The sequence below is a fragment of the Parvibaculum sp. genome (genome assembly GCF_019635935.1).
Taxonomy (GTDB): domain Bacteria; phylum Pseudomonadota; class Alphaproteobacteria; order Parvibaculales; family Parvibaculaceae; genus Parvibaculum.
In genome coordinates this window covers 449,231-503,887 of sequence record NZ_JAHBYN010000001.1, presented here as the reverse complement: position 1 = coordinate 503,887, position 54,657 = coordinate 449,231, and the positions used below count along the sequence as shown (strand labels likewise).

The 54,657-nt window shown below is 62.7% G+C and carries 61 protein-coding genes and 4 tRNA genes (2 of these 65 only partly in view); 55 read left to right on the top strand and 10 right to left on the bottom strand.

The window, feature by feature from the left end:
- A protein-coding gene (locus KF719_RS02650) for an NUDIX hydrolase (protein WP_293506846.1) crosses the window boundary here: on the top strand, positions 1-520 show its 3' portion. It extends 299 nt beyond the left edge of the window; the window shows 520 of its 819 coding nt (coding positions 300-819); its start codon lies off the left edge, out of view; it ends in the stop codon at positions 518-520.
- Positions 521-765: 245 nt separating this feature from the next.
- Here KF719_RS02650 and KF719_RS02645 read toward each other — a convergent pair whose 3' ends face one another.
- From KF719_RS02645 to KF719_RS02630, 4 genes are all read right to left on the bottom strand, one after another.
- Complete coding sequence (locus tag KF719_RS02645; RefSeq protein ID WP_293506844.1) at positions 766-1,278, bottom strand: hypothetical protein; 513 nt, start codon at positions 1,276-1,278, stop codon at positions 766-768.
- 159 nt (positions 1,279-1,437) lie between these two features.
- Complete coding sequence (locus KF719_RS02640) at positions 1,438-1,806, bottom strand: hypothetical protein (protein WP_293506843.1); 369 nt, start codon at positions 1,804-1,806, stop codon at positions 1,438-1,440.
- Positions 1,807-1,871: 65 nt separating this feature from the next.
- Positions 1,872-2,810, bottom strand: coding sequence for an IS1595 family transposase (locus KF719_RS02635; protein WP_293506841.1), 939 nt, complete (start codon positions 2,808-2,810; stop codon positions 1,872-1,874).
- Positions 2,811-2,912: 102 nt separating this feature from the next.
- Complete coding sequence (locus KF719_RS02630) at positions 2,913-3,680, bottom strand: NAD kinase (RefSeq protein WP_363318004.1); 768 nt, start codon at positions 3,678-3,680, stop codon at positions 2,913-2,915.
- Positions 3,681-3,736: 56 nt separating this feature from the next.
- On the opposite strand from KF719_RS02630, the gene cutA reads away from it, so the two are divergent.
- Entirely contained in the window at positions 3,737-4,075 is a 339-nt protein-coding gene (gene cutA, locus KF719_RS02625) for a divalent-cation tolerance protein CutA (RefSeq protein ID WP_293506839.1), read from the top strand.
- Positions 4,076-4,078: 3 nt separating this feature from the next.
- Here cutA and moaA read toward each other — a convergent pair whose 3' ends face one another.
- Positions 4,079-5,107, bottom strand: a complete 1,029-nt coding sequence (gene moaA, locus KF719_RS02620; protein ID WP_293506837.1) for a GTP 3',8-cyclase MoaA — start codon at positions 5,105-5,107, stop codon at positions 4,079-4,081.
- A gap of 111 nt (positions 5,108-5,218) precedes the next feature.
- Between moaA and glpK the strand changes: the two genes are divergently transcribed.
- The 9 genes from glpK to KF719_RS02575 all read left to right on the top strand — a co-directional run bounded on the left by glpK (position 5,219) and on the right by KF719_RS02575 (position 16,112).
- Positions 5,219-6,721, top strand: a complete 1,503-nt coding sequence (gene glpK / locus KF719_RS02615) for a glycerol kinase GlpK (RefSeq protein WP_293506835.1) — start codon at positions 5,219-5,221, stop codon at positions 6,719-6,721.
- A 63-nt stretch (positions 6,722-6,784) separates the two neighbouring features.
- A complete protein-coding gene (locus tag KF719_RS02610) occupies positions 6,785-8,194 on the top strand; it encodes an FAD-binding oxidoreductase (RefSeq protein ID WP_293506834.1) in 1,410 nt (469 codons plus the stop codon).
- Positions 8,195-8,281: 87 nt separating this feature from the next.
- Complete coding sequence (locus KF719_RS02605; protein ID WP_293506832.1) at positions 8,282-9,055, top strand: class II aldolase/adducin family protein; 774 nt, start codon at positions 8,282-8,284, stop codon at positions 9,053-9,055.
- 100 nt (positions 9,056-9,155) lie between these two features.
- Positions 9,156-11,495, top strand: a complete 2,340-nt coding sequence (locus KF719_RS02600; RefSeq protein WP_293506830.1) for a xanthine dehydrogenase family protein molybdopterin-binding subunit — start codon at positions 9,156-9,158, stop codon at positions 11,493-11,495.
- Positions 11,496-11,682: 187 nt separating this feature from the next.
- Positions 11,683-12,267: a TetR/AcrR family transcriptional regulator gene (locus KF719_RS02595; RefSeq protein ID WP_293506828.1), complete on the top strand. Its 585-nt coding sequence runs from the start codon at positions 11,683-11,685 to the stop codon at positions 12,265-12,267.
- 36 nt (positions 12,268-12,303) lie between these two features.
- Positions 12,304-13,338: a hypothetical protein gene (locus KF719_RS02590; RefSeq protein ID WP_293506826.1), complete on the top strand. Its 1,035-nt coding sequence runs from the start codon at positions 12,304-12,306 to the stop codon at positions 13,336-13,338.
- On the top strand, positions 13,338-14,216 hold the full coding sequence (locus KF719_RS02585; RefSeq protein WP_293506825.1) for an SDR family NAD(P)-dependent oxidoreductase: 879 nt from the start codon (positions 13,338-13,340) through the stop codon (positions 14,214-14,216). The genes KF719_RS02590 and KF719_RS02585 overlap by 1 nt, the downstream gene beginning before the upstream one ends.
- 23 nt (positions 14,217-14,239) lie before the next feature.
- Positions 14,240-15,541 (top strand): LLM class flavin-dependent oxidoreductase, encoded by a 1,302-nt coding sequence (locus tag KF719_RS02580; RefSeq protein ID WP_293506823.1) that lies wholly within the window; start codon positions 14,240-14,242, stop codon positions 15,539-15,541.
- Positions 15,542-15,689: 148 nt separating this feature from the next.
- Entirely contained in the window at positions 15,690-16,112 is a 423-nt protein-coding gene (locus KF719_RS02575; protein ID WP_293506821.1) for a Rap1a/Tai family immunity protein, read from the top strand.
- A gap of 10 nt (positions 16,113-16,122) precedes the next feature.
- Here the strand turns inward: KF719_RS02575 and KF719_RS02570 are convergent, their stop codons facing one another.
- The 3 genes from KF719_RS02570 to KF719_RS02560 all read right to left on the bottom strand — a co-directional run bounded on the left by KF719_RS02570 (position 16,123) and on the right by KF719_RS02560 (position 18,957).
- Positions 16,123-17,487 carry a glutamine synthetase family protein gene (locus tag KF719_RS02570; protein ID WP_293506819.1) on the bottom strand — a complete coding sequence of 455 codons (1,365 nt, stop codon included), beginning with the start codon at positions 17,485-17,487 and terminating at the stop codon, positions 16,123-16,125.
- Positions 17,484-18,860: an aspartate aminotransferase family protein gene (locus tag KF719_RS02565; RefSeq protein WP_293506817.1), complete on the bottom strand. Its 1,377-nt coding sequence runs from the start codon at positions 18,858-18,860 to the stop codon at positions 17,484-17,486. The genes KF719_RS02570 and KF719_RS02565 overlap by 4 nt, the downstream gene beginning before the upstream one ends.
- 24 nt (positions 18,861-18,884) lie before the next feature.
- Positions 18,885-18,957 (bottom strand) — tRNA-Thr (locus tag KF719_RS02560).
- 161 nt (positions 18,958-19,118) lie between these two features.
- Between KF719_RS02560 and KF719_RS02555 the strand changes: the two genes are divergently transcribed.
- From KF719_RS02555 to KF719_RS02545, 3 genes are all read left to right on the top strand, one after another.
- The gene (locus KF719_RS02555) at positions 19,119-19,766 is read left to right on the top strand and encodes a glutathione S-transferase family protein (protein WP_293506816.1); all 648 of its coding nucleotides are present in this window, start codon (positions 19,119-19,121) and stop codon (positions 19,764-19,766) included.
- A gap of 168 nt (positions 19,767-19,934) precedes the next feature.
- Positions 19,935-20,993 (top strand): hypothetical protein, encoded by a 1,059-nt coding sequence (locus KF719_RS02550; RefSeq protein ID WP_293506814.1) that lies wholly within the window; start codon positions 19,935-19,937, stop codon positions 20,991-20,993.
- A gap of 132 nt (positions 20,994-21,125) precedes the next feature.
- Positions 21,126-22,208 (top strand): glycosyltransferase, encoded by a 1,083-nt coding sequence (locus KF719_RS02545; RefSeq protein WP_293506812.1) that lies wholly within the window; start codon positions 21,126-21,128, stop codon positions 22,206-22,208.
- Positions 22,209-22,217: 9 nt separating this feature from the next.
- Here KF719_RS02545 and rlmB read toward each other — a convergent pair whose 3' ends face one another.
- A complete protein-coding gene (rlmB, locus tag KF719_RS02540; protein WP_293506810.1) occupies positions 22,218-23,051 on the bottom strand; it encodes a 23S rRNA (guanosine(2251)-2'-O)-methyltransferase RlmB in 834 nt (277 codons plus the stop codon).
- Between the two features lie 230 nt (positions 23,052-23,281).
- Between rlmB and KF719_RS02535 the strand changes: the two genes are divergently transcribed.
- The 12 genes from KF719_RS02535 to rpoC all read left to right on the top strand — a co-directional run bounded on the left by KF719_RS02535 (position 23,282) and on the right by rpoC (position 36,986).
- A tRNA-Tyr gene (locus KF719_RS02535) sits at positions 23,282-23,366 on the top strand.
- A 55-nt stretch (positions 23,367-23,421) separates the two neighbouring features.
- Positions 23,422-23,495: transfer RNA gene (locus tag KF719_RS02530), tRNA-Gly, on the top strand.
- A 131-nt stretch (positions 23,496-23,626) separates the two neighbouring features.
- Entirely contained in the window at positions 23,627-24,817 is a 1,191-nt protein-coding gene (tuf, locus tag KF719_RS02525) for an elongation factor Tu (RefSeq protein ID WP_293506787.1), read from the top strand.
- 26 nt (positions 24,818-24,843) lie between these two features.
- Positions 24,844-24,919, top strand: a tRNA-Trp gene (locus KF719_RS02520).
- Between the two features lie 87 nt (positions 24,920-25,006).
- Positions 25,007-25,207, top strand: a complete 201-nt coding sequence (gene secE / locus KF719_RS02515; RefSeq protein ID WP_293506809.1) for a preprotein translocase subunit SecE — start codon at positions 25,007-25,009, stop codon at positions 25,205-25,207.
- 34 nt (positions 25,208-25,241) lie between these two features.
- A complete protein-coding gene (nusG, locus tag KF719_RS02510; protein WP_293506807.1) occupies positions 25,242-25,772 on the top strand; it encodes a transcription termination/antitermination protein NusG in 531 nt (176 codons plus the stop codon).
- Positions 25,773-25,879: 107 nt separating this feature from the next.
- A complete protein-coding gene (gene rplK / locus KF719_RS02505) occupies positions 25,880-26,308 on the top strand; it encodes a 50S ribosomal protein L11 (protein WP_293506805.1) in 429 nt (142 codons plus the stop codon).
- A gap of 5 nt (positions 26,309-26,313) precedes the next feature.
- Positions 26,314-27,012, top strand: a complete 699-nt coding sequence (rplA, locus tag KF719_RS02500; RefSeq protein ID WP_293506803.1) for a 50S ribosomal protein L1 — start codon at positions 26,314-26,316, stop codon at positions 27,010-27,012.
- A 410-nt stretch (positions 27,013-27,422) separates the two neighbouring features.
- Positions 27,423-27,941, top strand: a complete 519-nt coding sequence (gene rplJ / locus KF719_RS02495; RefSeq protein WP_293506801.1) for a 50S ribosomal protein L10 — start codon at positions 27,423-27,425, stop codon at positions 27,939-27,941.
- 48 nt (positions 27,942-27,989) lie between these two features.
- Positions 27,990-28,361: a 50S ribosomal protein L7/L12 gene (rplL, locus tag KF719_RS02490; protein WP_293506799.1), complete on the top strand. Its 372-nt coding sequence runs from the start codon at positions 27,990-27,992 to the stop codon at positions 28,359-28,361.
- 176 nt (positions 28,362-28,537) lie between these two features.
- Positions 28,538-32,626, top strand: coding sequence for a DNA-directed RNA polymerase subunit beta (gene rpoB, locus KF719_RS02485; RefSeq protein ID WP_293506797.1), 4,089 nt, complete (start codon positions 28,538-28,540; stop codon positions 32,624-32,626).
- Positions 32,627-32,792: 166 nt separating this feature from the next.
- Positions 32,793-36,986: a DNA-directed RNA polymerase subunit beta' gene (gene rpoC, locus KF719_RS02480; protein WP_293506795.1), complete on the top strand. Its 4,194-nt coding sequence runs from the start codon at positions 32,793-32,795 to the stop codon at positions 36,984-36,986.
- 70 nt (positions 36,987-37,056) lie between these two features.
- On the opposite strand, the gene KF719_RS02475 is transcribed toward rpoC, so the two are convergent.
- Entirely contained in the window at positions 37,057-37,452 is a 396-nt protein-coding gene (locus KF719_RS02475; RefSeq protein WP_293506793.1) for a hypothetical protein, read from the bottom strand.
- A 478-nt stretch (positions 37,453-37,930) separates the two neighbouring features.
- On the opposite strand from KF719_RS02475, the gene rpsL reads away from it, so the two are divergent.
- The 29 genes from rpsL to rpsK all read left to right on the top strand — a co-directional run.
- Positions 37,931-38,302, top strand: coding sequence for a 30S ribosomal protein S12 (rpsL, locus tag KF719_RS02470; protein ID WP_293506792.1), 372 nt, complete (start codon positions 37,931-37,933; stop codon positions 38,300-38,302).
- An 11-nt stretch (positions 38,303-38,313) separates the two neighbouring features.
- Positions 38,314-38,784, top strand: a complete 471-nt coding sequence (gene rpsG / locus KF719_RS02465) for a 30S ribosomal protein S7 (protein WP_293506790.1) — start codon at positions 38,314-38,316, stop codon at positions 38,782-38,784.
- A gap of 30 nt (positions 38,785-38,814) precedes the next feature.
- A complete protein-coding gene (gene fusA, locus KF719_RS02460) occupies positions 38,815-40,890 on the top strand; it encodes an elongation factor G (RefSeq protein ID WP_293506788.1) in 2,076 nt (691 codons plus the stop codon).
- A 41-nt stretch (positions 40,891-40,931) separates the two neighbouring features.
- Entirely contained in the window at positions 40,932-42,122 is a 1,191-nt protein-coding gene (gene tuf / locus KF719_RS02455) for an elongation factor Tu (RefSeq protein ID WP_293506787.1), read from the top strand.
- Positions 42,123-42,206: 84 nt separating this feature from the next.
- A complete protein-coding gene (gene rpsJ, locus KF719_RS02450) occupies positions 42,207-42,515 on the top strand; it encodes a 30S ribosomal protein S10 (RefSeq protein WP_012111657.1) in 309 nt (102 codons plus the stop codon).
- 39 nt (positions 42,516-42,554) lie between these two features.
- The gene (rplC, locus tag KF719_RS02445; RefSeq protein ID WP_293506786.1) at positions 42,555-43,334 is read left to right on the top strand and encodes a 50S ribosomal protein L3; all 780 of its coding nucleotides are present in this window, start codon (positions 42,555-42,557) and stop codon (positions 43,332-43,334) included.
- The gene (rplD, locus tag KF719_RS02440) at positions 43,334-43,954 is read left to right on the top strand and encodes a 50S ribosomal protein L4 (protein ID WP_293506785.1); all 621 of its coding nucleotides are present in this window, start codon (positions 43,334-43,336) and stop codon (positions 43,952-43,954) included. The genes rplC and rplD overlap by 1 nt, the downstream gene beginning before the upstream one ends.
- Positions 43,951-44,241, top strand: a complete 291-nt coding sequence (locus tag KF719_RS02435; RefSeq protein ID WP_293506784.1) for a 50S ribosomal protein L23 — start codon at positions 43,951-43,953, stop codon at positions 44,239-44,241. The genes rplD and KF719_RS02435 overlap by 4 nt, the downstream gene beginning before the upstream one ends.
- A 4-nt stretch (positions 44,242-44,245) precedes the next feature.
- Positions 44,246-45,079 carry a 50S ribosomal protein L2 gene (rplB, locus tag KF719_RS02430; protein WP_293506783.1) on the top strand — a complete coding sequence of 278 codons (834 nt, stop codon included), beginning with the start codon at positions 44,246-44,248 and terminating at the stop codon, positions 45,077-45,079.
- Positions 45,080-45,096: 17 nt separating this feature from the next.
- Complete coding sequence (gene rpsS / locus KF719_RS02425; protein WP_293506782.1) at positions 45,097-45,375, top strand: 30S ribosomal protein S19; 279 nt, start codon at positions 45,097-45,099, stop codon at positions 45,373-45,375.
- A gap of 3 nt (positions 45,376-45,378) precedes the next feature.
- Positions 45,379-45,759 (top strand): 50S ribosomal protein L22, encoded by a 381-nt coding sequence (gene rplV / locus KF719_RS02420; protein WP_293506781.1) that lies wholly within the window; start codon positions 45,379-45,381, stop codon positions 45,757-45,759.
- On the top strand, positions 45,759-46,472 hold the full coding sequence (gene rpsC, locus KF719_RS02415; RefSeq protein ID WP_293506780.1) for a 30S ribosomal protein S3: 714 nt from the start codon (positions 45,759-45,761) through the stop codon (positions 46,470-46,472). The genes rplV and rpsC overlap by 1 nt, the downstream gene beginning before the upstream one ends.
- A gap of 34 nt (positions 46,473-46,506) precedes the next feature.
- Positions 46,507-46,926 (top strand): 50S ribosomal protein L16, encoded by a 420-nt coding sequence (gene rplP / locus KF719_RS02410; protein ID WP_293506779.1) that lies wholly within the window; start codon positions 46,507-46,509, stop codon positions 46,924-46,926.
- Between the two features lie 48 nt (positions 46,927-46,974).
- Complete coding sequence (gene rpmC, locus KF719_RS02405; protein WP_293506778.1) at positions 46,975-47,181, top strand: 50S ribosomal protein L29; 207 nt, start codon at positions 46,975-46,977, stop codon at positions 47,179-47,181.
- Positions 47,182-47,191: 10 nt separating this feature from the next.
- Positions 47,192-47,428, top strand: a complete 237-nt coding sequence (gene rpsQ / locus KF719_RS02400; protein WP_293506777.1) for a 30S ribosomal protein S17 — start codon at positions 47,192-47,194, stop codon at positions 47,426-47,428.
- A 46-nt stretch (positions 47,429-47,474) separates the two neighbouring features.
- Entirely contained in the window at positions 47,475-47,843 is a 369-nt protein-coding gene (gene rplN, locus KF719_RS02395; protein ID WP_293506776.1) for a 50S ribosomal protein L14, read from the top strand.
- Positions 47,843-48,160, top strand: coding sequence for a 50S ribosomal protein L24 (rplX, locus tag KF719_RS02390; protein ID WP_293506775.1), 318 nt, complete (start codon positions 47,843-47,845; stop codon positions 48,158-48,160). Before rplN ends, rplX begins: the two co-directional genes overlap by 1 nt.
- Positions 48,153-48,710, top strand: a complete 558-nt coding sequence (gene rplE, locus KF719_RS02385) for a 50S ribosomal protein L5 (RefSeq protein WP_293506774.1) — start codon at positions 48,153-48,155, stop codon at positions 48,708-48,710. The genes rplX and rplE overlap by 8 nt, the downstream gene beginning before the upstream one ends.
- A gap of 43 nt (positions 48,711-48,753) precedes the next feature.
- Positions 48,754-49,059 (top strand): 30S ribosomal protein S14, encoded by a 306-nt coding sequence (gene rpsN / locus KF719_RS02380; RefSeq protein ID WP_293506773.1) that lies wholly within the window; start codon positions 48,754-48,756, stop codon positions 49,057-49,059.
- Positions 49,060-49,070: 11 nt separating this feature from the next.
- Positions 49,071-49,469 (top strand): 30S ribosomal protein S8, encoded by a 399-nt coding sequence (gene rpsH / locus KF719_RS02375; protein WP_293506772.1) that lies wholly within the window; start codon positions 49,071-49,073, stop codon positions 49,467-49,469.
- Between the two features lie 47 nt (positions 49,470-49,516).
- Positions 49,517-50,050 (top strand): 50S ribosomal protein L6, encoded by a 534-nt coding sequence (rplF, locus tag KF719_RS02370; protein WP_293506771.1) that lies wholly within the window; start codon positions 49,517-49,519, stop codon positions 50,048-50,050.
- Between the two features lie 13 nt (positions 50,051-50,063).
- On the top strand, positions 50,064-50,420 hold the full coding sequence (gene rplR, locus KF719_RS02365) for a 50S ribosomal protein L18 (RefSeq protein ID WP_293506770.1): 357 nt from the start codon (positions 50,064-50,066) through the stop codon (positions 50,418-50,420).
- Positions 50,421-50,432: 12 nt separating this feature from the next.
- Positions 50,433-50,987 (top strand): 30S ribosomal protein S5, encoded by a 555-nt coding sequence (rpsE, locus tag KF719_RS02360; RefSeq protein ID WP_293506769.1) that lies wholly within the window; start codon positions 50,433-50,435, stop codon positions 50,985-50,987.
- A gap of 23 nt (positions 50,988-51,010) precedes the next feature.
- A complete protein-coding gene (rpmD, locus tag KF719_RS02355; protein WP_293506768.1) occupies positions 51,011-51,214 on the top strand; it encodes a 50S ribosomal protein L30 in 204 nt (67 codons plus the stop codon).
- Positions 51,215-51,232: 18 nt separating this feature from the next.
- Positions 51,233-51,712: a 50S ribosomal protein L15 gene (gene rplO / locus KF719_RS02350; protein ID WP_293506767.1), complete on the top strand. Its 480-nt coding sequence runs from the start codon at positions 51,233-51,235 to the stop codon at positions 51,710-51,712.
- Positions 51,713-51,783: 71 nt separating this feature from the next.
- Positions 51,784-53,115 carry a preprotein translocase subunit SecY gene (gene secY / locus KF719_RS02345; RefSeq protein WP_293506766.1) on the top strand — a complete coding sequence of 444 codons (1,332 nt, stop codon included), beginning with the start codon at positions 51,784-51,786 and terminating at the stop codon, positions 53,113-53,115.
- Positions 53,112-53,729, top strand: coding sequence for an adenylate kinase (locus KF719_RS02340; protein ID WP_363318003.1), 618 nt, complete (start codon positions 53,112-53,114; stop codon positions 53,727-53,729). The genes secY and KF719_RS02340 overlap by 4 nt, the downstream gene beginning before the upstream one ends.
- 150 nt (positions 53,730-53,879) lie before the next feature.
- A complete protein-coding gene (gene rpsM, locus KF719_RS02335) occupies positions 53,880-54,248 on the top strand; it encodes a 30S ribosomal protein S13 (RefSeq protein WP_293506765.1) in 369 nt (122 codons plus the stop codon).
- Between the two features lie 69 nt (positions 54,249-54,317).
- On the top strand, positions 54,318-54,657 hold the 5' portion of the coding sequence (rpsK, locus tag KF719_RS02330; protein ID WP_293506764.1) for a 30S ribosomal protein S11. The gene runs 50 nt beyond the window's last position; the window shows 340 of its 390 coding nt (coding positions 1-340); its start codon is at positions 54,318-54,320; the stop codon falls past the right edge of the window.

The following is a 54,657-nucleotide window of genomic DNA, read 5'->3' as shown; positions in this document are numbered from 1 at the left end:
GGTGGTGGATGCGGCGCGGCTGAAGGCGCTCGATCCCTATCGCGATCCGTTGAACAAGGGCGAGATCGGCATTGCCGATTTTCTGGAGCGGGAAGGATTGCGGCTCGCCGGCGACATGCTGACGCCGTTCGCGCACTGGATCACGCCCAACATGATGCCGAAGCGTTTCGACACGCGGTTCTATCTCGCGGCGGCGCCGGAGGATCACCTCGCAGTGCATGACGGCTACGAGTCAGTCGATTCGGTGTGGATCCGCCCCGACGTGGCGTTGCGGGAGGCAGATGCCGGGACGCGCACCATCATCTTCCCGACACGGATGAATGTGGCGAAGCTCGGCTACAGCCCGAATGTCACGGCGGCGATCGAGGCGGCGCGGGGCAAACCCGTCGTGACGGTCGAACCGGTGGTCACCAAAAACGAGGCGGGCAAGCCCGTGCTGCGCATACCGGCGGAAGCGGGCTATCCGGTGACGGAAGAGCCGCTGGAAGCGGTGGCGAACGTGGCGAAGCCGAAGGCCTAGGCACGGCGGCTGCGCGTGTGTTGCCGGTTATGCGCTGAAGTTCCACGCTTACCCCTCCCCAAAATTTGCTTTGCAAATTTTGACCCTCCCCCAAGGGGGAGTAGTAGAGATGACGTACCAAGATAAATGCGAATCACTCGCCCCTGAAATCGAAGTCACCCGCGAAATGCTTAATGTTGGTCTTTCGGTTTATGAAGATTGGGCCGGTGACGGGGGTTATGAAGTCCCGCCAGTACCGTTTGATCTTATTCGCCGCTTGTATGTGGCCATGGAAACTTTTCGTCAGGAAAGACAACTTCTAGAAACGCATGAATCTCGCTAGTGAGGTCAAAAGTTGTGTTCGTTGATGCCACAATATCTTCGAGACTATAACTTACGCTGGTCTGCTTGAACTTTCCTCTGGCAGAAATTTTCAGGGCGGCAGCTTCTTGCCCCTCCGGTGTGTGTTTCCAGAAGGCGTGAACTATATTGTTTCTCATTATTCTTGCTGTGCCGATGCGGGATACAAGGTTGTTGATCTCATCAATCAAAGCTTGATTGTCGGAAAACTCAGATGAGACGAGAGTTCTTAGAGCGTCGCACCTAGACACTATTCCCATGTGGGTAGTGATTGCTGCCCCCTTACTGCGAGGAACTCCAAGCAATGTCCAGATTGCTATCTCAACAGCAGATTCAAGGTACGCCCAATAAGCAGCTAAGTTGCCGATGGCTTGCAACATATGCGGCGGCAAAAAAGGCGGGGCATTAGGTTCATCCATGGCTACATCCGACAGCAAAAAAGACCAAGGCGACGAAATACTGCGCCGTCTACTCAAGACGCCGCCTCAACCGAAAGAGGCTGAACCAAAGGGCAAGACAAAGCCCAAACGCAAACCGAAGAAGGGGAAGCCCGCCGATTGAGCGGGCAGCACCAATGCCTAGTGTGCTTTCAAAATCTTCAGTGGTGGTCGCTCAATCACCAAGAATTCGCTGCTTTTTTCAGGTGCGGTTTCTTTCGAAAGATCGGCTATGGGTATTGGGTAGTTTAGAAGAAAATCTGCCTTCGGATCATCAACCAGCTTCTGAAGGCACACGACAATCTCAGGTGTCGATAGGCACACTAGGCGCAGTGGTACTGACCATGCTTCTTCTTTTGAGTCGTACCACATGGGAACAAACCAAAGACGGCCTTCGTGCTCGATGGCGTCGCCTTTCAAAATTGCACCTACTGTTTCAGGGTCATCGCGTGAATAAAAGAGAATCTTGAAGACGCGCCTGTATTCTGGCGTTGGCTCATCTTCCATCATTCTTCCCCTCTTTTTTGCTGCGCCAGCGACGCCAGCGCATGAAGCGCACGGCTTGGGCCTGAATATCAGGCGTTACCAGTCCGCCGATAGGTGAGACGCTTGCCACGGATACCGGCGAGAACGGCTTGGGCGCGCATGGTGTCATTGACGCCAAGGGCTTCGCGCTCGTTATGACGGAAATCAAATTCGGCCAAATAACGCTTCAAGTGCTGCTGCGAGACGTGATGGAACGTGCCCACAATTCCGCGCTTGAGAACCGAGAAATAGCCTTCAACCGTATTTGTGTGAGCGTCACCGCGCACATACTCCCCAATGCCGTGGTTCACGGTTTCATGGGCGAAGTCCTTGTGCATGTGGCGGTACTGGCCCGCGTCGTCGGTCATAAGGAACGTCTTGGCGTCCAGTTGAGCGACAAGGATAGGACGCAGCGTCTTGGCGGTAACACTCGGCACATGATGCGAGCGGACGCGGCCATTGCGCTCCACTAGGGAGAACACGATTTCCTTGCCCATGCCGCCAATGTTCTTGCTGTTGCGCTTGGAGCGGTGCTTGTTGGTTTCTTTGCCGCCGATATAGGTTTCGTCGGCTTCCACAAACTTGCCTTCGCCGCCCATCGGGCCGGACGCCTTGTCGTCGCGCATGGCTTCGCGGATGCGGTGGGCCATGAACCACGCGCTTTTGTAGGTGATGCCCAACATGCGGTGCAATTGATGGGCGCTGATGCCCTTCTTGCTCGCGGCCATAAGGTGAGCGGCCAGAACCCATTTGTTGAGCGGTATCTTGGAACGCTCAAAGACGGTGCCAACGGTCACGGTGAAGGGCTTGCGGCATTCCTTGCACTTGTGGACGCCGGGGCGGGTGCTCTTGCCTTCAAGCTTCGTGATGCGCTCACCATCGCAGTTGCCGCAATGCGGGCAAACCGGGCCTTCCGGCCACTGGATGCTTTCCAGATGCTGGCGGGCTTTGTCGGCGTCGGTGTAGATGGGGTTCGTGAGTTCAAGCATGGTGTATCTCCTTGACCCCAAATGTAGGGAATCAAGGTTGGTACGTCAAGTATATAATTCCCCCCCAAGGGGAGGGTGGGAAGAAAAGCAACCGCCAAGAGTTCAGTATAAGAACTGTTCGGTCAGGATGCGTTCGTCGAGCGAGTGGTCGGCGTCGAAAAGCATCAGCAAGTCGATCGATGCGTCTTCCTCGACTTCGACGTCGCGCACGTTGCGGAATTCGGTGTGGTCGGCGACGGCGCTGACGGGGCGTTTTCCGTGTTCGAGGATTTCGATGCGGACCTGGGCGCGGTGCGAGAGCAGCGCGCCACGCCAGCGGCGGGGCCGGAAGGCGCTGATCGGCGTCAAGGCCAGCAATGCCGCGTCGATGGGGACGATGGGGCCCTGCGCCGAAAGATTGTAGGCGGTGGAGCCGGCCGGCGTCGCGACCAGCACGCCGTCGCAGACAAGCTCCTCCATGCGCGTCTTGCCGTCGATGGAGATGCGCAGCTTCGCCGCCTGATAGGTTTCGCGGAAGAGCGCCACTTCATTGATGGCGAGCGCTTCCCTGGTTTCGCCGGTTGCGAGCGTCGCCTTCATGCGCAGCGGGTGGAGCGTCGCGAGTTCGGCGGCGTCGAGGCGCTGCAGAAGATCGTTGTCGCGGTATTCGTTCATCAGGAAGCCGACCGAGCCGCGGTTCATGCCGTAGATGGGCACGCGCCTGTCCATGTGGTCGTGCAGGGTTTGCAGCATCAGCCCGTCGCCACCCAGCGCGACGATGATCTCGGCCTTGTCGGGTGCGACGTCGCCATAGCGCGCGCGCAAGGTTTTCAGCGCCGCCTGTGCCTCGGGCATGTCGGTCGCCACGAAGGCGATCTTCTCGAATTTCATCTCGGCTTCCCTTGTCAGGCGGCATAATAGCGGCGGAGCCGCAAGGAGGTAAGCATATGGGCGGAGATACGCAAGAAGGAGAATTCGTCTTTATCTACACGACCTTGCCTTCGATGGCGGCGGCAGAGGCCTTGAGCCGGGTGCTGGTGACGGAAAAACTTGCGGCCTGCGTCAATATCTATCCAGGGCTCCGCTCCGTTTACGAATGGGACGGTGAGGTGACGGTCGAGGCGGAGGTCGCGGGTTTCATCAAGACGCGGGCGGGGCTTGTGGATGAAGCGATGGCGCGGCTCAGGGAACTGCATCCTTACGAGGTGCCTGCGATGCTGGTGCTGCCGATTCTTGCGGGGAACACAGATTATCTGACGTGGGCGCGGGGGCAGGTGAAGGGGTGAGGTTCAACCGCCGGTCAGCGACATGTGGCGGGCGACGGCGGGGCGGTTGTGGTCGCGGTCGATGATGAAGTCGTGGCCTTTCGGCTTGCGGCCGATCGCTTCATCGATGGCGGTATTGAGGATGTCGTCGCTGGCGCTTGCGCGGACGGCGGCGCGGAGATCGGCGGCGTCGTCCTGACCCAGACACATATATAATGTGCCGGTGCAGGTGAGGCGGACGCGGTTGCAGCTTTCGCAGAAGTTGTGCGTCAGCGGCGTGATGAAGCCGAGCCTGCCGCCGGTTTCCTTCACGCGGACATAGCGCGCCGGGCCGCCGGTGCGGAAATCCATTTCGTCGAGCGTCCAGCGTTCGGCAAGCGTGCGGCGCACGGCGGAGAGCGGCAGGTATTGATCGGTGCGGTCGCCGTCGATGTCGCCCATCGGCATGGTTTCGATCAGCGTGATGTCGTGGCCTTCCCCATGCGCCCATTCGACGAGCGACGGGATTTCCGTTTCGTTGACGCCTTTCAGCGCCACGGTGTTGATCTTGATTTTCAGGCCGGCGCGTTTTGCCGCCTCGATGCCGTCGAGCACCTGGGGCAGGCGGCCCCAGCGGGTGATTTCGGCGAAGAGATCGGGCTTCAGCGTGTCGAGCGAGACATTGATGCGGCGGATGCCGGCGGCATGGAGGTCGGCGGCGTGACGCGCGAGCTGGCTGCCATTGGTGGTCAGCGTCAGTTCGTCGAGCGCGCCGGTTTCGAGATGGCGGCCGAGACTTTTGATGAGAGTCATCACGTCGCGGCGAACCAGCGGCTCGCCGCCGGTGAGGCGGAGCTTGCAGACGCCCTTGTGGACGAAGGCCGAGCAGACGCGGTCGAGCTCTTCCAGCGTCAGCAATTCGGGCTTCGGCAGGAAGTTCATGTGCTCGGACATGCAGTAGACGCAGCGGAAGTCGCAGCGATCCGTCACCGAGACGCGCAGATAGGTGACCGCGCGCCCGAAGGGGTCGATCATCGGCAATGAGGCGGCGGCAAGGGGGCGGTCGAGGTCCATGACCGGAATATAGCATCCGGTCAGTCGGATTTCGCCCCCTGAATGGGAGGGGTTTTGCGGCGTGACGGAGCGGGGTAGCCTCCCGGTCCAGAGGATCAAGGGGGAGAGGCGATGGCGGCCGAGGACGCGCGGTACATTCTGTCGATCGATCAGGGGACGACGAGCACCCGGGCGCTGCTGTTCGACGCGTCGGGCTCGCCGATGCGGGTCCGGCAGAAGGAGCTTCGGCAGATATTCCCGCAGGACGGCTGGGTGGAGCATGACGCCGCCGAGATCTGGGCGGCGACGCTGGAAGTCTGCCGCGGTGTGCTGACCGGGGGCACGACGGCGGCGAATATCGCGGCCATCGGCATCACCAACCAGCGCGAGACGACGGTGCTGTGGGAGCGCGCCACCGGCAAGCCGCTGCACAACGCGATCGTCTGGCAGGACCGGCGCACGGCGGCGCTGTGCGCGAAGCTGAAGGCTGAGGGCAAGGAGCCCGTCGTGCAGGCGAAGACGGGGCTGCTGCTCGATCCTTATTTTTCCGGCACCAAGCTTACATGGCTGCTCGACAATGTGCCGGATGCGCGCCGCCGCGCGGCGGCAGGCGAGCTCTGTTTCGGCACCATCGATGCGTGGCTGATTTTCAACCTGACCGGCGGCAAGGTGCATGCGACGGATGCGACGAACGCCTCGCGGACGCTGCTCTTCAACATCGACAAGCAGGAATGGGACGAGGAAATCCTCGGCTGGTTCGACATTCCGAAAGCGCTGCTGCCGGAGGTCAAGGATTGCTGCGCCGATTTCGGCGTGACGGCGAAGGATTTGCTCGGCGCCGAAATTCCGGTGGCGGGCGTCGCCGGCGACCAGCAGGCGGCAACCGTGGGGCAGGCCTGTTTCGAGCCGGGGCTGATGAAATCGACCTATGGCACGGGCTGTTTCGCGGTGGTCAACACCGGCGCGCGGCGGGTGACAAGCCGCAACCGGCTGCTCGGCACCGTTGCTTACCGGATCGGCGGCAAGACAACCTATGCGCTGGAAGGCTCGATCTTCATGGCCGGCGCCATCGTGCAATGGCTGCGCGACGAGATGAAACTTGTCGACAGTTCGGCCGAGAGCGAGGAAATGGCGCGCGAGGCCAATCACAACAGCCAGGCCGTGCTGGTGCCGGCCTTCACCGGGCTCGGCGCGCCTTACTGGGAGCCCGATGTGCGGGCGGCACTGTTCGGCATGACGCGCGACACGGGCGCGAAGGAGATTGTCAGGGCGGCGCTTGAAAGCGTGTCGTTCCAGACGCGCGACCTGATGGATGCGATGGGCGACGACATGAAGGCGGCGGGGCTGACAAGCCCGCAGGCGCTGCGCGTCGATGGCGGCATGGTCGCCAATAACTGGTTCATGCAGAACCTCACCGACATTATCGGGCGGCCGGTGGAACGCCCGGAAGTGACCGAGACGACGGCGCTGGGGGCGGCCTATCTCGCCGGCATGCAGACAGGATTTTACGGCGACGCGGCGGATGTGGCGCGGCACTGGCGGCGCGAACGCGGCTTCGAGCCGGAAATGGCGGAAAGCGAGCGGGCGGAGCGTTACGGGCGGTGGCAGGCCTGTGTGAAGCGGGTGATCGGGTGAGGCGCGCGGGTGCCGCTTTCGCGCTATAGTCCTGCACAAGAACATGATCCCCGGGAGGATGACATGGCATCGGACGATCTCATTGCAAAGCTGAAGGCGGCGCTGGGCGATCAGGGCGTGCTGACGGGCAAGGATGCGGAGGAGAAGGCAGTCGGCGGCTGGAGCAAGCTCGGCGTGCCGGCGGCCGTGCTCAGGCCCGCATCGACGGAGGAAGTTTCGAAGGCGCTGAAGATTTGCCATGCGGCGGGCGAGGGTGTGGTGCCGTGGGGCGGCAAGACCGGGCTTGTCGAAGGCGGCGAGGCGCAAGGCCATATCGCGCTGTCGCTCGAACGCATGAACAAGATCGAGGAAATCGACGCGACCGGCGGCACGATGAGCGTGCAGGCGGGTTGTGTGCTGCAGACGGTGTGCGAGGCGGCGGAAGCCAAGGGGCTGATGTTTCCGCTCGATCTCGGCGCGCGCGGCTCGGCGACCATCGGCGGAAACATTTCCACCAATGCCGGCGGCAACCGCGTGATCCGCTACGGGATGACGCGCGACATGGTGCTGGGACTTGAAGTCGTGCTGGCGGACGGCACGGTGATGACGTCGATGAACAAGCTCATCAAGAACAATGCCGGATACGACCTCAAGCAGATGTTCATCGGCTCGGAAGGGACGCTCGGCGTCGTGACGCGGGCGGTGCTGAGGCTGCGGCCGAAACCCGCGTCGCAGGATACGGGGTTTGTGGCGGTCGAGAGTTTCGCGCAGTTGCCGGCGTTCCTGCGGCATATGGAGCGCGCGCTCGGCGGCGCGCTGTCGGCCTTCGAGGTGATGTGGGAGGATTTCTACAAGCTCGTGACCAGCGAACCGGCCAAGGGGCGGCCGGTGATCGCGCATGGGCATCCCTATTATGTGCTGGTGGAGTCGCTGGGCGGCGACCAGGAAGCCGACAGCGCGCGCTTCGAGGCGGCGATGATGGCGGCGCTGGAAGAGGGCATGATTTCGGACGCGGTGATCGCCAAGAGCCAGGCCGAGCGCGACGCGATGTGGGCGCTGCGCGACGATGTGGGGCAGGTGGTGCACACCTATCCGATGTTCACTTTCGATGTCAGCCTCAAGATCGCCGACATGGAGAGCTATATCGGCGAAGTGAAGAATGCGCTGGCCGCCAAGTGGACCGGCAGTTCGCTGATGGTGTTCGGGCATCTCGGCGACGGCAACCTGCATGTCATTCCGGGGCGCTTTCCCGATGCGGGGCCGGAGACGCGGCGCGGCGTCGAGGCGATCGTTTATGGCGAGTTGCGCGAGCGGCAGGGATCGGTTTCGGCCGAACACGGGATCGGGCTCGAGAAGCGGCCCTATCTCGACTGGTCGCGCAGTCCGGAAGAAGTGGCGCTGATGCGGCTCCTCAAACGCACACTCGACCCGAAGAACATCCTCAATCCGGGCAAGGTGCTGGCGCCGGTTCCACAGGCGAAGGCGGCGGAATAGGACCGCGTTTGCGGAGTGCCGCCGCGCATGGCAGACTGACCGGAACAGAGAATCCGGTTTTCAAGCATGCGAAGGAAGGCGGGCCCCATGTCGGTGGCGGAAGATTTCGGCGCTTCGGTGCGCAAGCAGGTTTCGGCGGACGAGTGGCAGGTGCGCGTCGATCTGGCGGCGACCTACCGGCTCGTCGCGCATTACGGCTGGAGCGACCTCATCTACACGCATATTTCGGCGCGCGTGCCGGGGCCGGAGCATCATTTCCTGATCAACCCCTATGGCATGAGCTTCGACGAGATTACGGCGTCGAGCCTCGTCAAGATCGATCTCGACGGCAATATCGTCATGCCGACCGATTACGCGGTGAACCCGGCCGGCTTCACCATTCACAGCGCCGTGCATATGTCGGTGCCGGATGCCAATGCGGTGATCCACACGCATTCGGATGACGGGGTGGCGGTGTCGGCGCAGGCGGACGGATTGCTGCCGCTGTCGCAGACCGCGATGGTGGTGCTGGAAGATCTCGCCTATCACGACTATGAGGGCATCGCGCTTGAACATGACGAGCGCGAGCGGCTGGTGCGCGACCTTGGCAACAAGCATTGCATGATCCTGCGCAATCACGGGCTGCTGGCGGCGGGCGCGAGCTGCCCGGATGCGTTCCTGCGGCTCTATTTCCTGGAGCGGGCCTGCACGATGCAGGTGCGCGCGCTGGCGGGCGGGGTGAAGCTCACCATGCCGAACCAGGGCGTGCCGGAGAAAACCGCCGAGCAGGGCATGTTCCACAAGAAGCACGGCATCGGCAATCTCGCCTGGCCGGCGCTGCTGCGCACGCTCGACCGGATCGACACGTCCTACCGGCACTGATCCGGCGCACGCGCGCGCTTCATCGAATTTTCATTGGCAATGCGGGCGGCGAGACGCCATCTGCATCGCATCCGCAATCTGCATCTCGTGAGGTCTGTCGATGGTGAAATTCGGTGTGGGGCAACCGGCGCGGCGCGTCGAGGATTTGCGACTGATCACGGGCGCGGGTCGCTATGCCGACGACATGTCGCTGCCGGGGCAGGCGCATGCCTTCATGGTGCGCAGCCCGCGCGCCCATGCGCGGATCACCGGCATCGACACATCGGATGCGAAGGCTGCGGCGGGCGTGATCGCGGTCTATACGGGCGAGGACGCGGAAAAGGCCGGGCTCGGCACGGTCTATTCGCCGGCCGCCGACATGCTGAAGAACAAGGACGGCACGCCGATCTTCAAGACGGTTCGCAATCTCATCACGCGCGACCGGGTGCGCCATGTCGGCGACACGGTGGCGATGGTCGTGGCCGAGACGGCGGCGCAGGCGCGCGACGCGGCGGAACTGCTGATTGTCGATTACGACGACCTGCCGGCGACGGCGGACACGGCGGGCGCAATTGCGCCGGATGCGCCGGTGATCTGGGAGGAGAACGGCAGCAACCTTGCCTATGACTGGTCGATCGGCAAGGCCGACGAGGTGGCCGAGGCGATGAAGGCGGCGCATCATGTGACGCGCATCAAGCTCGTCAACAACCGAATCGTCGTCGCGGCGATGGAACCGCGCGCGGCGCTCGGCGCCTACGATGCGGAACGCGACCACTACACGCTTTACACGGCGAGCCAGGGCGTGCACGGGATGCGCAACAACATCGCGCTGCATTCGCTGAAAATTCCGGTCGAGAAGTTGCGCGTGATCACCGAGGATGTCGGCGGCGGCTTCGGCATGAAGACTTTCGTCTATCCCGAATATCCGCTGGTGCTGTTCGCCTCGAAGATGCTGGGGCGGCCGGTCAAATGGGTCGGCGACCGCTCCGACAGTTTCGTCACCGACAGCCAGGGACGCGACCATGTGACGGAGGCGGCGCTGGCGCTCGACAAGGACGGGAAGATCCTTGCCGTCGAGGTCGACACGATCGCCAATCTCGGCGCCTATCAGAGCCAGTTCGGGCCGTTCATTCCTTCGCTCGCGCCGCGCGGCATGCATGTCGGCGTCTATGTGGTGCCGGCGATGTATAATCATGTGCGCGCCGTCTACACCAACACCGTGCCGGTGGACGCCTATCGCGGTGCGGGGCGGCCGGAGGCGTCCTATGTCATCGAAAGGTTGATGGAGAAGGCGGCGAAGGAGATCGGGCTCACGCCGGCCGCGTTGCGCAAGCGCAATTTCGTGCCGCAAAGCGCGATGCCGTTCAACGCGCCGCCGTCGCTGCCCTTCGATTCCGGCAATTTCGAATTCAATCTCGACGATGCGATGAAGCGCGCCGATTATGACGGCTTCGAGGCGCGGCGCGCGGCGGCGGCCAAGGACGGCAAGCTGCGCGGCATCGGCATCAGCTATTATGTCGAGCGCACGGCGGCGGGCATGGCCGATTATGCGCGCGTCGCCGTCGATGGCGCGGATGGCATGGTGCATGTGTGGACCGGGCAGCAGACCAACGGGCAGGGCCACGAAACGGTGTGGACGCAGCTCATCTCGTCGCGGCTTGGCGTCGATGCCGAGAAGATCAAGGTGCATCTCGGCGACTCGGACATTCTGCCCGGCGGCGCGGGCACCGGCGGATCGAAGGCGCTCTATCTCGCCAATGGCGCGATGGCGGATGCCTCCGACAAGCTGATCGAGAAGGGGCGCGAGATTGCGGCCAACGAGCTCGAAGCGGCCAAGGCCGACATCGAATATCGCGGCGCCGACGGCCAGCCGGTTTTCGCGGTGGCGGGAACCGACAAGACGATCGATCTCTTCGCCGTAGCGCGCATCGCGGCGACGCAGGCCAATCTCGGTGAACTTGCGGGCAACGGCGAGTACAAGCAGGACAAGAACACGTTTCCGAACGGCGCGCATATCTGCGAAGTCGAGATCGATGCCGATACCGGGCAGTTCCGCATCGTCAAGTTCACGGCGGTCGACGATTTCGGCCAGATCATCAATCCGCTGATCGTGGCGGGGCAGGTGCATGGCGGCATCGTGCAGGGGCTCGGGCAGGCGATGGGCGAACATGCGCTTTACGACGCGGCCGGGCAGCTCGTGACCGGTTCGTTCATGGATTACTGGATGCCGCGCGCCGACGACGTGCCTTCGTTCGATGTCAGCTACAACGAGTTCCCGGCGCTATCGAACGAGCTTGGCGTTAAGGGTGCGGGCGAGGCGGGGACGGTCGGCGCGCCGGCCGCCTTCATCAATGCGGTGATCGATGCGCTGAAGCCCTATGGCATTGAAGAAATCGACATGCCGGTGACGCCTTTGAAGCTCTGGCAGATCATCGAAGGCGGGCGCAAGGCGGCGGAGTAGGCCGGGCGGCTGCATAAAATCTCCACAAAGGCCGTCAGGGTTTATTGACATTTTGTCATTTCGGGGCAACGCTTTCCGCATGATCACGGAGGAAACCGGCTCCGGGACCCGAGAAGCCGCAGAAGCGGCCGTCCTGGAAAATGACGAAGCCGAAATCGCGTCCACCGCCGGGAAGGCGGAGGGCGGCGTGACCGGCGCGGTCCGGCGCAAGCTGGAAAGCCGCCGCAAGCTGATGGCGGCGGCACGCAAGCTCTTCGTCGAGCGCGGCTATCACGAGACGCGGCCTCAGGACATTTCGCGCGAGGCCGGCGTCGGCCACGGCACGTTCTACCTCCATTTCGAAGACAAGCTCGATTGCTTCCTCGCCTTCACCGAGGAGGCGGCCGAGGAACTGGAAGTGTTCCTCGAAGCGCATCTGGCGGGTGCGAATTCGCTCGAGGACGGTATCCGCGAAATCCTGCTGGCGATTTTCGAATATTCCGACGCCAATCCCGGCGTGCTGGCGGCGACGCTGACCGATGTCAGTGTGCTGTCGAAAGGCGACACCGGGCGGAAGATGCCGGCGGATCGCTGGGCGGAAAGCTGGATCAAGGCGCTCGAACACTGGAAGGCGACCGGCGAGGCGCTTGCCGATCTCGACAGCCGACTTGCGGGCTATCTCATCGTCGGCGCGATCAAGCAGGGCGGCGCCTATGGCTTTCGCCAGAAGCTCGACCGCGACACGTTGATCGACGGAATGACCAGGCTTTTCGTTCGTGCACTGAAGAAATAGCGGCCCGCAAAAGAGGCCGAACCGGAGGAAATGAAAGTGGCAAAGCTCTCATATACGCGAGATGAGCTGATGGCCTCGCACGATTATGCGCGGCCGCATGTGGAGGCAGGCTACAAGCTGCATGGCGGATTTCTGGCGGATGGCACTTATGTCTCCCCGCGGGTGCTGCATCGCTGGCCGGCGGTGAAGGCATGGGCGGCGGCGCTGGAAGCGCGCGGCTATCCGCTGATCGATGCGACGGTGCAGCTTCTCAAGCGCGGCAACTATCCCAATATTCCGCAGGAAAAATACCTGCTGCGTCATGGCGTCGGCATTCCGTTCTGGAATTCGCTGACGATTACCGGCGTCATCGAGGCGCGAGGACGGCTGCTTTGCGATCTCGATGCGCCGGATTTCCAGTCGATCATCGAGGACGACATTTCGCAGACCTGCACCGGACACCTGCACAAGGGTTTGCTCTATGCGCATGGCGCCGACGAGGGCGGCGATCCGGCGGCGCCCGAATATGGCGCGCATGACCAGATGTGGTACGCGGCGCGCGACCTCTGCTTCGGCAAGGACCGTTATCCGATGCCGGAAGTGCCGGCAAGCATCGGGAGGCCGGATACGGGCCGGTTGATGCCGCAACTGCCCGCGGGCTTCGAGCAGTTGATCCTGCTGTTGATGAATGTGCTGATGATCGAAGTGCGGGCCGAAAGCTTCTTCGCGTTCTGCTGCGAGATCATGCGCGACCCCGAGGCATTTCCGGACCGCCGGGCGGATGCGCAACTCGCGGCCGAGATGGTCGAACGCATCCGGACCGACGAGGCCATTCATGTCGGCTATCTGCAGACCGCGATTTCCGAGATGCGCAGCTTCACTTTCAAGGGTGTCGACGGTTCGCGCGTCAAGGGCAGCGCGCTGATCGATCCGATCTGGGAAGGAATGGTGCATTGGCATGCGGTGACGCAAGCCGATCTCGGCCGCGAGCAGACGCGCGAGGCGATCCGCAGCGGGTTGGCGCAGGCTCCGGACGGAACGAAGCTCTTTGCCGAATTCGATGCGCTCGACGACATCCGGAAGGCGGCGTGATGAAGGAGCTTGCAGGCAAGACCGCCTTTGTGACGGGCGGCGCGAGCGGCATCGGGCTGTCGATGGCGCGGGCTTTCGGCGCGGCCGGTATGAACGTGATGCTGGGCGACATCAACGAGGACGACCTTGCGGCGGCGGTTGCCGAACTCAAGGAACGGCAGATCAAGGCGGCGGGCGTGCGCTGCGACGTCGCCGAGCGAAAATCGGTGGAGCGCGCGGCGGAGGAAACCGTCGCGACGTTCGGCAAGGTGCATGTCGTCTGCAACAATGCCGGTGTCGGCGCGGGCGGGCCCATCGGCACGCTGAAGCCGGGCGACTGGGACTGGACCATCGCCGTCAATCTGATGGGCGTCGTTTACGGCACCGAAGCTTTTCTGCCGCATATCCGTGCGCATGGCGAGGGCGGGCATTTCGTCAACACCGCGTCTATGGCGGGGATGATTTCGATACCGGGCATGGAGCCTTACACGGCGTCCAAATATGCCGTGGTGGGTATGTCGGAAGGCTGGCATGCGCAATTGGCGCCGGAAAATATCGGCGTGTCGGTCCTCTGTCCGGGTTTCGTCAGGACGCGCATATATGAAAGCTCGCGGGCGCGGCAGGAGCGGTTCGGCCCGCCGCCGGACGAACGCGATGCGGAGCGCGCGGCGTCGACGCGCGATCTCGTGCTGAGCGGCCTCGATCCCGACCGTGTCGGCGCGCGGGTCGTGGAGGCCATTCAGGCGGGTGAGCTCTACATCTTTACGCATCCGGACATGGCGCCGCTTTTTGCCGAGCGGGCGCGCAACATCGAGGCGGCCTTTGCACATGCGGCCGAGAGCCCGGCGCTTGCCGGTTCCGGCTACAAGACGCCCGACAGGATCAAGGTATTCGACTAGAACACAAGAACGGGAGATGCGTCATGCGGTTCGGCATTTTCTACGAGCATCAATTGCCGCGGCCCTGGCATGAGGGCGACGAGCTGAAGCTCTTTCAGGATGCGCTCGATCAGGTGGAGCTCGCGGACAAGATCGGCATCGATCATGCGTGGGAAGTCGAGCATCATTTCCTTGAGGAGTATTCGCACTCGTCCGCGCCGGAAGTTTTTCTCGCGGCCTGCTCGCAACGCACGAAGAATATCCGGCTCGGCCACGGCATCACGCTGATGCCGCCGAACTACAACCATCCGGCGCGTGTGGCGGAGCGCATTGCGACGCTCGACCTTGTGTCGAAGGGGCGCGTCGAATGGGGCACCGGCGAAAGCTCGGCATTGCTCGAACTCGGCGGCTACCGCGTGCCGGTCGAACAGAAGCGTTCGCAATGGCGTGAGGCCGTGGAGCAGTGCGCCAACATGATGGCGATGGATCCCTATCCCGGCTATGAGGGCGAGTTCTTCTCGATGCCGTGCCGCAATGTGGTGCCGAAGCCGGTGCAACGGCCGCACCCGCCGCTCTGGGTCGCCTGCTCCAATCGCGAGACGATCAAACTTGCGGCGCGGCTCGGCATCGGCGCGCTGACATTTGCGTTTGTCGATCCGGCGGAAGCCAAGCAATGGGTCGATGACTATTACCGGATCTTCAAGGAAGAGGCGGTGCCGATCGGTCATGCCTGCAATCCGAATATCGCGATGGTGACGGGTTTCTCGCTGCACAAGGATGCCGAGGAAGCCAAGCGCCGCGGCATGGACGGCTTCCGTTTCTTCGGTTACGCGCTCGGTCATCATTATATTTTCGGCGAGCACAAGCCGGGCCGCACGAATATCTGGGAAGCCTTCGAGAAGGCGCGGCCGCATTTGCCGGAAGAAGGCGGCAATCGCGGCATCGGCACGCCGGAGCAGATGCGCGAACATCTGCGCGGTTTTGCTGAGGCCGGCGTCGATCAGGTGTCGTTCATCCAGCAGGGCGGGCGCAACCGGCATGAGCATATTTGCGAGGCGCTGGAAATGTTCGCGCGCGATGTCATGCCGGAATTCAAGGAGCATGAGGACGAGCGCCAGAAGAAGAAAGCGGAAGAGCTTGCGCCCTATATCGAAAAGGCGATGAAGCGGAAGCAGTATATGAAGGCGCTGGCCGACGACGAGATTCCGAATGTCGTCGCGCTGGGCCGTCAGATCACCGATCAGGCATCGCGGACAAAGGAAGAGGAAGCGGCGCGGAAGCGCTTTTCCGAACAGGGTCAGGTGCCGCTCGAGGATCCGCTGAAGAAGGCGACGAGCGCCGACTGAAGCCAAAGCGCGGCGGGATGGCAAAGGGATTCGCCCTGTCGGGCCGCCATTTTCCGTCTGCGCCGTTTCGTCGCGCGTCACCGGTTGATGTGCGAGGCGCGCAAATCGGGTTCATAATGACCGAAGTCAACTGTAGAGGGAGATGGCGATGAAATATGTCAGCAAACTTGCCGCAATGGCGTTGGCGGCATCGATGCTGCCGGCGGGCATTGCGCTGGCGCAGGCACCGCGCATTACGACAGGGGCCGAGCTTGTGTCGGCCTGCACGATTGCCGCGAGCGCGTCGGCGGAAGCCGACGACCGGATTGCGCGCGCGTCCTGTCATCAGTTTCTGGCCGGTCTTGCTGCCGGCGTCTACGCCTCGGTCGAGGCCGGCGCGCCGATGATCGTGCGCCGCCTCGGGCCGGGTATGGACGAGCAGGTCTGTTTCCGTCTGCCGGAACAGCTGGCCTTCGAAACCTTTGCGCGACAGGTGATCGAATTCGCGCCGGAACACCCGGAGCTTTATGGACGGTCAGCCTTCGAAATGGGCGCGCGTACGCTGGCGACCAATTATCCCTGCCCGGACTAGGCGGCGCGGCTCAGACGTTGCGCAGGTACCAGTCGAAATCGACGTCGGAGATTTCGGCGAAGAAGCGGTCGCATTCGACTTCCTTGATGGTCAGGAAGATGTCGATGAATTTTTTGCCGAGGCGTTCGCGAAGAAATTCGGAGCCGCGCGCGGTTTCGAGCGCCTTCCACCAGTTCATCGGCAGCGTCGCTTCGCGCTTTGAATATCCGTCACCGGTCACCGGTTCGCTCGGCTCGCATTTCTTGTCGATGCCTTCGTCAATACCGGCGATGACGGCCGCAAGCGCAATGTAGGGGTTGGCGTCGGCGCCGCAGACGCGGTGTTCGAGATGACGCGTGGCGGCGGGCCCCGACGTGACGCGCAGCGGCACCGAGCGGTTGTCGATGGCCCATGCGGGCGCGAGCGGCGCATAGGTATTGCGGCGGAAGCGGCGGAAGGAATTCGCATTGGGCGCGAAGATGGCCATGCTTTCCGCCATGGTGGCTTCGAGGCCACCGATGGCGTGGCGCAGCAGCGGCGTCAGCGATGGATCGTCGCCGGCAAAGAGGTTGGGGTTCTTTTCGTCGGCCAGCGAGATGTGCACATGCAGGCCGCTGCCCGACATGCCGGCATAGGGCTTTGCCATGAAGGTGGCGATGTAGCCGTGGCGGTCGGCGATGCCCTTGACGAGACGCTTGTAGAGAATTGCGTCGTCGGCGGCGCGCATCGCGTCGTCGCGATGGGCCAGCACGATTTCGAACTGGCCGGGCGCATATTCCGAAATCAGGGTGCGGGCGGGAAGGCCCATCTTCTTCGCGCCGGCAAAGATGTCGTCGAGAACGGGGGCGAAATCCTCGACATCCTGCATCAGATAGGCCTGCAGGTGCGACGGCGCGAAGCCGTTGGGCGCGGCGGGCGGCCGAGGTTTGCCCGACTGCGCGGCGGCGCGGTCGATCAGATAAAATTCGAGTTCGATGGCAACGACGGGCTTCAGGCCCTTGCTTTCGAGCGAGGCGACCGCGCGGGCCAGCGCGTGGCGCGGATCGGCGGGTGTCGGCGAGCCGTCGCGCTCCCAGGAGGCAAGAATCATTTGCGCGGTCGGCGTGTCGTGCCACGGCGCATGGGTCAGCGTTCCGGCTACGGGGAAGCAGGGGCGGTCGCTGTCGCCTTCCTCCCAGACGAGACCCGTTTCCAGCACGTCGGCGCCCAGCATGTCGAGCGACTGGATCGAGCAGGGAAGCGGCCGGCCATCGCGATAGGCGGTCAGCATTTCCTCCGGGCGCAGGACTTTGCCACGCGCAACGCCCGATGGATCGGTCAGAAAAGCCTGTATCTGCACGATCTCCGGATGGGCCGTGAGAAATTCCGTCGCTTCTTTTTCGTCGGCGCGGGTCATGCCGCGATCTCCTTTTCGCCGCAGAGCAGGCCAAGCGCTTCGTCGAAATTCTGCACCAGCTTGTCGATATCGGCTTGTGTCGTCGAAGGCGCAACGAGGGTCATGTTGTGGAAGGGTGTCACCAGCACATCCCGGTTGAGGAGAAAGAGATGGATGGCGCGTTCGACGGTGTGATCGATTGCGGCGGCCGCTTCGGCGCCGTTGCGGAGCGGGCGGGCGCTGAACACGAGTTCGGCGCGGGCGCCGAGTTGCGTCACCGTCCAGGGCAGTTGGCGTTTTGCGACGGCGTCGCGCAGGCCTTGCGCAAGACGCGATGCGAGCGCTGTCATGTGTGCATAGGCCTCGCCGGTCATCACTTCGGCGAGGCAGGCGCGCATCGCGGCCAGCGCCAGCATGTTGCCGGAGAGCGTGGTGCCGATGCCGGAATAGCCCGGCGTTTTCGTTTCGAGCACGCGGCGCATATCGGCTTCGACCGCCGAGGTGAAACCGAAAACAGCGGCGGGAAGTCCGCCGGCAACCGGCTTTCCTAGCACGAAAAAATCGGGCGCAAGATCGCGCGCGCGGGTGAACCCGCCGAGGCCGGCGGAGATGGTGTGCGTTTCGTCGAGGCAAACAAGTGTGCCGTGACGCTGCGCCGCGGCGAGCAAGCCTTCGATGAAACCGGGTTCGGGCAGGACCATCGCCGTGTTGGTCAGTGCCGGTTCGGTGAGGATCAACGCGATGTCGCCGGCGCCTAGAAGGCGCTCGACCGCTTCGAGATCGTTGAAAGGCGCGGCGATGCTGGTTTGTGCGATGTCGCTCACCTGGCCGAGCAGGCTCGGTTTCATTCTGGTTTCGCCATCTTCGAGCTTCACGAAGGCGTCCTCGACCTGACCGTGATAGCAACCGTCGAAGACCAGCACTTTCGGGCGACCGGTCAGCGCGCGCGCCCAACGCACGACCGCGCGGTTGGCGTCGCTCGCCGTCGCCGTCACCTGCCAGAAGGGAAGGCCGAAGCGGGAAGCGAGCAGTGTGCCGACTTCGGCCGTGATGTCGGAAGGGAGCATGGCAGTCAGACCGCGGCCGGCCTGATCGGCGATCGCGCGGGCGACGGGTGCCGGCGAATGACCGAACATTGCACCGGTGTCGCCGAGGCAGAAATCCGCATAATGGCGGCCGTCAATGTCGGTCACGGTCGAGCCGTTTGCCTGCCGGACAAAAAGCGGGAAGGGCGTTTCCCAGTCGAGCATCCAGTGCAGCGGCACGCCGCCGGGGAAATGCTCACCGGCATTTGCCGCCATCTGCCGGGAGGCCGGGTGCAGCTCGGCAAAACGCTGGCGCTCCACGGCGATCAGCGCCGCGGCACGCGCTTTGACTTCGGCCGGCATGGACATGAGCGGAAACTCCGGATGAGACGGTGCCCCCGGCAGGATTTGAACCCGCGACCCCCTGATTACAAATCAGGTGCTCTACCAACTGAGCTACAAGGGCGACCGTGGCCCGCAAGATAGTGGCGGGGCAGCCTCGCGGCAAGCGGTGCCTCGGCGCATGTGACGGTGTGGCCCGCATCGTTTGCTGGAATTGGACCCTGAAAAGACGTGCGGCGGCGCCCAGTTATGAGCCTCCGGTCATCAGAAGTTCTGGAGGATTTCATGAGGTTGCTGTCGGGTCCGCTCAGCATGTTCGGCGCCAAGGCACAGATCGCCGTCGCCGAAAAAGGAATCGCGTGCGAAATCGAGATGGTGCCCTTCTCGATCAAGGATCGCTATTCGCCGACGCATCCGGATGTTGCGCGGATCAACCCCAAGAAACAGGTTCCCGTGCTGCTGGACGGCGCGGTCGAGATATTCGATTCGACGCAGATATTCGAATATCTCGAAGACAGGTTTCCGGCACCAGCGCTTTGGCCGGCGGCGGCCGAGACGCGCGCCCTTGCGCGATTGATGGAATTGAAGTCCGACGAGGTTTTCTTTCCTTTCTTCGTCGTGCTGTTGCAGACGCTCGGCGATCCACAAAAACCGGAGACGCAGTCGGCGCTGGTGAAGATCGCGGCCTACTATGCGGAAATGGACGCCTTGCTGGCGGATCGCGACTACATCGCCGGCGACTACAGCTACGCCGACATCGCCTTCATGTGCGCCAGCTTCTTCACGGCGTTCATGGGCGGGGCACCGGATCCGGATTTGCGGCATCTTGCGGCATGGCGCAAGCGCATGATGGCGCGGGCGGCCGTGGCGCCGGTTATTCATGCGCTTGCGCGTTACCTGACCGAAAACCGGCTGAAGGCCCCTGCTTTGTGAGAGCGCAGGCAAGAATTCGGGGATTCCGGGCATTTATAGTTAACGCCAGATGAACGGCGGTCTCAGGCCGGGTTCAATCGCTTCGATGCATTCTGGGCATATCGGGGGCGGACAAACGCTCCCTTTGGTGCGTTTCCGCTCCGTGAAAGGAGCGTCAGCGTCATGTGGATGAGACTCAGCCTCTTACTGATTGCCCTGCTTGCCTGGGATATGGCAACGGCAGATGACGGCAATTCGGCGTTCGAGCGAAGCGGACGGGCGCTGATGGCAATCGAGCCGGTGCGCGATCTCGTCGAGTACCTCGAGAGCGGCGATTTTCTGGACGACATGAGGTCGCTGACGTCAATGGCGGCGGCGGAAGGTGCGGCGGTCGTTGCATCGCGCAACATTGCCGAGCAGCAGCGTGCCGAGCGGCGCGTGGCGCGCGAGGAGAGACGCACCGAAGTGCATCTCTCGCAGGAAGACGTCGACGCGATCGCGGAAGCGGTCAAGGACCTTTACGCCGCCGAGCGGGAAAGGCCGGACGAAGAGAAGCCGACATCGCTGGTGCTTCCGGAACCCGACGCGGTCGAACAGTCGATGGCCGAGCTTGGCCCGGACCTGTTGAGCGCCATCGTCGCGGCGTCGCAGGCGACGGGCGCCAACTCGGGTTATCTGCTCCACATCGCGCTGCGCGAGAGCGGCCTGGCGCTGACCGCTCAAGCGCCGACATCATCGGCGACCGGTCCGTTCCAGTTTATCCAGCAGACCTGGTACGAGGTGCTCGGCCGCTACGGACCCAAGCACGGGTTGGAAGCGGAAGCGGCCCTGCTTGCACGGCAGTCCAATGGACGGTTTGCACCGGTTTCGAGCGCGGCGCGGGACGAGGTGCTTGCGCTGCGGACGGATGCGCATATTGCGGCGCTGATGGCCGGCGAACTGACGATGGAAAACAAGGACGCGCTTGGAAAGCTGCTGGGGCGGGCGCCGGCGCATGGCGAACTTTATGCCGCGCATGTTTTCGGTCCGGCGGGCGCTGCACAGCTCATCAAGACGCGCGACACAGCGGCGGCGACGTCGGCCGCATCGCTTATGCCGTCCGCCGCGGCGGCCAACCGCTGGCTGTTCTACACGCCCAACGGCGTTGCGCGCAGCGTGGCGGCATTGTTCGACGAGTTGAGCCGCTTCATGTCGACGCGCGAGGTGGCGCAGGTCTGCAATGCGAACCTGAATTTCTTTGAGAGTTAGGGGCTCTGGCCGACCGGATCGGAATATGCGACAAAGAGTCGGCCGCCGCTTAAGTATGCCCGCTCTCTTTGCTGCAAATGCGGCGAGTGCTGGTATCGGCCCCAGGCGTTCGTTCGCAACTCCGGATTGGCAATGCGTTCAAAACCGATCATCAAGGTTCTCGGCCGAGGGGTGCTTCATGCCAAGGACTTCAACATACTCTCCCGTCAGTTACCAAAGCAGCGGCCCGCGGATTGGCCCGATTTCGTTTACGATCCCGAGGCTCGCATTTACGACTGGCTGGCGGTCTATGATAATTTGCCGCCCTTAGACGGCGAACGAAACTCGATGCGGGTCGAGCGGCTGGCCTGTCCGCCGGAAAACACAATCCTCGTTACGTCTGAACCAAGCTCGATCAAGCGCTATGATCGGGCCTTCATCAACCAATTCGGCCGAGTGATCACGAGCCATGAGCCCGCAGCGCTGGACCATCCGGGCCGTGTGTTCGGCGTGCCCGGATTGCGCTGGTTTTACGGCATGGGTGGGGGGCATGCGCGGACCTACGATGAAATTGTCGCAAATCCGCCGCGAAACAAGAGCGACGAAGTGGGCATGATGTCCTCGACGAAGCAGGACAAGCATACGGCGCATCTCGACAGGTATCGCTTTACGATGGCGTTGGCGCGGCTAATGCCCGAGGCCAATGTCTTCGGGCGCGGGCTGCGAGGTATTGCGGACAAGGCCGATGCCATCGATCCCTACAAGTACCAGATCGTCATTGAGAACCACATTGCCGACGCGCATGTCTCCGAGAAATTGACCGACGCCTTTCTGGGTCTCGCGTTACCTTTCTATTTCGGTGCGCCGGACATCGCGAAATATTTCCCGGCTGACAGCGTGATCCCGATCGATATACGCAACCCGGAGCACGCCGTTGCGATCATCAGATCAGCCATGGCGGCCGGAGAATACGAGAAGCGATTACCTGCCATCGAAGAAGCGCGGCGACGCGTGCTCGATGAATACAATGTGATGACAATGCTCGTGCGCGAAACGCAGCGCGGCATCATTACGCCACCTCCTCGCCCGTCCGGCGTGCTGATGAGCCAGAGGGCGGCGCGGCGCGCCCATCCGCTGCAGTCGGCAGGCGATTTTGGACAGTGGTTTCTGCGTCGTGTCGTAGATCTTCATCAGCGCAGCGCGGAGCGGCGGAGGGCGTCGTCTACAGTGGAATAGCGCGCAGCGTCATCTGCCGCGGCGAAACAATTCGTAGAGCGCGACGGCGGCGGCGTTGGAGACGTTGAGGCTTTTCATGGCGCCGGCGGCCGGCAGGCGGGCCAGCAGGTCGCAATGTTCGCGGGTGAGGCGGCGCAGGCCCGCACCCTCGGCGCCGAGGACCAGCGCCACGCGGGGCGAGAGCTTGAGATCGGGCAGGGAGGCCTCGCCCTCGCCGTCGAGACCGATCACCTCGAAGCCCAATTCCTTCAGTTCATCGATGGCGCGGACCAGATTGGTGACGCGGGCGATGCGGACCTGCTCGAGCCCGCCCGAGGCCGCCTTGGCCAGAGCGCCGCCGAAGGGCGGGCTGTTGCGGTCGGTTGTGATGAGCGCCGTTGCCCCGAAAACGGCGGCGGAGCGGAGAATCGCTCCGAAATTGTGCGGGTCGGTGACCTGATCCAGCACGACGACGCGGTCGGCACCCTCGCAGGCCTCGGCGACATCGCGCTCGGGCAGGGGCGAGGCGCGGAGCACGATACCCTGATGGACCGCGCCCGGGGGCAGCAAGGCCGCTAGGTCTTCGTTTTCCATAATTTCGGGACGGAGATCGAAGGCCGTTGCGGGGTTGACCCCCTGGCGGGTCAGCTCGGCCTCGGCATTGCGGGTCAGACAAAGGCGTTCGGCGGCGCGGGCCGGATTGCGCAAGGCAGCCAAAACTGCATGAAAACCATATAGATAGCTGTCATCGCCCGGCCGGCCACCCTTGCCGCCGCCCTGTCTTGACCCATGTTTAGGCGGGCGGGACCCCTGTTGGGGCGCGCCGGAAGGACGGGAGCGGGAGGGTTGCTTGCGTCTGCTCATGGGGGCGCTTATATTTCGCGTCTCGGGCTCATGCAAACGCCCCCGAACAGTACGCCTTGCCGGACGAAACGGCTGGAGGCGCGCTGCGGGGGTGTTCACGCTTTCGGGACCGGGATTTTAGTTGACACAGCGGCGGCAAACCTGAATAAAGCCGCGCGTGTCCCACGAGGCCGCAAGACCAGTCACATCCGCGAACTTATTGGGATTTCACAACATTTGACATCGGACACGGAGGGGTGCCCGAGTGGCTAAAGGGGACGGACTGTAAATCCGTTGGCTATGCCTACGTTGGTTCGAATCCAACCCCCTCCACCATCCAGCGCAGGCATAAAGACAGGCGAACAGTGCAGGGCCAGTACGGACCCGGTCGGCGGGTGTAGCTCAATGGTAGAGCAACAGCCTTCCAAGCTGATGACGAGGGTTCGATTCCCTTCACCCGCTCCAGTCTCCGTGCTGCCGGCGCGGCGCCCCGCCGAGGCGAAAAGCGGCCGAAGACAGAGGCAAGAGTAAGAAGAGTTCGAGCGCGGCGCGCGCCGATCAAGTCCTAACCGATCAATTGAAGGTAGCTAACGCCCATGGCCAAAGAGAAGTTTGAGCGGAACAAGCCGCACTGCAACATCGGTACGATCGGTCACGTCGATCACGGGAAGACGTCGCTGACGGCAGCGATCACGAAGGTCTTGGCGGAGACGGGCGGGGCGACGTATTCGGCCTATGACCAGATCGACAAGGCGCCGGAAGAGAAGGCGCGCGGGATCACGATCTCGACGGCGCATGTCGAGTATCAGACGGAAGCGCGTCACTACGCGCATGTCGACTGCCCGGGCCATGCGGACTATGTGAAGAACATGATCACGGGCGCGGCGCAGATGGACGGCGCGATCCTGGTGGTTTCGGCGGCCGATGGCCCGATGCCGCAGACGCGCGAGCACATTCTTCTGGCCCGCCAGGTCGGCGTGCCGGCGCTGGTGGTGTTCATGAACAAGGTCGACCAGGTCGACGATCCGGAGCTTCTGGAACTCGTCGAGATGGAGATCCGCGAGCTTCTGTCGAGCTACGACTTCCCGGGCGACGACATTCCGATCGTCAAGGGCTCGGCGCTGGCGGCGCTTGAAGACTCCAACAAGGAGATCGGCCACGACGCGATCCTGGAGCTGATGAAGGCGGTCGACGCCTATATCCCGCAGCCGGAGCGCCCGAAGAACCTGCCGTTCCTGATGCCGATCGAAGACGTGTTCTCGATCTCGGGCCGCGGCACGGTGGTGACGGGCCGCATCGAGCGCGGCGTCGTGAAGGTCGGCGAGGAAATCGAGATCGTGGGCATCAAGCCGACGGTGAAGACGACCTGCACGGGCGTCGAGATGTTCCGCAAGCTGCTGGACCAGGGCGAGGCGGGCGACAATGTGGGCGTCCTGCTGCGCGGCACGAAGCGCGAGGAAGTGGAGCGCGGTCAGGTTCTGTGCGCGCCGGGCTCGATCACGCCGCATACGGAGTTCGAGGCGGAAGCCTATATCCTGACCAAGGAAGAGGGTGGCCGTCACACGCCGTTCTTCACCAATTACCGTCCGCAGTTCTACTTCCGGACGACGGACGTGACGGGCATCGTGACGCTGCCGGAAGGCACCGAGATGGTGATGCCGGGCGACAATGTGAAGATGAACGTGACGCTGATCGCGCCGATCGCGATGGAAGAGAAGCTCCGCTTCGCCATCCGCGAAGGCGGCCGTACGGTTGGAGCTGGCGTCGTCTCGAAAGTGTTGAAGTAAGACTTGCCGCTCACGCGGCGGGGCTTAGGAGTGTAGCTCAACTGGTAGAGCACCGGTCTCCAAAACCGGGGGTTGGGGGTTCGAGCCCCTCCACTCCTGCCAGGCCCCGGCGACGGGGACGGCAGGTTGGAACCGGCGAGATGGCGGTGCCGGATTTCCGGTGAAGCCGAGAGGCAGTTGGTAGGAAAAATGGCAAAGACCAATCCACTCGAGTTTCTTCAGGAAGTGCGGGCGGAGACCAAGAAGGTCACCTGGCCGACGCGCCGCGAGACCATGATCACTACGGTGATGGTGTTCATCATGGTCGCGCTGGCGATGGTGTTTTTCTTTCTGGCCGACACGGCGCTGAGCTACATCGTTTCGCTCGTGCTCGGCATCGGCGGCAATTGAGGATACGAGGCTTCGCGCCTCTTCGGAATTAAATATGGCCAAACGCTGGTACATCGTTCACGCCTATTCGAACTTCGAGAAGAAAGTTGCCGAGTCGCTCAAGGAGCAGGCCGAGCAGCATGGACTCTCGGACCAGTTCGAGGAAATTCTCGTTCCGACCGAGGAAGTGGTCGAGGTGCGGCGCGGGCGGAAGATCAACGCCGAGCGCAAGTTCTTTCCCGGCTATGTGCTGGTGAAGATGGAAATGTCGGACGAGGCTTATCACCTCGTCAAGAATACGCCGAAGGTGACGGGCTTTCTCGGCGCGGACAACAAGCCGCAGCCGATCAGCCAGGGCGAAGTCGACCGCATCCTGCATCAGGTGCAGGAGGGCGTGGAGCGGCCGAAGCCGTCGATCACTTTCGAGATCGGCGAACAGGTTCGCGTCGCGGACGGGCCTTTTGCGTCGTTCAACGGTTTCGTCGAGGAAGTCGACGAAGAGAAGGCACGGCTCAAGGTGGCCGTGTCGATTTTCGGCCGGGCAACACCGGTCGAGCTCGAATATGCGCAGGTGGAGAAGCTCTAAGGGCTTCAACCCGCCTCGCACTCTCGTGGGAGGCATATCGGTCGAGAAAACCGATGTGCTGCTGACCACTAACCCAAAGCGCCGGTGATGTCCGGCAGGGGAAAGACATGGCGAAGAAAATCGAAGGCTATATCAAGCTGCAAGTGCCGGCAGGCGCGGCAAATCCGTCGCCGCCGATCGGCCCCGCGCTCGGTCAGCGCGGCCTCAACATCATGGAGTTCTGCAAGGCGTTCAACGCGGCGACGCAGAAAATGGAACAGGGCATGCCGATCCCGGTCGTCATTACGGCCTATTCGGATCGCTCGTTCACCTTCGCGATGAAGACGCCGCCGGCGTCCTATTTCCTGAAGAAGGCAGCGAAGATCACATCGGGCTCGAAGACGCCTGGACGCGCCAGCGCCGGCACCGTGACACTGAACCAGTGCCGCGAAATCGCCGAAGCGAAGTTCGTCGATCTCAATGCCAACGATCTCGATCAGGCGACAAAGATTATTGCCGGTTCCGCCCGTTCCATGGGCCTTCAGGTGGTGGAGTGAGCGCGATGAGCAGCAAAGCAGGCAAGCGTATTACGAAGGCCCGTGAGGGTGTCGAACACAAGAAGGCCTACGGGCTCGGCGAAGCGGTGAAGCTCGTGAAAGAGCGTGCGACCGCCAAGTTCGACGAGACGATCGAGGTTGCGATCTCGCTCGGCGTCGATCCGCGTCATGCGGACCAGATGGTCCGTGGCGTCGTGGCGCTGCCGAACGGTTCGGGCCGTTCGGTCCGGGTCGCGGTGTTTGCCAAGGGCGACAAGGCGGATGCCGCCAAGGCCGCGGGTGCCGACATTGTCGGTGCCGAAGACCTGGCCGAGATCGTGCAGGGCGGCAAGATCGACTTCGATCGCTGCATCGCCACGCCGGACATGATGCCGCTGGTCGGCCGTCTCGGCAAAGTGCTCGGGCCGCGCGGTCTGATGCCGAACCCCAAGGTCGGCACGGTGACGCCGGACGTCGCCGAAGCGGTGAAAGCCGCGAAGGGCGGTGCGGTCGAGTTTCGCGTCGAGAAGGCGGGCATCGTTCATGCCGGCGTCGGCAAGGCGAGCTTCACCGAGGAACAGATCCTCGGCAATGTGCGCGCGCTGATCGATGCGGTGCAGAAGGCGAAGCCGGCCGGTTCGAAAGGCACTTATATAAAGCGCATTGCGCTGAGCTCGACCATGGGCCCCGGCGTCAAGGTCGAACCGCAAAGCGTGACCGCCTGAGGCGGTAGAAGAGTTTCCGTTCGCGGTCTCATTGCGAGGCTGCGAACGGCAAGTACGGACGAGACGTGTGGTCACTTTGGCGGCGAGCCGGAGTGGCTACGCCTTCGTCCGTTCACCTGTCCGAGACTGCGGGCGCCGAGGTTCATTCGTGAGCCGACGCTTAATCGCCAAAAGAGGGCGGCCGGCAATAGACGGGAGTTTGAACGGTTTCATGGAGCCTCCGGGCTCTCTGGGATCGGTTGGAACCCGGGACGACAGGCAAGTGAGCGCCGTTCGATAGAGGCGCGAGGCTTGACCGCCCCGCGTCCGCTTCGAGCGGCAAACGCCAACGGCGGCGGAGTGACGGGCATCGTGTCCGTACCGAAGTCGCCCCTGAGTGCATGAGGGTTTCATGCGCACGGAGAGAGAAAGTGGACAGAGCTGAAAAGTCAGAGCTCGTGACGGAACTCAACGGCGTGTTTTCGACCGCCGCTGTGGTCGTCGTCGCCCACTACAGCGGTCTCACCGTGAACCAGATGTCCGATCTGCGTTCGCGGATGAACAAGGCCGGCGCTTCGTTCAAGGTAACGAAGAACCGGCTCGCGAAGCTCGCTCTGGACGGCACCCCGATGAAGCAGATCGACGATCTCTTCGCGGGGCCGACGGCGATCGCCTATTCGAACGACCCGGTTGCTGCCCCCAAGGTTGCGATCGAGTTCGCCAAGGACAACCAGAAGCTGGTGATCCTCGGCGGCGCGATGGGCGAGACGGTTCTCGACGCAAAAGCAGTGAAGCAACTTGCCGACCTGCCGTCGCTCGACGAACTGCGCGCGAAGATCGTGGGCATGATCCAGACGCCTGCCACCCGCATCGCGGGTGTGCTGCAGGCGCCTGCCGGCCAACTGGCGCGCGTGCTGAATGCCTATGCCACCAAGAGTGAAGCGGCGTGACCGCTGCGGTGAACCGAAACCAACCGAACCTCAAAGAAAGACACTGAAATGACCGATCTCGCAAAAATCGTTGAAGACCTTTCCAACCTGACCGTCCTCGAGGCGGCCGAGTTGTCGAAGATGCTCGAAGAGAAGTGGGGCGTCTCGGCCGCCGCTCCGGTCGCGGTTGCGGCCGCCGGTGCGGCTCCGGCCGCGGCTGCCGAAGAGCAGACCGAGTTCGAGGTGGTGCTTGCCGCCGCGGGCGAAAAGAAGATCGAGGTGATCAAGGAAGTCCGTGCGATCACGGGCCTCGGCCTCAAGGAAGCCAAGGACCTCGTCGAAGGCGCGCCCAAGACCGTCAAGGAAGGCGCGTCGAAGGACGAGGCCGCCAAGATCAAGGCGCAGCTCGAGAAGGCCGGCGCCAAAGTCGAACTCAAGTAAGTTCGTCGCAATGTTGCGGACGGGACGGAGGGCCGCGCGCCTTCCGTCCCGGCCGACGCTCCGGAGCCCATGTTCCGGATACCCCTCACGGAGAAGGCGGCCTTGAGACCGGGCAGCCCCTTCACCGACTGAAAGCCCGGCCGCCGTTCTAATGCAGAGCGTTGCGAGGAGCACAAATGACGCAGTCCTTCACTGGTCGAAAGCGGGTTCGTAAGATCTTCGGGCACATCCCGCAGGTTGCCGAGATGCCGAACCTGATCGAGGTTCAGAAATATTCCTACGACCAGTTCCTGCAGGTGGTGAACCCGGCTGGCGGCCGCGAGGAGCAAGGGCTCCAGGCGGTCTTCAAGTCGGTGTTTCCGATCAGCGATTTTTCCGAAAGCTCGACTCTGGAATTCGTGAACTACGAATTCGAGACGCCGAAATACGACGTCGAAGAGTGCCAGCAGCGCGGCATGACCTACGCGGCGCCGCTGAAGGTGACGTTGCGGCTGATCGTGTTCGAGGTGGATGAGGACACGCAGGCCAAGTCCGTCAAGGACATCAAGGAGCAGGACGTCTATATGGGCGACATGCCGCTGATGACCGAAAACGGCACGTTCGTCATCAATGGCACCGAGCGCGTCATCGTTTCGCAGATGCATCGCAGCCCCGGCGTGTTTTTCGATCACGACAAGGGCAAGACGCATTCGAGCGGAAAGCTGCTCTTCGCCGCGCGCGTCATTCCCTATCGCGGGTCGTGGCTCGATTTCGAATTCGACGCGAAGGACATCGTCTTTGTGCGTATCGACCGCCGGCGCAAGCTGCCGGTAACGACGCTGCTCTATGCGCTCGGGCTCGACTCTGAAGAAATTCTCGACACGTTCTACAAGAACGTCACCTTCACCAAGGTGAAGCAGGGCTGGCGCGTGCCTTTCCACGCCGAGCGCTATCGCGGCGCGAAGCCGGAGCGCGACCTGATCGACGCCAAGAGCGGCAAGGCGGTGGTGGAAGCGGGCCGCAAGGTGACGCCGCGGCTTGCCAAGAAGCTTGCCGAGGACGGCCTCAAGGAGCTTCTCGTGCAGGACGAGGATATTCAAGGCCGCTATCTCGCCCGTGAAATTGTCAACATGGAGACCGGCGAAATTTTCGCCGAGGCCGGCGACGAAATCACGCCGGAGATGCTGGAAATGCTGGTCGAGGCCGGCCACACCGAGATCGTCACGCTCGACATCGACCATGTGAACACCGGCGCCTTCATCCGCAACACGCTGGCGGTCGACAAGTGCACCAATCGCGAGCAGGCGCTGATCGACATTTATCGTGTGATGCGCCCCGGCGAGCCGCCGACGGCGGACACGGCCGAAGCGCTGTTCCAGAGCCTGTTCTTCGATGCCGAACGCTATGACCTTTCGGCGGTCGGCCGCGTCAAGATGAACATGCGTCTCGACCTCGACTGCCCGGACACGGTGCGTGTGTTGCGCCGCGAGGACATTCTGGCGGTCATCAAGACGCTGGTGGGCCTGCGCGACGGCAAGGGCGAAATCGACGACATCGACAATCTCGGCAATCGCCGCGTGCGTTCGGTCGGCGAATTGATGGAAAATCAGTATCGCGTCGGCCTCTTGCGCATGGAACGTGCGATCAAGGAACGCATGTCGTCGGTCGATATCGACACGGTGATGCCGCACGATCTGATCAATGCGAAGCCCGCGGCTGCGGCCGTGCGCGAGTTCTTCGGCTCGTCGCAGCTTTCGCAGTTCATGGACCAGACCAACCCGCTCAGCGAGATCACGCACAAGCGCCGTCTCTCGGCGCTTGGGCCCGGCGGTCTCACGCGCGAGCGCGCCGGCTTCGAAGTGCGCGACGTGCACCCGACGCATTACGGCCGCATCTGCCCGATCGAAACGCCGGAAGGTCCGAATATCGGTCTGATCAATTCGCTGGCGACCTTTGCGCGCGTCAACAAGTACGGCTTCATCGAAAGCCCGTACCGGCGCGTCAAGGGTGGCAAGATGACGGATGAAGTCGTCTACCTCTCGGCCATGGAAGAAGCGCGCTACCGCATCGCCCAGGCCAACATCTCGATCGGCAAGAAGGGCGAGATCGAGGGCGAGCTCGTCAACTGCCGCATCGACGGCGACTTCGAGATGGTGCCGCCGGACCAGGTGGATTTCGTCGACGTGTCGCCGAAGCAGATCGTTTCGGTCGCCGCGGCGCTGATCCCGTTCCTCGAGAACGACGACGCCAACCGCGCGTTGATGGGCTCGAACATGCAGCGTCAGGCCGTGCCGCTGATCCGTTCGGAAGCGCCGCTTGTCGGCACCGGCATGGAAGAAGTGGTGGCGCGGGATTCGGGCGCCGCCATCGGCGCACGCCGCACCGGCATCGTCGACCAGGTGGATGCAACGCGCATCGTCATCCGGGCGACGGAGGAAGTCGATCCGTCGCAGTCGGGCGTCGACATCTACAACCTGCGGAAGTTCCAGCGTTCCAACCAGAACACCTGCATCAACCAGCGTCCGCTGGTGCGTGTGGGCGACGAGGTGCGCAAGGGCGACATCATTGCTGACGGTCCCTCGACCGAGCTCGGCGATCTGGCGCTCGGCCGCAACGTGCTCGTCGCGTTCATGCCGTGGAACGGCTACAACTTCGAGGACTCGATCCTGATTTCGGAGCGCATCGTGCGCGACGACGTGTTCACCTCCATTCACATCGAAGAGTTCGAGGTGATGGCGCGCGACACGAAGCTCGGGCCGGAAGAAATCACGCGCGATATTCCGAATGTCGGCGAAGAGGCGCTGAAGAACCTCGACGAAGCCGGCATCGTCTATATCGGCGCGGAAGTGAACCCGGGCGACATTCTCTGCGGCAAGATCACGCCGAAGGGCGAGAGCCCGATGACGCCGGAAGAAAAGCTTCTGCGCGCCATCTTCGGCGAGAAGGCGTCCGACGTGCGCGACACGTCGCTGCGCCTGCCGCCGGGCGTGCAGGGCACGGTCGTCGAAGTGCGCGTGTTCAACCGGCACGGCATCGACAAGGATGAGCGCGCGATGGCGATCGAGCGCGAGGAAATCGAACGTCTGGCGAAAGACCGCGACGACGAATTCGGTATTCTCGACCGCAACGTCTATGGCCGTCTCTCCGAAATCCTGCTCGGCAAGCAGATCGCTTCGGGCCCGAAAGGCATGGAAGCGGATGCGAAAGTGTCCCAGGCCAATCTCGACGATCTGAGCCACGGACAGTGGTGGCAGATCGCGCTGAAGAACGAGAAGGCGCAGGCCGAAATCGAAGCGCTGAAGCGGCAGTACGACGAAAGCAAGGAGCGCCTCGAAGCGCGCTTTGCCGACAAGGTCGACAAGCTGCAGCGCGGCGACGAGCTGCCGCCCGGCGTGATGAAGATGGTCAAGGTCTTCGTGGCCGTGAAGCGCAAGCTGCAGACCGGCGACAAGATGGCCGGCCGCCACGGCAACAAGGGCGTCATCAGCCGCATCGTGCCGATGGAAGACATGCCCTATCTCGACGACGGCCAGCCGGTCGATATCGTGCTCAATCCGCTCGGCGTGCCGAGCCGCATGAATGTCGGTCAGATTCTCGAGACGCATCTTGGGTGGGCTTGCGCCGGTCTCGGCAAGAAGATCGAGCTCGCGCTCGAAAGCTATCGCCGCGAGAACAAGCCGAAGGACCTGAAGGACCTCGTCAAGAAAATCTATGGCGACGATCCGACGGTTGCCTCGCTCGACGAGGAGCAGCTTGTCGAAATGGCCGGCAACCTGACCAACGGCGTGCCGATCGCGACGCCGGTGTTCGACGGTGCGCATGAGCCGGACATCGTGGAAATGCTCGACCTTGCCGGGATGGATCATTCCGGCCAGGTGACGCTCCATGACGGGCGGACCGGCGAGCCTTTCGACCGCAAGGTGACGGTGGGCTACATCTATATGCTGAAGCTGCACCACCTTGTGGACGACAAGATCCACGCGCGTTCCATCGGCCCGTACTCGCTCGTGACCCAGCAGCCGCTGGGTGGCAAGGCGCAGTTCGGCGGCCAGCGTTTCGGCGAAATGGAAGTGTGGGCGCTCGAAGCTTACGGCGCCGCCTACACGCTGCAGGAAATGCTGACGGTGAAGTCGGACGACGTGGCCGGCCGCACCAAGGTTTACGAAGCCATCGTGCGCGGCGACGACACGTTCGAGGCCGGCATTCCCGAGAGCTTCAACGTGCTCGTCAAGGAAATGCGGTCACTCGGCCTCAATGTCGAGCTGCTGACGCCGCCGGCGAACTGATGCGAAACGGAGGCGGCGCGCCCTTTGCCGGCCGCGCCGCCGCCTTCCGCCCCTCGGGGCGACGAAGGCAAGACAGAGATTGATATACGGGGTATGCGGACGGATGGCCCCACCGGACGCGAACTTTCTCCCCGTTGATGTGGAGGCCCGAGCTCAGGAGAAGTCCATGAACCAAGAGGTCATGAACCTTTTCAATCCGACGACGCCGGCGCAGACATTCGACCAGATCAAGATTTCGATCGCCAGCCCGGAGCGGATCCATTCCTGGTCTTACGGCGAGATCAAGAAGCCCGAAACGATCAACTACCGCACGTTCAAGCCCGAGCGCGACGGTCTGTTCTGCGCGCGCATTTTCGGTCCGATCAAGGATTACGAATGCCTGTGCGGCAAGTACAAGCGGATGAAATACAAGGGCATCATCTGCGAAAAGTGCGGCGTTGAAGTGACGCTCTCGAAGGTCCGGCGCGAGCGCATGGGGCATATCGAGCTTGCGGCGCCGGTCGCGCATATCTGGTTCCTGAAGTCGCTTCCGAGCCGCATCGGCATGCTGCTCGACATGACGCTGAAGGATCTCGAACGCGTTCTTTATTTCGAGAACTACATTGTGCTCGAGCCCGGCCTCACCTCGCTGAAGGAGCGCCAGCTCCTGACGGAAGAGGAGCTGCTGGACGCGCAAGACCAGCATGGCGAGGACAGCTTCACCGCCAAGATCGGCGCCGAAGCGATCCGCGACATCCTGGAGGCGCTCGATCTCGAAAAGACGGCGGCGGAGCTGCGCGTCGAAATCGCCGAATCGACTTCCGAACTGAAGCCGAAGAAGCTCGCCAAGCGGCTGAAGCTGATCGAGGCCTTCATCGAGTCCGGCAACAAGCCGGAATGGATGATCATGACGGTCGTGCCGGTGATCCCGCCGGAACTGCGTCCGCTGGTGCCGCTCGACGGTGGCCGCTTCGCGACGTCGGACCTTAACGACCTCTACCGTCGCGTCATCAACCGCAACAACCGTCTGAAGCGGCTGATGGAGCTGCGCGCGCCCGACATCATCATCCGCAACGAAAAGCGGATGCTGCAGGAATCCGTCGATGCGTTGTTCGACAACGGCCGCCGCGGCCGCGTCATCACCGGCGCCAACAAGCGTCCGCTGAAGTCGCTCGCCGACATGCTGAAGGGCAAGCAGGGCCGCTTCCGCCAGAACCTGCTCGGCAAGCGCGTCGACTATTCGGGCCGCTCGGTCATCGTGGTCGGTCCGGAGCTGAAGCTGCATCAGTGCGGTTTGCCGAAGAAGATGGCGCTCGAACTGTTCAAGCCGTTCATCTATTCGCGGCTCGAGGCAAAGGGTCTCAGCGCCACCGTCAAGCAGGCGAAGAAGCTGGTCGAGAAAGAACGTCCCGAGGTTTGGGAAATCCTCGAACAGGTGATCCGCGAACATCCGGTGCTGCTCAACCGTGCGCCGACGCTGCATCGTCTCGGCATTCAGGCGTTCGAGCCGGTGCTGATCGAAGGCAAGGCGATCCAGCTTCATCCGCTCGTCTGCGCGGCCTTCAACGCCGACTTCGACGGCGACCAGATGGCCGTGCACGTTCCGCTGTCGCTCGAAGCGCAGCTCGAGGCGCGCGTGCTGATGATGTCGACCAACAACATCCTGCACCCGGCCAACGGCTCGCCGATCATCGTGCCGTCGCAGGACATCGTTCTCGGTCTTTATTATGTGACCATCGAGAAGCAGAACGAGCCGGGCGAGGGCATGGTGTTCTCCAGCATCTCGGAGATCGAACATGCGTTGGCGGCCAAGGCCGTTACGCTGCATGCGAAGGTCAAGGCGCGCTACACGACGAAGGATGCCGACGGCAAGGACCTGACGCAGGTCGTCGACACGACGCCGGGCCGGATGCTGGTGGGCGAGCTCCTGCCGAAGCATCCGAACGTGCCGTTCGATCTCGTGAATCGCCTGCTCACGAAGCGTGAAATCTCGAAGATGATCGACGTGGTCTACCGCCACTGCGGTCAGAAGGATACGGTCATTTTCTGCGACCAGATCATGGCGCTCGGCTTCCGCCAGGCGTTCCGTGCCGGCATTTCCTTCGGCAAGGACGACATGGTTATTCCGGAAGAAAAGTCGAAGCTCGTCGAGGAGACGCGTTCGCTGACGACCGAGTATGAGCAGCAGTATATCGACGGCCTCATCACGCAGGGCGAGAAGTACAACAAGGTCGTCGATGCATGGGCGAAGTGCACCGATCGCGTCGCCGACGTGATGATGCAGAAGATTTCGGCCGTGCAGATCGATGCCGAAACGAAGCGCGAGAAACAGATCAACTCGATCTACATGATGGCGCATTCGGGCGCGCGCGGTTCGCCTGCCCAGATGAAGCAGCTCGCCGGCATGCGCGGCCTGATGGCCAAGCCGTCGGGCGAGATCATCGAGACGCCGATCATCTCGAACTTCAAGGAAGGCCTCACCGTTCTCGAGTACTTCAACTCGACGCATGGTGCGCGTAAGGGTCTTGCCGATACGGCATTGAAGACGGCGAACTCCGGTTACCTGACGCGGCGTCTTGTCGACGTGGCGCAGGATTCGATCATCACCGAGGAAGATTGCGGCACCTCGGGCGGCATCACCGTTCAGGCGGTGATCGAGTCCGGCGACGTGCTCGTTTCGCTGGGAACGCGTGTTCTCGGCCGCACGACGGCCGAAGATGTAATGAATCCGGCGACCGGCATGGTGCTTCTGCCGAAGAACCACCTGATCGACGAAGCCGATGTGGACCTCATCGAAGAGGCAAACGTTCAGGCGATGAAGATCCGTTCGGTGCTGACTTGCGAAGCGCAGAACGGCGTTTGCGCCGCCTGCTACGGTCGCGACCTCGCACGCGGTACGCCCGTCAACATGGGCGAAGCTGTGGGCGTTATCGCCGCTCAGTCGATCGGCGAGCCGGGCACGCAGCTTACCATGCGTACCTTCCACATCGGCGGTACGGCGCAGGTGGCCGACAACTCCTATATCGAGTCCAACCACGCGGGCACGATCAAGATCGTCAACCGCAACGTGGTGAAGGACTCGAACGGCGTTCTCGTCGTCATGGGCCGGAACGTTCAGGTTCAGGTCATCGACGAGCATGGCGGCGAACGTGCTTCGCACAAGCTCACCTACGGCTCGCGCCTGAAGGTGGATGACGGCGCCACGATCGCGCGCGGTCAGCGTATTGCCGAGTGGGATCCTTACACGATGCCGATCCTCACCGAGGTCAACGGCACGGTCGAGTTCGAGGACCTGGTCGACGGTGTGTCGATCCGCGAAGTGGCGGACGAGGCGACCGGCATTTCGAGCCGCGTCGTGGTCGACTGGCGCGCTTCGCCGCGTGGCAGCGAGTTGCGTCCGGCCGTCATCGTCAAGGATGCCAAGGGCAAGATCATGAAACTCGCCAGCGGCAACGACGCGCGCTACCTGCTGTCGGTCGACGCCATCCTGTCGGTCGAAAACGGGGCGACGGTCCATGCCGGCGACGTGCTGGCGCGTATCCCGACCGAAGGCGCCAAGACGCGCGACATCACGGGCGGTCTGCCGCGCGTGGCGGAGCTCTTCGAAGCGCGGCGGCCGAAGGACCACGCGATCATCGCGGAGGTCACGGGGCGCGTCGAGTTCGGCAAGGACTACAAGAACAAGCGCCGCATCATCGTGCATCCGTCGGATGAGAGCCTCGAGCCCGTCGAATATCTGATCCCGAAGGGCAAGCACATCTCGGTGCAGGAAGGCGACATCATCGAGAAGGGCGAGTTCATTCTCGACGGTCACCCGGCGCCTCACGACATCCTGGCGATTTCGGGTGTCGAGGAGCTGGCCGCCTATCTCGTCAACGAGGTGCAGGACGTCTATCGCCTGCAGGGCGTGTCGATCAACGACAAGCACATCGAAGTGATCGTGCGCAACATGCTGCAAAAGGTCGAAATCACCCATCCGGGCGAGTCGATCACGCTGCCCGGCGAACAGATGGACCGCACGGAGTTCGACGAGATGAACGCCAAGCTCGAAGCGCAGGGCAAGGCGACGGCGTCGGCGAGCCCGGTGCTGCTCGGCATCACCAAGGCGAGCCTGCAGACCCGCTCGTTCATTTCGGCGGCGTCCTTCCAGGAAACGACCCGCGTTCTCACCGAGGCGGCGGTTTCCGGCAAGGTCGATCAGTTGATCGGCCTGAAGGAAAACGTCATCGTCGGACGGCTGATCCCGGCCGGCACGGGTGGCATGCTGCAGCGTCTGCGCGGCGAGGCGCAGGCCCGCGACGAGAAGATCCTCGAGGATCAGGTCGCTGCGAACCCGGTTGTGACGCCCGAAGCGGTCGAGACGGCCGGCGACGCCGCCTGACGGCTTCCGCCGCCGCAAGAATCGAAAGGCCGTCCGGGCAGTCCGGACGGCCTTTTTCGTTCAATATCCCTCAAGCGGCAGCGGGTGCTTTCGACGGCTCCGACAGATATACGGCGAAAGCGATGGCGAAGAGGAAATCGCCCGCAGCCGCCAGAACCAGGAGTTGGGGGACGTGTCCCCAGAGCAGGTGTCCGGCGACGAGCGCGCAGACGCCGAGCTTGCCGATCAGACCGAGAATGACGATCGCCCGGCCGCCGGACGTATTCATCGCCACCATTGCGTAGCCGATGCCGAAGAGGCAGACCACCAGGCCCGCGAGCTGCGCGATAATGATGTGTTGCGGGTCGAAGGGTGGTATGCCCGCGTTCGCGGCCGCGAGGCTGGGGGCCAGCAGCAGGGGTGCCCCCGCAATGAAGTTGTAGACGGCCGCCGTCCAGAAAAGCGCGTGCCAGAATTTTCCGTTCATTATGCCGTTCCCTGCGATGCGATTCGGTACGCATTCTGCGCCCGATTCGGCCCGCCGTTAAGGCCGGCGCCGCTGCGTGGGGCCCCAAAGACCCCCGCCGGACCGCGCGAAAGGTCGGTTCGGGGACGAAACGTCTCTCCGGGGCGGATTTCCTAGCATTTCTTAAGGATTGGGGTTGACGGGTCCGGGGGCCCAGAGTAGGTTCCGCCCACTTTCGCTCCAGGTAGTAGAGGTTTCCCGGGCGACAGACCGACAAGTCCTTGAGGGGATTAGGTCTTTCGCCGGGTCTAGACACTGGGGTCAGTGAACAGAATACGAGGAATGGCGCACGATTCCGGGCGCAAGGCCGGGATCCTCTGCATTTGGACACAAAGCCCGATTGAGGGGTTTCGTGTCCATGAGCGCGCGCAGCCAATTCCGGAGCAAATCCGGGGCGGCGCGGCGTTTTTTGTTTGGACAGACAGGATCGAGCAGGCGAATGCCCACCGTCAACCAACTCATCCGCAACCCGCGCAAGCCGCTGGTGAAGCGGAACAAAGTCCCGGCCATGCAGGCGTGCCCGCAGAAGCGCGGCGTATGCACGCGCGTCTACACGACGACGCCGAAAAAGCCGAACTCCGCTCTGCGTAAAGTCGCGCGCGTTCGTCTGACGAACGGTTTCGAAGTCACGAGCTACATTCCCGGCGAAGGCCACAACTTGCAGGAACACTCCGTGGTCCTGATCCGTGGCGGCCGCGTGAAGGACCTTCCCGGCGTTCGCTATCACATCATCCGCGGCGTGCTCGATACGCAAGGCGTGAAAGACCGCCGCCAGCGCCGTTCGAAATACGGCGCGAAGCGTCCGAAGTAAGGAACAGAGATATGTCCCGACGCCACCGCGCAGAAAAACGAGACGTTATTCCGGACGCCAAGTATGGCGACGTCGTTCTCGCGAAGTTCATGAACAGCCTGATGTATCACGGCAAGAAGTCAGCCGCCGAAAGCATCATTTACGGCGCGTTCGACCAGATGCAGCAGAAGGCCAGCGTCGATCCGCTGCGCACCTTCCACGAAGCCCTCGAAAACGTGATGCCGGCGCTCGAAGTGCGCTCGCGCCGCGTCGGTGGCGCCACCTACCAGGTGCCCGTCGAAGTTCGTCCCGAGCGCCGCAAGGCGCTGGCGATCCGCTGGATCATCGCCGCCGCGCGTGCGCGCAACGAGACCACGATGGTCGCGCGCCTCTCCGGCGAGCTGCTCGATGCGGCCAACAATCGCGGTTCGGCCGTCAAGAAGCGTGAAGACACGCATCGTATGGCCGAAGCCAACCGCGCCTTCTCGCACTACCGCTGGTAAAGCGTTCAAGACCCCTAAAGGCAGACCGTCATGGCACGCAAAACGAAGCTCGAAGATTATCGCAATATCGGCATCATGGCTCACATCGATGCCGGTAAGACGACGACGACCGAGCGTATCCTTTATTACACGGGCGTCAGCCACAAGATTGGCGAAGTGCATGACGGCGCCGCCACGATGGACTGGATGGAGCAGGAGCAAGAGCGCGGCATCACGATCACGTCGGCCGCGACGACCTGTTTCTGGAACGAAAAGCGCATCAATATCATCGACACGCCCGGTCACGTGGACTTCACGATCGAAGTCGAGCGTTCGCTGCGTGTGCTCGACGGTGCGGTGACGGTGTTCGACTCGGTTGCCGGCGTCGAGCCGCAATCGGAAACCGTGTGGCGCCAGGCCGACAAATACCGCGTGCCGCGCATGTGCTTCGTCAACAAGATGGACCGCATGGGCGCGAACTTCTATCGCTGCGTCGACATGATCGTGACGCGCCTCGGTGCGACGCCGCTGGTGCTGCAGTTGCCGATCGGTTCGGAAGCTGAGTTCGAAGGTCTGATCGACCTGATCCGGATGAAGGAAATCATCTGGAAGGACGAGTCGCTGGGTGCCGAATTCGAATACCGCGACATTCGCGCCGATCTGAAAGAGCAGGCCGACGAATATCGCGCGAAGCTCGTCGAGGGCGCCGTCGAGATGGACGACACCGCGATGGAAGCCTATCTCGAAGGCAATGAGCCCGACGAAGCGACGCTCAAGGCGCTCATCCGCAAGGGCACGATCGCGCGCAGCTTCGTGCCGGTTCTCTGCGGCAGCGCCTTCAAGAACAAGGGCGTGCAGCCCATGCTCGACGCGGTGGTGGATTATCTGCCGTCGCCGGTCGACGTCGAAAGCGTCGAAGGCATCGATCCGAACACCGAAGAGCCTGCGACCCGCAAGACCTCGGACGAGGCGCCGCTCTCGGTGCTGGCGTTCAAGATCATGAACGATCCGTTCGTCGGTTCGCTGACCTTCTGCCGTATTTATTCCGGTGTTCTGGCAACCGGCACAGGCGTCCTGAATTCGACGAAGGACAATCGCGAGCGCATCGGCCGCATGTTGCTGATGCATGCCAACCATCGCGAAGACATTAAAGAAGCCCATGCTGGCGACATCGTTGCCGTGGCGGGTCTGAAGAACACGACCACCGGCGACACGCTTTGCGACCCCAACAAGCCGATCATTCTCGAGCGGATGGAGTTTCCCGAGCCCGTTATCGAGGTTGCGGTGGAGCCGAAGACGAAGGCCGACCAGGAGAAGATGGGCATTGCGCTCAATCGTCTCGCTCAGGAAGACCCGTCGTTCCGCGTGTCGGTCGACGAGGAATCCGGCCAGACCGTCATCAAGGGCATGGGCGAACTGCATCTCGACATCATCGTCGACCGCATGCGCCGCGAGTTCAAGGTCGAGGCCAATGTCGGTGCGCCGCAGGTGGCGTATCGCGAGACGCTGACCAAGCGCGCCGAGATCGACTACACGCACAAGAAGCAGACCGGCGGTTCGGGCCAGTATGCCCGCGTCAAGATCACCTTCGAGCCGGGCGAGCCGGGTTCGGGCTTCCAGTTCGAAAGCAAGATCGTCGGCGGCTCGGTTCCGAAGGAATACATCCCGGGTGTGCAGAAGGGTGTCGAAAGCGTGAAGGATTCCGGTCCGCTTGCCGGCTTCCCGATGATCGACTTCAAGGCGACGCTCACGGATGGCGCCTATCATGACGTCGACTCGAGTGTGATGGCCTTCGAAATTGCCGCGCGCGCCGCGTTCCGCGAGGGCGCGCAGCAGGCCGGCGTGAAGCTTCTCGAGCCGATCATGAATGTCGAAGTCGTGACGCCGGAAGAATATATGGGCGACGTGATCGGCGACCTGAACAGCCGCCGCGGCCAGATCAGCGGCACCGAACAGCGCGGCATCGCGCAGGTCATTCATGCAATGGTCCCGCTCGCCAACATGTTCGGTTACGTCAATACGCTGCGTTCGATGAGCCAGGGCCGTGCCCAGTACACGATGCAGTTCGATCATTACGAGCAGGTGCCGCAAGCGGTGTCCGACGAAGTCCGGGCGAAGCTCGCCTAACCAACTGAACCAAGACTGTTCCTGAAGGATGGAGCGCCGAGATGGCCAAAGAGAAGTTTGAGCGGAACAAGCCGCACTGCAACATCGGTACGATCGGTCACGTCGATCACGGGAAGACGTCGCTGACGGCAGCGATCACGAAGGTCTTGGCGGAGACGGGCGGGGCGACGTATTCGGCCTATGACCAGATCGACAAGGCGCCGGAAGAGAAGGCGCGCGGGATCACGATCTCGACGGCGCATGTCGAGTATCAGACGGAAGCGCGTCACTACGCGCATGTCGACTGCCCGGGCCATGCGGACTATGTGAAGAACATGATCACGGGCGCGGCGCAGATGGACGGCGCGATCCTGGTGGTTTCGGCGGCCGATGGCCCGATGCCGCAGACGCGCGAGCACATTCTTCTGGCCCGCCAGGTCGGCGTGCCGGCGCTGGTGGTGTTCATGAACAAGGTCGACCAGGTCGACGATCCGGAGCTTCTGGAACTCGTCGAGATGGAGATCCGCGAGCTTCTGTCGAGCTACGACTTCCCGGGCGACGACATTCCGATCGTCAAGGGCTCGGCGCTGGCGGCGCTTGAAGACTCCAACAAGGAGATCGGCCACGACGCGATCCTGGAGCTGATGAAGGCGGTCGACGCCTATATCCCGCAGCCGGAGCGCCCGAAGAACCTGCCGTTCCTGATGCCGATCGAAGACGTGTTCTCGATCTCGGGCCGCGGCACGGTGGTGACGGGCCGCATCGAGCGCGGCGTCGTGAAGGTCGGCGAGGAAATCGAGATCGTGGGCATCAAGCCGACGGTGAAGACGACCTGCACGGGCGTCGAGATGTTCCGCAAGCTGCTGGACCAGGGCGAGGCGGGCGACAATGTGGGCGTCCTGCTGCGCGGCACGAAGCGCGAGGAAGTGGAGCGCGGTCAGGTTCTGTGCGCGCCGGGCTCGATCACGCCGCATACGGAGTTCGAGGCGGAAGCCTATATCCTGACCAAGGAAGAGGGTGGCCGTCACACGCCGTTCTTCACCAATTACCGTCCGCAGTTCTACTTCCGGACGACGGACGTGACGGGCATCGTGACGCTGCCGGAAGGCACCGAGATGGTGATGCCGGGCGACAATGTGAAGATGAACGTGACGCTGATCGCGCCGATCGCGATGGAAGAGAAGCTCCGCTTCGCCATCCGCGAAGGCGGCCGTACGGTTGGAGCTGGCGTCGTCTCGAAAGTGTTGAAGTAATCAAGGTTGAAGGGGCGCGGTCCTGCCGCGCCCCTCAAGTTTCAAGTCGCGCAAGCGCAGGGCCGAGAGGCACAGGGACCGAAAATGCAAAGGCAGAAAATTCGCATCCGGTTGAAAGGGTTCGATCATCGCGTGCTCGACGTGTCGACGCGCGAAATCGTCAACACGGCGAAACGCACCGGCGCTCAGGTGCTCGGTCCGATCCCGCTTCCGACCCGGCTCGAAAAGTTCACGGTGCTTCGCGGCCCGCATATCGACAAGAAGAGCCGCGAGCAATTTGAAATCCGGACACACAAGCGTGTGCTCGACATCGTAGACCCCACCCCCCAGACGGTCGATGCGCTTATGAAGCTCGATCTTGCTGCCGGTGTGGACGTCGAGATCAAGCTCTAAAACGTGCTTGCGCTCGGATCAGAACGAGGAATGGGACCCATGCGTTCCGGAGTGATTGTCAAAAAGGTCGGTATGACCCGTCTCTTCATGGAAGACGGCCGTCATGTCCCGGTCACGGTGCTGAAGCTCGACAACTGTCAGGTTGTCAGTCAGCGTACGGAAGATAAGAACGGCTACACGGCCGTTCAGCTTGGCGCCGGCCGCGCCAAGGCCAAGAACGTGCCGAATGCGCAGCGCGGTCAGTTCGCGCGCGCCGAGGTGGAGCCGAAGCTGGAGCTCGTCGAGTTCCGGGTGAGCCCCGACAACCTGCTCGACATCGGCGTCGAGATCACCGCCGACCATTTCGTGGCGGGTCAGTATGTCGACGTCAGCGGCACCTCGATCGGCAAGGGCTTTGCGGGCGTCATGAAGCGCCACAATTTCGGCGGCCTGCGCGCCACGCACGGCGTGTCGGTGAGCCACCGAAGCCATGGCTCGACCGGTCAAAACCAGGATCCGGGCAAGGTCTTCAAAGGCAAGAAGATGGCCGGCCACATGGGCGCGACGCGCGTCACCACGCAGAACCTCGAAGTCGTCCGCACGGATGCCGAGAAGGGCCTGATCATGGTGAAGGGTGCGGTGCCGGGTTCGAAGGGTGGCTGGGTGCTGCTGCGCGATGCGGTGAAGAGCAAGTTGCCGGACAGCGTACCGATGCCGGGCGCGTTCCGCCGCAACGGTGAAGTGGCCGCAGCGCCCGCGACTGAAGAAGCGCCCGCGACTGAGGAAGCGCCTGCCGCCGCCGATGTGGCGGATGCCGGTGCCGAGAAGGAAGGTGCGTGATGAAGGCCGACGTTAAAACTCTTGCGGCCAAGAGTGCCGGCACGGTCGAGCTGACGGACGAAGTGTTCGCGCTCGAGCCCCGTGCCGACATCCTGCATCGCATGGTGACGTATCAGCTCGCCAAGCGGCAGGCCGGCACGCACAAGACCAAGGGCCGTTCCGAGATCGCGCTGACGGGCAAGAAGTTCGTCAAGCAGAAGGGTTCGGGCGGCGCCCGTCACGGCGACCGCAAGGCGCCGCAGTTCCGCGGTGGCGGCAAGGCTTTCGGGCCGGTGGTTCGCAGCCATGCGATCGACATGCCGAAGAAAGTTCGTGCGCTGGCGCTGAAGCTGGCGCTGTCGGCCAAGGCAAAGAGCGACAATCTCGTCATTCTCGACGAAGCGAAGCTCAAGGACCCGAAGACGAAAGCCGTGAAGGACGCGTTCGCCAAGCTCGGTCTCAAGTCGGCGCTGATCGTCGACGGTGCGGAGCTCGACGACAACTTCGCGCTCGCGGCGCGCAACGTGCCGAATGTGGATGTGCTGCCGGTGCAGGGCATCAACGTCTACGACATTCTGCGCCGTGAGACGCTGGTGCTGACCAAGGCTGCGGTCGAAAGCCTGGAGGCTCGCTTCAAATGAATGCGCATCTTTACGACATCATCCTGTCGCCGGTGATTACCGAAAAGGCGACGATGGCATCGGAAGCCAACCAGGTCATCTTCAAGGTGGCCCGGAAAGCGACGAAGCCGCAGGTGAAGGAAGCGGTCGAGAAGCTGTTCGACGTCAAAGTGAAGGCGGTGAACACGCTGGTCCGCAAAGGCAAGACCAAGCGGTTCCGTGGCATTGCGGGACGGCAAAGCGATTTCAAGAAAGCGATCGTGACCCTCGAAGACGGTCATTCGATCGATGTGACGACCGGGCTCTGAAACCATGGCATTGAAAAAATATAAACCGACCAGCCCCGGCCAGCGCGGCCTTGTGCTTGTTGACCGTTCCGGCCTCTACAAGGGCAAGCCGGTCAAGGCGCTGACCGAAGGTCTGACGAAGTCGGGCGGCCGCAACAATCACGGCCGCATCACGGTGCGGTTCCGGGGTGGCGGGCACAAGCGCAGCTATCGCGTCGTCGACTTCAAGCGCGCCAAGGCCGATGTGCCGGCGACCGTGGAACGGCTCGAATACGATCCGAACCGCACGGCGTTCATCGCGCTGGTCAAGTATGCGGATGGCGATCTCGCCTACATCCTGGCGCCGCAGCGGCTTGCCGTGGGCGACACGGTCGTCTCGGGCAACCGGGTCGACGTGAAGCCGGGCAATGCGATGCCGCTGGCGAACATTCCGGTCGGCACCATCGTCCACAATGTCGAGATGAAGCCGGGCAAGGGCGGACAGATCGCGCGTTCGGCCGGCACCTATGTGCAGCTCGTCGGGCGCGACCAGGGCTATGCGCTGCTGCGCCTGTCGTCGGGCGAACAGCGGATGGTTCCGGGCACCTGCATGGCCTCGATCGGCGCGGTGTCGAACCCGGATCATTCGAACATCACCATCGCCAAGGCCGGCCGCAATCGCTGGCTCGGCAAGCGTCCGCATGTGCGCGGCGTCGTGATGAACCCGGTCGACCATCCGCATGGCGGCGGCGAAGGCCGCACTTCGGGCGGCCGTCATCCGGTCACGCCGTGGGGCAAGCCGACCAAGGGCAAGAAGACGCGTGCCAACAAGTCGACGGACAAGTACATCGTCCGCAGCCGCCACCAGAAGAAGAAGTAAGGTCAAGGGAGCTCGATATGGCGCGTTCAGTCAAAAAAGGTCCCTTCGTGGATGGCTACCTTCTGAAGAAGGCGGAAGCCACGCGCGGGTCGGGCCGCAAGGAAGTCATCAAGACGTGGAGCCGCCGCTCGACGGTCCTGCCGCAATTCGTCGGCCTGACCTTCGGCGTTCACAACGGCAAGAAGCACATTCCGGTGCTAGTGACCGAGGACATGGTGGGCCATAAGCTCGGCGAGTTCTCTCCGACGCGTACCTATTTCGGGCATACGTCCGACAAGAAAACGAAGAAGGCATAAGTCATGGGCAAAGCTGCTTCAAAGCGTCGCCTGCCCGATAACGAGGCGCAGGCCGTCGGCCGGATGCTCCGGGTGAGCCCGCAAAAGCTCAACCTCGTGGCGCAGCTGATCCGCGGCAAGAAGGTCGACACGGCGCTCGCCGATCTGACTTTCTCGCGCAAGCGGATTTCGGACGACGTGAAGAAGGTCCTGCAGAGCGCGATTGCGAATGCGGAAAACAATCACGACCTCGATGTCGATGATCTCGTCGTCGCCGAGGCCTATGTAGGCAAGAACCTGGTGATGAAGCGCTGGCATGCGCGGGCGCGCGGACGCGTCGGCCGCATCGAAAAGCCGTTCAGCCAGATCACCATTGTCGTTCGGCAAGTCGAGGAGCAAGCCTGATGGGTCACAAGGTCAATCCGATCGGACTGCGGCTCGGCATCAACCGCACCTGGGATTCGCGCTGGTTCGCCGGCCGTCACGAGTACGGCAAGCTGCTGCACGAAGACATCAAGATCCGCGAAATGCTGGAAGGCCAGTTGAAGCAGGCCGGCGTCTCGAAGATCGTCATCGAACGTCCGCACAAGAAGTGCCGCGTCGCGATTCACACGGCGCGTCCCGGTGTCGTCATCGGCAAGAAGGGCGCCGACATCGAGAAGCTGCGCAAGGACATCGGCAAGATCACGGCATCAGAAGTGCATCTCAACATCGTCGAGGTGCGCAAGCCCGAGATCGACGCGACGCTGGTCGCCGAAAACATCGCGCAGCAGCTCGAGCGCCGCGTGGCGTTCCGCCGGGCGATGAAGCGGGCCGTGCAGTCGGCCATGCGTCTGGGCGCCGGCGGCATCCGCATCAACTGCGCGGGCCGTCTCGGCGGCGCCGAAATCGCGCGGACGGAGTGGTACCGCGAAGGTCGCGTGCCGCTGCACACGCTGCGCGCCGATATCGACTATGGCGTTGCGACCGCGAAGACGGCCTATGGCACCTGTGGCGTCAAGGTCTGGATCTACAAGGGCGAGATACTGGAGCACGACCCGATGGCTTCCGAGCGCCGTGCGCTCGAAGGCAGTGGCGAAGGCGGCGGTGGCCGTCAGCGCCGCGAAGACCGGGCCTGAGCACCGAAGAACCGAGCGATAGAGAGTTTCGACCATGTTGCAACCGAAGCGCACGAAGTTCCGCAAGGCCCACAAGGGCCGCATCCATGGCAAGGCCAAGGGCGGAATGAATCTCGACTTTGGGGCTTTCGGCCTCAAGGCGCAGGAGCCGGCGCGTATCACCGCGCGCCAGATCGAAGCGGCACGTCGTGCGATTACGCGCCACATGAAGCGCGCCGGTCGCGTGTGGATCCGGATTTTCCCGGATGTGCCGGTTTCGTCGAAGCCGACCGAAGTCCGCATGGGTAAGGGCAAGGGCGCGCCGGAATACTGGGCGGCGCGCGTGAAGCCGGGCCGGATCATGTTCGAGATCGACGGTGTGCCGCTTGCGGTTGCCGAAGAAGCGATGCGCCTGGGCGCGGCCAAGCTGCCGATCAAGACGCGCTTCGTCGCGCGTCCCGGCGAGCACGCCTGAGACATAAACGACCCCGCCGGCGGGCGGATCGAATGAAAGGGTAAGGCCATGAAGGCCAGCGAAGTAAGAGACATGACGCCGGACCAGCTCGACGACGAGCTCGTCAAGCTGAAGAAGACGCAGTTCAACCTGCGTTTTCAGGGCGCGAGCGGCCAGCTCGAGAAGATTCACCAGATGCGTCAGGTGCGCCGCGACATCGCGCGCGTCAAGACCATCCAGCGCCAGCGCGAAGCCGCGCAGGCGAACAAGGGCTGAGGACAGCGAAATGCCGAAGAGAATCCTTCAGGGTGTCGTGGTCAGCGACAAGAACGAAAAGACGGTCGTGGTGAATGTCGAGCGCCGCTTCAAGGACCCGCTCCTCAAGAAGATCGTGCGCAGCTCGAAGAAGTATCACGCGCATGACGAGAACAAATCGGCGAAGGTCGGTGATCTGGTGAAGATCCGCGAATGCCGCCCGATTTCGAAACTGAAGAAATGGGAAGTTATTACGGACGAGGCCTGATCCTTTTCGGAATTCAGGAACCGGTTCGAGCAAGGCGGATGAAGTTATGATCCAGCAAGAGACAAACCTGGAAGTAGCCGATAACTCGGGTGCGCGTCGCGTGATGTGCATCAAGGTGCTCGGCGGTTCCAAGCGGAAGTACGCTTCCGTTGGCGACACCATTGTCGTCAGCATCAAGGAAGCGATCCCGCGCGGCAAGGTCAAGAAGGGCGACGTCATGAAGGCGGTCGTCGTGCGCACGGCGAAGGATATTCGCCGCGCCGATGGCAGCGTCATCCGCTTCGACCGCAATGCGGCGGTGCTGATCAACGCCCAGGGCGAGCCGATCGGAACCCGCATCTTCGGCCCGGTGACACGCGAACTGCGCGCCAAGAACCACATGAAGATCGTTTCGCTCGCGCCGGAGGTGCTTTGATGGCCGCGAAGATTAAAAAGGGCGACAAGGTCGTCGTGACGACCGGCAAGGACAAGGGCAAGAAGGGCGACGTGATCGCCGTCTTCCCGAAGGAAGAACGCGCGCTGGTCCAGGGTGTCAACATGGTGAAGCGCCACGAGAAGCCGTCGCAGACGACGACCGGCGGCATCGTGACGCGCGAGGCGAAGGTGCATTTGTCCAATCTGGCGATCCAGGATCCCAAGACGGGCAAACCGACGCGAGTAGGTTTCAAGACGCTGGACGACGGCCGCAAGGTCCGTTTCGCCAAGGCGTCGGGAGAGACGATCGATGGCTGAAGCTCAATACATCCCGCGGCTGAAGACGCAGTATCTGGACAGCATTCGTCCGGAGCTGACGGAGCATTTCAAATACAAGAACATGCTTCAGGTGCCGCGCCTCGACAAGATCGTGCTCAACATGGGCGTGGGCGAGGCCGTCGCGGATTCGAAGAAGATCAAGAGCGCCTTCGAGGACCTGCAGGCGATTTCCGGTCAGAAGCCGGTCATCACCAAGGCAAAGACGTCGATCGCGACCTTCAAGCTGCGTGAGCAGATGCCGATCGGCATCAAGGTCACGCTGCGCAAGGACCGCATGTACGAGTTTCTCGACCGGCTGGTTACGATCGCGCTGCCGCGCGTGCGCGACTTCCGGGGCCTGAACGCGAAGAGCTTCGACGGCCGCGGCAACTTCGCCATGGGCCTCAAGGAGCACATCGTGTTCCCGGAAATCGACTACGACAAGGTCGATCAGGTCTGGGGCATGGACATCATCGTGTGTACGACGGCGAAGACGGACGACGAAGCGCGCGAGCTGCTTCGGAAGTTCAACTTCCCCTTCACGAAATAAGTTTTTGAGCGGTTCGCGAACGGCGAACCCGACGGAGGTTTGAATGGCTAAGAAGAGCGCCATAAATCGGGATCAGAAGCGGCGCAAGCTGGTGGCTCAGTATGCCGCCAAGCGGGCGAAGCTGAAGGCCGCCACGCTGGACGAAAGTCTGTCGATGGAGGACCGGTTCCAGGCGCAGCTGAAGCTCGCCGAGTTGCCGCGCAATTCGTCCAAGACACGTATTCACAACCGCTGCGAAATCACGGGCCGCAGCAAGGCCTATTACCGCAAGCTGCGCATGTCGCGTATCGCCCTCCGGGACCTCGCGTCCAAAGGGCAGATTCCCGGCATGGTGAAGTCGAGCTGGTAGGAGAGACGCGAATGACGATGACCGATCCTCTTGGCGATATGATCACACGCATCCGCAATGCTCAGCTTCGCGGCAAGAGCAAAGTGGTGACGCCGGCCTCGAAGCTTCGCGGCTGGGTGCTGGATGTGCTCGCCGACGAAGGCTTTATCCGTGGCTATGCGCGCGTCGAATATCCGGGCGGCAAGAGCGACTTCGAGATTGAGCTGAAATACAACGAAGGCGCGCCGGTCATTCAGATGATCGAACGCGTTTCGACGCCGGGCCGGCGTGTGTACTCCTCGGTGAAGACGATGCCGACGGTGCATAACGGCCTCGGCATTTCGATCCTCTCGACGCCGAAGGGCATCATGTCCGACAACGCGGCGCGGGAGCAGAATGTGGGTGGCGAGGTGCTCTGCCGCGTCTTCTAGAGGCGTGGGCGGCAATCGGCGAATGCAGACGACAGGAAACAGAGACCATGTCGCGAATTGGTAAGTACCCCGTCGGAATCCCCAAAGGGGTGACGGTGACGCTGAACGGCCAGGAAGTGGCCGTGAAGGGTCCGAAGGGTGAGTTGAAGCTCACGCTGGTGGATGACGTAACGATCGAGCAGGGCGAGCCGGGATTGACGGTGCGCCCCCGTGATGACTCGCAGCGCGCCCGCGCGATGTGGGGCCTTTCGCGCACGCTGGTCGAAAACCTCATCATCGGCGTGACGGACGGATTTTCGAAGACGCTGGAGATCAACGGCGTCGGCTATCGTGCCGCGATCCAGGGCAAGAACCTGCAGCTCAATCTGGGCTTCAGCCACGACGTGCTCTATCCGATCCCGGCCGGCATCGACATCAAATGCGCCAAGCCGACCGAGATCACGGTCAGCGGCATCGACAAGCAGAAGGTCGGTCAGGTTGCGGCGGAAATCCGCGGCTATCGCGGGCCGGAACCCTACAAGGGCAAGGGCGTGAAGTACGCCGGCGAATATATCTTCCGCAAGGAAGGCAAGAAGAAGTGAGCGGATGCGCGCCATGAGCAAATTGAAAAATACGTCCCAACGCCGTGCGATGCGCAATCGCAGCAAGCTCGCAAGGGTCGCGACAGAGCGTCCGCGGCTGTCGGTGTTCCGTTCGTCGAAGCATATCTATGCGCAGGTCATCGACGACCGGCGCGGGGTCACGCTGGCCGCCGCTTCGACGCTCGACGAAAAGTTCGGCAAGAAGGCCGGTGCCGACACGGCGTCGGCCGGCGAAGTAGGCAAGCTCGTCGCCGCGCGTGCGAAAGAAGCGGGCATCACCGATGTTGTCTTCGATCGTGGCGGCTACATCTATCATGGGCGCGTCAAGGCGCTCGCAGAGGGCGCCCGCGAAGGCGGTCTCAACTTCTAAAGGATTCAGGCTGTGGCACGTAAGGATAACAGGGACCGCGAAGAGCGCGACAGCGAGTTTGTGGACAAGCTGGTCCACATCAATCGCGTCGCCAAGGTGGTGAAGGGCGGCCGGCGTTTCGGCTTTGCCGCGCTCGTCGTCGTGGGCGACCAGAAGGGCCGCGTCGGCTTCGGTCACGGCAAGGCACGTGAAGTGCCGGAAGCGATCCGCAAGGCGACGGAAGCCGCGAAGCGCGCGATGATCCGCGTGCCGCTGCGCGAAGGCCGGACGCTGCATCACGATGTCGACGGCCGCCATGGCGCGGGCCGCGTCGTTCTGCGCGCGGCGCCTCCCGGTACCGGCATAATCGCCGGCGGCCCGATGCGCGCCGTGTTCGAGACGCTCGGCGTCCAGGACGTGGTTGCGAAGTCGCTCGGTTCGACGAACCCCTACAACATGGTGCGCGCGACCTTCGATGCGCTGAAGAACGAGCAGAGCCCGCGCATGGTTGCGACGCGCCGCGGCAAGAAGGTCAGCGAGATCGTCGGCCGCCGTTCGGATGCCGCCGCCGAAGCGACCGCCGAGTAAGGCTTGAGAAGAGGAAGCGAGCGATGTCAGCGAAGAAGACAGACAGCAAGACAGTGACCGTGCAGCAGATCGGCAGCCCGCTCCGGCGCGAACCGTCGCAGCGCGAAACGCTGATCGGGCTCGGCCTCAACAAGATGCGCCGCACGCGGACGCTTCAGGATACGCCGGCCGTGCGCGGCATGATCAACAAGGTGGCCCATCTCGTCCGCGTCGTGGACGAAGTTTAAGGCTCGCGAGGCAATTCGATGAAACTGAATGAAATTTCCGACAACGAAGGCGCCCGCAAGTCGCGCATCCGCGTCGGCCGCGGTATCGGCTCGGGCAAGGGCAAGACCGGCGGACGCGGCGTGAAGGGCCAGAAGTCCCGCACCGGCGTTGCCATCAAGGGCTATGAGGGCGGCCAGATGCCGATCCACATGCGCCTGCCGAAGCGCGGCTTCAAAAACCTGTTCCGCCTCGACTACAACGCGGTCAATCTCGGCCGTGTGCAGGTTGCGGTGGATGCCGGCAAGCTCGACAAGGGTGCGACGGTCGATGCGGCGGCGCTGGTTGCAGCCGGCGTCATCCGGCGCGCGAAGGACGGCGTTCGCCTGCTCGCCAAAGGCGAAATCAAGGCGAAGCTGAATTTCGAAGTGGCCGGTGCTTCCGCGAGCGCGGTGGCGGCGGTGGAAAAGGCGGGCGGGTCGGTGAAGGTGACCGCGCCTGCAAAGGTTGCCGCCGAATAATTCGGTCTCGGGAGCGGGCACTCTCTGAAACATGCGCGCACGCGGATACGGTGTGCACAAGGTGAGATGTAATGGCATCAGCGGCTGAACAGCTCGCGGCAAATCTGAACTTCGCCGCCTTCGCGAAAGCGACCGAGCTGAAAAAGCGCATCTGGTTCACGCTGGGTGTGCTGATCGTCTATCGTCTCGGCACCTATGTGCCGCTTCCGGGCATCGACCCCCAGGCGCTGGCGCAGGTGTTCCAGCAGCAGCAGGGCGGTCTTCTCGGCGTATTCGACATGTTCGCGGGCGGCGCCGTCGGCCGCATGGCCATTTTCGCGCTGGCGATCATGCCCTACATCTCCTCGTCCATCATCATGCAGTTGATGACGACGGTGTCGCCGCATCTCGCCCAGCTCAAGAAGGAAGGCGAGCAGGGCCGCAAGCAGATCAACCAGTACACGCGCTACGGCACGGTCATTCTCGCGGCGCTTCAGGGCTACGGCATCGCGGTCGGCCTCGAAGGCGCGCAGAGCGTCGTTATCGATCCGGGCGCCTTCTTCCGCATGACAACAGTCATCACGCTGGTCGGCGGCACGATTTTCCTGATGTGGCTTGGCGAGCAGATCACCGCACGCGGTGTCGGCAACGGCATTTCGCTGATCATTTTCTCGGGCATCGTCGCCGAGCTGCCGCGCGCATTGGCCGGCACGCTGGAACTCGGCCGTCAGGGCGCGCTGTCGACAATCATCATCCTCTTCCTCGCGGTGATGGTCGTCGTCGTCATTATGATCATCGTCTTCGTCGAGCGGGCGCAGCGTCGGCTGCTGGTGCAATATCCGAAGCGTCAGGTCGGCAACAAGCTCTATGGCGGCGACAGTTCGCATCTGCCGCTGAAGCTCAATACGGCGGGCGTCATTCCGCCGATCTTCGCCTCGTCGCTGTTGCTGCTGCCGATGACCATTGTCAATTTCAGTTCGGGCGAGGGCCCGGACTGGCTTAACACGATGACGGCCATGCTCGGCCACGGGCAGCCGCTCTACATGGCGCTCTATGCCGGTGGCATCATTTTCTTCGCGTTTTTCTATACCGCCATCGTCTTCAATCCGGCCGACACGGCCGACAACCTGAAGAAGTATGGCGGGTTCATTCCCGGCATCCGGCCCGGCCAGCGCACGGCGGAATATATCGACTTCGTGTTGACGCGGCTCACGACCGTGGGCGCGCTTTATCTCGCCATCGTCTGCCTGCTGCCGGAACTGCTGATTTCGCAATACAGCGTGCCCTTCTACTTCGGTGGCACATCGTTGCTCATTGTCGTCAGTGTGACGATGGACACCGTCTCGCAGGTTCAGAGCCACTTGCTGGCGCATCAGTATGAAGGCCTCATCAAGAAGTCGAAGCTGCGCGGGGGCAAACGATGAGGCTGATCCTGCTCGGACCGCCCGGTGCCGGCAAAGGCACGCAGGCGAAGCGTCTGGAAGACAAATACGGCTTCATCCAGCTTTCGACCGGCGACATGCTGCGCGCGGCGGTTGCTGCCGGTTCCGACATCGGCAAGCAGGCTGAGACGATCATGGCGCGGGGCGATCTGGTGCCGAACGAGATTGTCGTCGGCATCATCGCGGAGCGGATCTCCCAGCCGGATGCGGCCAAGGGCTACATTCTGGACGGCTTCCCGCGCAATGTCCCCCAGGCCGAAGCGCTCGACGCGATGCTGGAGGGCCGGGGTGCGAAGCTCGACGCCGTGGTCGAGCTTGAGGTCGATGACGGCATCCTGCTGCAGCGGATCGAGACCCGCGCGGCCGAAACCGTGGGCGGCCCGCGCGCCGACGACAATGCGGAGGCGCTGGCAAAGCGCCTCAAGGTCTACCACGAGCAGACGGCGCCGCTCGTTGCCTATTACAAGGGCAAGGGCACGCTCAGGTCCGTGGATGGCATGAAGGATATGGATGAGGTAACCCGCCAGATCGAGGCGGTCCTCGGGCTTTCAAACAAGAAGGGGAACTGGCTTAAGCGGTTGACTGGGAAGAAGTAAATTCTATAATCCCGGCCTTCGCGGCGGTACTTTCAGGGCAAATTACGGTTTGGGCCGAAAAATGGCGGAATTCCGCGGTTTTCGGGCGATCCCAGCCGGGATTTCACGCAAGTGCCGTCTTAAGCGATTCCCGAAGTTCAGGAGAGACAAGTGGCTCGTATCGCTGGCGTCAACATCCCGACCAACAAGCGGGTGGTTATTGCGCTGACTTATATTCACGGCATTGGCGACACCAAGGCCGTCGAAATCTGCGGCAAGGTCGGCATTCCGGCGGAGCGCCGCGTCAACGAGCTGACGGACGCCGAGGTCATCCAGATCCGCGAAGCGATCGACAGCGACTACATCGTCGAGGGCGATCTCCGGCGCGAAGTCGCGATGAACATCAAGCGGCTGATGGATCTCGGCTGCTATCGCGGCCTGCGGCACCGCAAGGGCCTGCCGGTGCGCGGCCAGCGGACCCACACCAATGCCCGCACCCGCAAGGGTCCGGCCAAGGCAATCGCCGGCAAGAAGAAGTAACAGCGCTCGGAAATTGAAAGCCGGGGCGCTTTTCTTGCGGCTCCCGCGTGACACGAAGGTTCAGGACGAATGGCGAAGGAAAAGACGCGCATCAAGCGCAAGGAACGGAAGAATATCTCATCGGGCGTCGCCCATGTGAATTCGACGTTCAACAACACCATGATCACCATCGCGGATGCGCAGGGCAATGCGATTGCCTGGTCGTCCGCCGGGATGATGGGGTTCAAGGGCAGCCGCAAGTCGACGCCCTTCGCCGCGCAGATGGCCGCGGAAGATGCGGGCAAGAAGGCCATGGAACACGGCATGCGCACCCTCGAAGTCGAGGTTTGCGGTCCGGGTTCGGGCCGCGAGTCGGCGCTTCGCGCGCTGCAATCGGTCGGTTTCACCGTCACCACCATCCGCGACGTGA

Bases quoted from the DNA above. Each gene is read 5' to 3' on its own strand.
- KF719_RS02645 (WP_293506844.1), bottom strand. From the start codon at position 1,278: ATGGATGAACCTAATGCCCCGCCTTTTTTGCCGCCGCATATGTTGCAA.
- KF719_RS02640 (WP_293506843.1), bottom strand. From the start codon at position 1,806: ATGATGGAAGATGAGCCAACGCCAGAATACAGGCGCGTCTTCAAGATT.
- KF719_RS02635 (WP_293506841.1), bottom strand. From the start codon at position 2,810: ATGCTTGAACTCACGAACCCCATCTACACCGACGCCGACAAAGCCCGC.
- KF719_RS02630 (WP_363318004.1), bottom strand. From the start codon at position 3,680: ATGAAATTCGAGAAGATCGCCTTCGTGGCGACCGACATGCCCGAGGCA.
- cutA (WP_293506839.1), top strand. From the start codon at position 3,737: ATGGGCGGAGATACGCAAGAAGGAGAATTCGTCTTTATCTACACGACC.
- moaA (WP_293506837.1), bottom strand. From the start codon at position 5,107: ATGGACCTCGACCGCCCCCTTGCCGCCGCCTCATTGCCGATGATCGAC.
- glpK (WP_293506835.1), top strand. From the start codon at position 5,219: ATGGCGGCCGAGGACGCGCGGTACATTCTGTCGATCGATCAGGGGACG.
- KF719_RS02610 (WP_293506834.1), top strand. From the start codon at position 6,785: ATGGCATCGGACGATCTCATTGCAAAGCTGAAGGCGGCGCTGGGCGAT.
- KF719_RS02605 (WP_293506832.1), top strand. From the start codon at position 8,282: ATGTCGGTGGCGGAAGATTTCGGCGCTTCGGTGCGCAAGCAGGTTTCG.
- KF719_RS02600 (WP_293506830.1), top strand. From the start codon at position 9,156: ATGGTGAAATTCGGTGTGGGGCAACCGGCGCGGCGCGTCGAGGATTTG.
- KF719_RS02585 (WP_293506825.1), top strand. From the start codon at position 13,338: ATGAAGGAGCTTGCAGGCAAGACCGCCTTTGTGACGGGCGGCGCGAGC.
- KF719_RS02580 (WP_293506823.1), top strand. From the start codon at position 14,240: ATGCGGTTCGGCATTTTCTACGAGCATCAATTGCCGCGGCCCTGGCAT.
- KF719_RS02575 (WP_293506821.1), top strand. From the start codon at position 15,690: ATGAAATATGTCAGCAAACTTGCCGCAATGGCGTTGGCGGCATCGATG.
- KF719_RS02570 (WP_293506819.1), bottom strand. From the start codon at position 17,487: ATGACCCGCGCCGACGAAAAAGAAGCGACGGAATTTCTCACGGCCCAT.
- KF719_RS02565 (WP_293506817.1), bottom strand. From the start codon at position 18,860: ATGTCCATGCCGGCCGAAGTCAAAGCGCGTGCCGCGGCGCTGATCGCC.
- KF719_RS02555 (WP_293506816.1), top strand. From the start codon at position 19,119: ATGAGGTTGCTGTCGGGTCCGCTCAGCATGTTCGGCGCCAAGGCACAG.
- KF719_RS02550 (WP_293506814.1), top strand. From the start codon at position 19,935: ATGAGACTCAGCCTCTTACTGATTGCCCTGCTTGCCTGGGATATGGCA.
- KF719_RS02545 (WP_293506812.1), top strand. From the start codon at position 21,126: ATGCGTTCAAAACCGATCATCAAGGTTCTCGGCCGAGGGGTGCTTCAT.
- rlmB (WP_293506810.1), bottom strand. From the start codon at position 23,051: ATGAGCAGACGCAAGCAACCCTCCCGCTCCCGTCCTTCCGGCGCGCCC.
- tuf (WP_293506787.1), top strand. From the start codon at position 23,627: ATGGCCAAAGAGAAGTTTGAGCGGAACAAGCCGCACTGCAACATCGGT.
- secE (WP_293506809.1), top strand. From the start codon at position 25,007: ATGGCAAAGACCAATCCACTCGAGTTTCTTCAGGAAGTGCGGGCGGAG.
- nusG (WP_293506807.1), top strand. From the start codon at position 25,242: ATGGCCAAACGCTGGTACATCGTTCACGCCTATTCGAACTTCGAGAAG.
- rplK (WP_293506805.1), top strand. From the start codon at position 25,880: ATGGCGAAGAAAATCGAAGGCTATATCAAGCTGCAAGTGCCGGCAGGC.
- rplA (WP_293506803.1), top strand. From the start codon at position 26,314: ATGAGCAGCAAAGCAGGCAAGCGTATTACGAAGGCCCGTGAGGGTGTC.
- rplL (WP_293506799.1), top strand. From the start codon at position 27,990: ATGACCGATCTCGCAAAAATCGTTGAAGACCTTTCCAACCTGACCGTC.
- rpoB (WP_293506797.1), top strand. From the start codon at position 28,538: ATGACGCAGTCCTTCACTGGTCGAAAGCGGGTTCGTAAGATCTTCGGG.
- rpoC (WP_293506795.1), top strand. From the start codon at position 32,793: ATGAACCAAGAGGTCATGAACCTTTTCAATCCGACGACGCCGGCGCAG.
- KF719_RS02475 (WP_293506793.1), bottom strand. From the start codon at position 37,452: ATGAACGGAAAATTCTGGCACGCGCTTTTCTGGACGGCGGCCGTCTAC.
- rpsL (WP_293506792.1), top strand. From the start codon at position 37,931: ATGCCCACCGTCAACCAACTCATCCGCAACCCGCGCAAGCCGCTGGTG.
- rpsG (WP_293506790.1), top strand. From the start codon at position 38,314: ATGTCCCGACGCCACCGCGCAGAAAAACGAGACGTTATTCCGGACGCC.
- fusA (WP_293506788.1), top strand. From the start codon at position 38,815: ATGGCACGCAAAACGAAGCTCGAAGATTATCGCAATATCGGCATCATG.
- tuf (WP_293506787.1), top strand. From the start codon at position 40,932: ATGGCCAAAGAGAAGTTTGAGCGGAACAAGCCGCACTGCAACATCGGT.
- rpsJ (WP_012111657.1), top strand. From the start codon at position 42,207: ATGCAAAGGCAGAAAATTCGCATCCGGTTGAAAGGGTTCGATCATCGC.
- rplC (WP_293506786.1), top strand. From the start codon at position 42,555: ATGCGTTCCGGAGTGATTGTCAAAAAGGTCGGTATGACCCGTCTCTTC.
- rplD (WP_293506785.1), top strand. From the start codon at position 43,334: ATGAAGGCCGACGTTAAAACTCTTGCGGCCAAGAGTGCCGGCACGGTC.
- KF719_RS02435 (WP_293506784.1), top strand. From the start codon at position 43,951: ATGAATGCGCATCTTTACGACATCATCCTGTCGCCGGTGATTACCGAA.
- rplB (WP_293506783.1), top strand. From the start codon at position 44,246: ATGGCATTGAAAAAATATAAACCGACCAGCCCCGGCCAGCGCGGCCTT.
- rpsS (WP_293506782.1), top strand. From the start codon at position 45,097: ATGGCGCGTTCAGTCAAAAAAGGTCCCTTCGTGGATGGCTACCTTCTG.
- rplV (WP_293506781.1), top strand. From the start codon at position 45,379: ATGGGCAAAGCTGCTTCAAAGCGTCGCCTGCCCGATAACGAGGCGCAG.
- rpsC (WP_293506780.1), top strand. From the start codon at position 45,759: ATGGGTCACAAGGTCAATCCGATCGGACTGCGGCTCGGCATCAACCGC.
- rplP (WP_293506779.1), top strand. From the start codon at position 46,507: ATGTTGCAACCGAAGCGCACGAAGTTCCGCAAGGCCCACAAGGGCCGC.
- rpmC (WP_293506778.1), top strand. From the start codon at position 46,975: ATGAAGGCCAGCGAAGTAAGAGACATGACGCCGGACCAGCTCGACGAC.
- rpsQ (WP_293506777.1), top strand. From the start codon at position 47,192: ATGCCGAAGAGAATCCTTCAGGGTGTCGTGGTCAGCGACAAGAACGAA.
- rplN (WP_293506776.1), top strand. From the start codon at position 47,475: ATGATCCAGCAAGAGACAAACCTGGAAGTAGCCGATAACTCGGGTGCG.
- rplX (WP_293506775.1), top strand. From the start codon at position 47,843: ATGGCCGCGAAGATTAAAAAGGGCGACAAGGTCGTCGTGACGACCGGC.
- rplE (WP_293506774.1), top strand. From the start codon at position 48,153: ATGGCTGAAGCTCAATACATCCCGCGGCTGAAGACGCAGTATCTGGAC.
- rpsN (WP_293506773.1), top strand. From the start codon at position 48,754: ATGGCTAAGAAGAGCGCCATAAATCGGGATCAGAAGCGGCGCAAGCTG.
- rpsH (WP_293506772.1), top strand. From the start codon at position 49,071: ATGACGATGACCGATCCTCTTGGCGATATGATCACACGCATCCGCAAT.
- rplF (WP_293506771.1), top strand. From the start codon at position 49,517: ATGTCGCGAATTGGTAAGTACCCCGTCGGAATCCCCAAAGGGGTGACG.
- rplR (WP_293506770.1), top strand. From the start codon at position 50,064: ATGAGCAAATTGAAAAATACGTCCCAACGCCGTGCGATGCGCAATCGC.
- rpmD (WP_293506768.1), top strand. From the start codon at position 51,011: ATGTCAGCGAAGAAGACAGACAGCAAGACAGTGACCGTGCAGCAGATC.
- rplO (WP_293506767.1), top strand. From the start codon at position 51,233: ATGAAACTGAATGAAATTTCCGACAACGAAGGCGCCCGCAAGTCGCGC.
- secY (WP_293506766.1), top strand. From the start codon at position 51,784: ATGGCATCAGCGGCTGAACAGCTCGCGGCAAATCTGAACTTCGCCGCC.
- KF719_RS02340 (WP_363318003.1), top strand. From the start codon at position 53,112: ATGAGGCTGATCCTGCTCGGACCGCCCGGTGCCGGCAAAGGCACGCAG.